Annotated in this window: 59 protein-coding genes (1 of these 59 running past the window's edge); 6 read left to right on the top strand and 53 right to left on the bottom strand. The window is 48.8% G+C overall.

The window, feature by feature from the left end; translation table 11 throughout:
- A protein-coding gene (locus tag KIB08_RS00295; RefSeq protein ID WP_303988235.1) for a hypothetical protein crosses the window boundary here: on the bottom strand, nucleotides 1-119 show its beginning. Its footprint begins 205 nt before the window's first position; 119 of the gene's 324 nt are visible here — the first part of the coding sequence; the start codon lies at nucleotides 117-119; its stop codon lies off the left edge, out of view.
- A gap of 291 nt (nucleotides 120-410) precedes the next feature.
- Between KIB08_RS00295 and KIB08_RS00290 the strand changes: the two genes are divergently transcribed.
- Together KIB08_RS00290 and KIB08_RS00285 are read left to right on the top strand one after the other, a co-directional pair.
- On the top strand, nucleotides 411-1,454 hold the full coding sequence (locus KIB08_RS00290; RefSeq protein WP_303988234.1) for a sirohydrochlorin cobaltochelatase: 1,044 nt from the start codon (nucleotides 411-413) through the stop codon (nucleotides 1,452-1,454).
- Between the two features lie 57 nt (nucleotides 1,455-1,511).
- On the top strand, nucleotides 1,512-2,447 hold the full coding sequence (locus KIB08_RS00285) for an ABC transporter substrate-binding protein (RefSeq protein ID WP_303988232.1): 936 nt from the start codon (nucleotides 1,512-1,514) through the stop codon (nucleotides 2,445-2,447).
- 36 nt (nucleotides 2,448-2,483) lie between these two features.
- On the opposite strand, the gene KIB08_RS00280 is transcribed toward KIB08_RS00285, so the two are convergent.
- The 28 genes from KIB08_RS00280 to KIB08_RS00145 form a co-directional block, all read right to left on the bottom strand.
- Nucleotides 2,484-3,275 carry an ABC transporter ATP-binding protein gene (locus tag KIB08_RS00280; RefSeq protein ID WP_303988230.1) on the bottom strand — a complete coding sequence of 264 codons (792 nt, stop codon included), beginning with the start codon at nucleotides 3,273-3,275 and terminating at the stop codon, nucleotides 2,484-2,486.
- Nucleotides 3,272-4,240 carry a FecCD family ABC transporter permease gene (locus KIB08_RS00275; protein ID WP_303988228.1) on the bottom strand — a complete coding sequence of 323 codons (969 nt, stop codon included), beginning with the start codon at nucleotides 4,238-4,240 and terminating at the stop codon, nucleotides 3,272-3,274. The genes KIB08_RS00280 and KIB08_RS00275 overlap by 4 nt, the downstream gene beginning before the upstream one ends.
- Before the next feature lie 56 nt (nucleotides 4,241-4,296).
- Nucleotides 4,297-4,956 (bottom strand): precorrin-8X methylmutase, encoded by a 660-nt coding sequence (locus KIB08_RS00270; protein ID WP_368487375.1) that lies wholly within the window; start codon nucleotides 4,954-4,956, stop codon nucleotides 4,297-4,299.
- The gene (gene cobK / locus KIB08_RS00265) at nucleotides 4,956-5,720 is read right to left on the bottom strand and encodes a precorrin-6A reductase (RefSeq protein ID WP_303988224.1); all 765 of its coding nucleotides are present in this window, start codon (nucleotides 5,718-5,720) and stop codon (nucleotides 4,956-4,958) included. Before cobK ends, KIB08_RS00270 begins: the two co-directional genes overlap by 1 nt.
- Nucleotides 5,717-6,406 carry a precorrin-3B C(17)-methyltransferase gene (gene cobJ / locus KIB08_RS00260; protein WP_303988617.1) on the bottom strand — a complete coding sequence of 230 codons (690 nt, stop codon included), beginning with the start codon at nucleotides 6,404-6,406 and terminating at the stop codon, nucleotides 5,717-5,719. Before cobJ ends, cobK begins: the two co-directional genes overlap by 4 nt.
- The gene (locus tag KIB08_RS00255; RefSeq protein WP_303988222.1) at nucleotides 6,403-7,500 is read right to left on the bottom strand and encodes a cobalt-precorrin 5A hydrolase; all 1,098 of its coding nucleotides are present in this window, start codon (nucleotides 7,498-7,500) and stop codon (nucleotides 6,403-6,405) included. Before KIB08_RS00255 ends, cobJ begins: the two co-directional genes overlap by 4 nt.
- The gene (cobM, locus tag KIB08_RS00250) at nucleotides 7,497-8,273 is read right to left on the bottom strand and encodes a precorrin-4 C(11)-methyltransferase (RefSeq protein WP_303988220.1); all 777 of its coding nucleotides are present in this window, start codon (nucleotides 8,271-8,273) and stop codon (nucleotides 7,497-7,499) included. The genes KIB08_RS00255 and cobM overlap by 4 nt, the downstream gene beginning before the upstream one ends.
- On the bottom strand, nucleotides 8,270-8,857 hold the full coding sequence (cbiT, locus tag KIB08_RS00245; RefSeq protein ID WP_303988218.1) for a precorrin-6Y C5,15-methyltransferase (decarboxylating) subunit CbiT: 588 nt from the start codon (nucleotides 8,855-8,857) through the stop codon (nucleotides 8,270-8,272). The genes cobM and cbiT overlap by 4 nt, the downstream gene beginning before the upstream one ends.
- Nucleotides 8,854-9,480, bottom strand: a complete 627-nt coding sequence (gene cbiE, locus KIB08_RS00240; protein ID WP_303988216.1) for a precorrin-6y C5,15-methyltransferase (decarboxylating) subunit CbiE — start codon at nucleotides 9,478-9,480, stop codon at nucleotides 8,854-8,856. The genes cbiT and cbiE overlap by 4 nt, the downstream gene beginning before the upstream one ends.
- The gene (gene cbiD, locus KIB08_RS00235) at nucleotides 9,462-10,571 is read right to left on the bottom strand and encodes a cobalt-precorrin-5B (C(1))-methyltransferase CbiD (RefSeq protein WP_303988214.1); all 1,110 of its coding nucleotides are present in this window, start codon (nucleotides 10,569-10,571) and stop codon (nucleotides 9,462-9,464) included. Before cbiD ends, cbiE begins: the two co-directional genes overlap by 19 nt.
- Before the next feature lie 2 nt (nucleotides 10,572-10,573).
- The gene (locus KIB08_RS00230) at nucleotides 10,574-11,065 is read right to left on the bottom strand and encodes a YajQ family cyclic di-GMP-binding protein (protein WP_303988212.1); all 492 of its coding nucleotides are present in this window, start codon (nucleotides 11,063-11,065) and stop codon (nucleotides 10,574-10,576) included.
- 113 nt (nucleotides 11,066-11,178) lie between these two features.
- Nucleotides 11,179-12,183, bottom strand: a complete 1,005-nt coding sequence (ftsZ, locus tag KIB08_RS00225; RefSeq protein ID WP_303988211.1) for a cell division protein FtsZ — start codon at nucleotides 12,181-12,183, stop codon at nucleotides 11,179-11,181.
- A 92-nt stretch (nucleotides 12,184-12,275) separates the two neighbouring features.
- Complete coding sequence (locus KIB08_RS00220) at nucleotides 12,276-12,629, bottom strand: small basic family protein (RefSeq protein WP_303988209.1); 354 nt, start codon at nucleotides 12,627-12,629, stop codon at nucleotides 12,276-12,278.
- Nucleotides 12,626-13,309 (bottom strand): DUF881 domain-containing protein, encoded by a 684-nt coding sequence (locus tag KIB08_RS00215; protein ID WP_303988207.1) that lies wholly within the window; start codon nucleotides 13,307-13,309, stop codon nucleotides 12,626-12,628. Before KIB08_RS00215 ends, KIB08_RS00220 begins: the two co-directional genes overlap by 4 nt.
- 7 nt (nucleotides 13,310-13,316) lie before the next feature.
- Nucleotides 13,317-14,177: a cell division protein FtsQ/DivIB gene (locus KIB08_RS00210; protein WP_303988205.1), complete on the bottom strand. Its 861-nt coding sequence runs from the start codon at nucleotides 14,175-14,177 to the stop codon at nucleotides 13,317-13,319.
- Between the two features lie 4 nt (nucleotides 14,178-14,181).
- On the bottom strand, nucleotides 14,182-15,123 hold the full coding sequence (locus tag KIB08_RS00205) for a D-alanine--D-alanine ligase (RefSeq protein WP_303988203.1): 942 nt from the start codon (nucleotides 15,121-15,123) through the stop codon (nucleotides 14,182-14,184).
- Nucleotides 15,101-16,498 carry a UDP-N-acetylmuramate--L-alanine ligase gene (murC, locus tag KIB08_RS00200; protein WP_303988201.1) on the bottom strand — a complete coding sequence of 466 codons (1,398 nt, stop codon included), beginning with the start codon at nucleotides 16,496-16,498 and terminating at the stop codon, nucleotides 15,101-15,103. The genes KIB08_RS00205 and murC overlap by 23 nt, the downstream gene beginning before the upstream one ends.
- A gap of 4 nt (nucleotides 16,499-16,502) precedes the next feature.
- Entirely contained in the window at nucleotides 16,503-17,606 is a 1,104-nt protein-coding gene (gene murG / locus KIB08_RS00195; RefSeq protein ID WP_303988199.1) for an undecaprenyldiphospho-muramoylpentapeptide beta-N-acetylglucosaminyltransferase, read from the bottom strand.
- Nucleotides 17,606-18,961, bottom strand: coding sequence for a UDP-N-acetylmuramoyl-L-alanine--D-glutamate ligase (gene murD / locus KIB08_RS00190; protein WP_303988197.1), 1,356 nt, complete (start codon nucleotides 18,959-18,961; stop codon nucleotides 17,606-17,608). The genes murG and murD overlap by 1 nt, the downstream gene beginning before the upstream one ends.
- A gap of 35 nt (nucleotides 18,962-18,996) precedes the next feature.
- Entirely contained in the window at nucleotides 18,997-19,956 is a 960-nt protein-coding gene (gene mraY, locus KIB08_RS00185; RefSeq protein ID WP_303988195.1) for a phospho-N-acetylmuramoyl-pentapeptide-transferase, read from the bottom strand.
- A gap of 12 nt (nucleotides 19,957-19,968) precedes the next feature.
- Nucleotides 19,969-21,336 (bottom strand): UDP-N-acetylmuramoyl-tripeptide--D-alanyl-D-alanine ligase, encoded by a 1,368-nt coding sequence (locus tag KIB08_RS00180; RefSeq protein WP_303988193.1) that lies wholly within the window; start codon nucleotides 21,334-21,336, stop codon nucleotides 19,969-19,971.
- Between the two features lies 1 nt (nucleotide 21,337).
- Complete coding sequence (locus KIB08_RS00175; protein WP_303988191.1) at nucleotides 21,338-22,828, bottom strand: UDP-N-acetylmuramoyl-L-alanyl-D-glutamate--2,6-diaminopimelate ligase; 1,491 nt, start codon at nucleotides 22,826-22,828, stop codon at nucleotides 21,338-21,340.
- A gap of 49 nt (nucleotides 22,829-22,877) precedes the next feature.
- Nucleotides 22,878-23,282, bottom strand: a complete 405-nt coding sequence (locus tag KIB08_RS00170) for a hypothetical protein (RefSeq protein WP_303988189.1) — start codon at nucleotides 23,280-23,282, stop codon at nucleotides 22,878-22,880.
- Between the two features lie 15 nt (nucleotides 23,283-23,297).
- Nucleotides 23,298-24,227 (bottom strand): 16S rRNA (cytosine(1402)-N(4))-methyltransferase RsmH, encoded by a 930-nt coding sequence (gene rsmH / locus KIB08_RS00165; protein ID WP_303988187.1) that lies wholly within the window; start codon nucleotides 24,225-24,227, stop codon nucleotides 23,298-23,300.
- Between the two features lie 6 nt (nucleotides 24,228-24,233).
- On the bottom strand, nucleotides 24,234-24,668 hold the full coding sequence (gene mraZ, locus KIB08_RS00160; protein WP_303988185.1) for a division/cell wall cluster transcriptional repressor MraZ: 435 nt from the start codon (nucleotides 24,666-24,668) through the stop codon (nucleotides 24,234-24,236).
- A 242-nt stretch (nucleotides 24,669-24,910) separates the two neighbouring features.
- Entirely contained in the window at nucleotides 24,911-25,282 is a 372-nt protein-coding gene (locus KIB08_RS00155; protein ID WP_303988183.1) for a CoA-binding protein, read from the bottom strand.
- Entirely contained in the window at nucleotides 25,279-26,253 is a 975-nt protein-coding gene (locus KIB08_RS00150; protein ID WP_303988180.1) for a glutamate--tRNA ligase family protein, read from the bottom strand. Before KIB08_RS00150 ends, KIB08_RS00155 begins: the two co-directional genes overlap by 4 nt.
- Complete coding sequence (locus tag KIB08_RS00145) at nucleotides 26,207-29,122, bottom strand: insulinase family protein (protein ID WP_303988178.1); 2,916 nt, start codon at nucleotides 29,120-29,122, stop codon at nucleotides 26,207-26,209. Before KIB08_RS00145 ends, KIB08_RS00150 begins: the two co-directional genes overlap by 47 nt.
- A 125-nt stretch (nucleotides 29,123-29,247) precedes the next feature.
- Here KIB08_RS00145 and KIB08_RS00140 point away from each other — a divergent pair, with 125 nt between their 5' ends.
- Both KIB08_RS00140 and KIB08_RS00135 read left to right on the top strand, forming a co-directional pair.
- Nucleotides 29,248-29,907, top strand: coding sequence for a trimeric intracellular cation channel family protein (locus tag KIB08_RS00140; RefSeq protein WP_303988176.1), 660 nt, complete (start codon nucleotides 29,248-29,250; stop codon nucleotides 29,905-29,907).
- The gene (locus tag KIB08_RS00135; protein WP_303988174.1) at nucleotides 29,907-31,661 is read left to right on the top strand and encodes a DUF4127 family protein; all 1,755 of its coding nucleotides are present in this window, start codon (nucleotides 29,907-29,909) and stop codon (nucleotides 31,659-31,661) included. The genes KIB08_RS00140 and KIB08_RS00135 overlap by 1 nt, the downstream gene beginning before the upstream one ends.
- Before the next feature lie 25 nt (nucleotides 31,662-31,686).
- Here the strand turns inward: KIB08_RS00135 and KIB08_RS00130 are convergent, their stop codons facing one another.
- The 18 genes from KIB08_RS00130 to acpS form a co-directional block, all read right to left on the bottom strand.
- Entirely contained in the window at nucleotides 31,687-32,976 is a 1,290-nt protein-coding gene (locus KIB08_RS00130; protein ID WP_303988172.1) for a bifunctional folylpolyglutamate synthase/dihydrofolate synthase, read from the bottom strand.
- Entirely contained in the window at nucleotides 32,973-35,639 is a 2,667-nt protein-coding gene (locus KIB08_RS00125) for a valine--tRNA ligase (protein ID WP_303988170.1), read from the bottom strand. The genes KIB08_RS00130 and KIB08_RS00125 overlap by 4 nt, the downstream gene beginning before the upstream one ends.
- 471 nt (nucleotides 35,640-36,110) lie before the next feature.
- Nucleotides 36,111-36,371: a type II toxin-antitoxin system HicB family antitoxin gene (locus KIB08_RS00120; RefSeq protein ID WP_303988168.1), complete on the bottom strand. Its 261-nt coding sequence runs from the start codon at nucleotides 36,369-36,371 to the stop codon at nucleotides 36,111-36,113.
- Nucleotides 36,372-36,531: 160 nt separating this feature from the next.
- Nucleotides 36,532-38,163, bottom strand: a complete 1,632-nt coding sequence (gene groL / locus KIB08_RS00115; RefSeq protein WP_159821805.1) for a chaperonin GroEL — start codon at nucleotides 38,161-38,163, stop codon at nucleotides 36,532-36,534.
- Nucleotides 38,164-38,228: 65 nt separating this feature from the next.
- Nucleotides 38,229-38,516, bottom strand: coding sequence for a co-chaperone GroES (gene groES, locus KIB08_RS00110; RefSeq protein WP_024049037.1), 288 nt, complete (start codon nucleotides 38,514-38,516; stop codon nucleotides 38,229-38,231).
- A 125-nt stretch (nucleotides 38,517-38,641) separates the two neighbouring features.
- Nucleotides 38,642-39,229, bottom strand: coding sequence for an ANTAR domain-containing response regulator (locus KIB08_RS00105; protein ID WP_303988164.1), 588 nt, complete (start codon nucleotides 39,227-39,229; stop codon nucleotides 38,642-38,644).
- Nucleotides 39,226-40,617 carry a sensor histidine kinase gene (locus KIB08_RS00100; RefSeq protein WP_303988162.1) on the bottom strand — a complete coding sequence of 464 codons (1,392 nt, stop codon included), beginning with the start codon at nucleotides 40,615-40,617 and terminating at the stop codon, nucleotides 39,226-39,228. Before KIB08_RS00100 ends, KIB08_RS00105 begins: the two co-directional genes overlap by 4 nt.
- Nucleotides 40,617-41,630 carry a tRNA (adenosine(37)-N6)-threonylcarbamoyltransferase complex transferase subunit TsaD gene (gene tsaD / locus KIB08_RS00095; protein WP_024049040.1) on the bottom strand — a complete coding sequence of 338 codons (1,014 nt, stop codon included), beginning with the start codon at nucleotides 41,628-41,630 and terminating at the stop codon, nucleotides 40,617-40,619. Before tsaD ends, KIB08_RS00100 begins: the two co-directional genes overlap by 1 nt.
- On the bottom strand, nucleotides 41,627-42,097 hold the full coding sequence (gene rimI / locus KIB08_RS00090) for a ribosomal protein S18-alanine N-acetyltransferase (protein WP_024049041.1): 471 nt from the start codon (nucleotides 42,095-42,097) through the stop codon (nucleotides 41,627-41,629). Before rimI ends, tsaD begins: the two co-directional genes overlap by 4 nt.
- A complete protein-coding gene (tsaB, locus tag KIB08_RS00085; RefSeq protein ID WP_034435979.1) occupies nucleotides 42,070-42,765 on the bottom strand; it encodes a tRNA (adenosine(37)-N6)-threonylcarbamoyltransferase complex dimerization subunit type 1 TsaB in 696 nt (231 codons plus the stop codon). Before tsaB ends, rimI begins: the two co-directional genes overlap by 28 nt.
- Nucleotides 42,749-43,228: a tRNA (adenosine(37)-N6)-threonylcarbamoyltransferase complex ATPase subunit type 1 TsaE gene (tsaE, locus tag KIB08_RS00080; protein WP_034435977.1), complete on the bottom strand. Its 480-nt coding sequence runs from the start codon at nucleotides 43,226-43,228 to the stop codon at nucleotides 42,749-42,751. Before tsaE ends, tsaB begins: the two co-directional genes overlap by 17 nt.
- Complete coding sequence (thiL, locus tag KIB08_RS00075; protein WP_303988156.1) at nucleotides 43,225-44,184, bottom strand: thiamine-phosphate kinase; 960 nt, start codon at nucleotides 44,182-44,184, stop codon at nucleotides 43,225-43,227. The genes tsaE and thiL overlap by 4 nt, the downstream gene beginning before the upstream one ends.
- 97 nt (nucleotides 44,185-44,281) lie before the next feature.
- Nucleotides 44,282-44,845 carry a GerMN domain-containing protein gene (locus KIB08_RS00070; protein ID WP_303988154.1) on the bottom strand — a complete coding sequence of 188 codons (564 nt, stop codon included), beginning with the start codon at nucleotides 44,843-44,845 and terminating at the stop codon, nucleotides 44,282-44,284.
- Nucleotides 44,842-45,879: an N-acetylmuramoyl-L-alanine amidase family protein gene (locus KIB08_RS00065; RefSeq protein WP_303988152.1), complete on the bottom strand. Its 1,038-nt coding sequence runs from the start codon at nucleotides 45,877-45,879 to the stop codon at nucleotides 44,842-44,844. The genes KIB08_RS00070 and KIB08_RS00065 overlap by 4 nt, the downstream gene beginning before the upstream one ends.
- A 96-nt stretch (nucleotides 45,880-45,975) precedes the next feature.
- Nucleotides 45,976-46,227 carry a hypothetical protein gene (locus KIB08_RS00060; RefSeq protein WP_303988150.1) on the bottom strand — a complete coding sequence of 84 codons (252 nt, stop codon included), beginning with the start codon at nucleotides 46,225-46,227 and terminating at the stop codon, nucleotides 45,976-45,978.
- On the bottom strand, nucleotides 46,202-47,149 hold the full coding sequence (locus tag KIB08_RS00055) for a ComEC/Rec2 family competence protein (RefSeq protein ID WP_052098422.1): 948 nt from the start codon (nucleotides 47,147-47,149) through the stop codon (nucleotides 46,202-46,204). The genes KIB08_RS00060 and KIB08_RS00055 overlap by 26 nt, the downstream gene beginning before the upstream one ends.
- Nucleotides 47,146-48,654: an NAD(P)H-hydrate dehydratase gene (locus KIB08_RS00050; RefSeq protein WP_303988147.1), complete on the bottom strand. Its 1,509-nt coding sequence runs from the start codon at nucleotides 48,652-48,654 to the stop codon at nucleotides 47,146-47,148. The genes KIB08_RS00055 and KIB08_RS00050 overlap by 4 nt, the downstream gene beginning before the upstream one ends.
- A complete protein-coding gene (acpS, locus tag KIB08_RS00045) occupies nucleotides 48,641-49,033 on the bottom strand; it encodes a holo-ACP synthase (RefSeq protein WP_273260021.1) in 393 nt (130 codons plus the stop codon). Before acpS ends, KIB08_RS00050 begins: the two co-directional genes overlap by 14 nt.
- Nucleotides 49,034-49,145: 112 nt before the next feature.
- Between acpS and rpsT the strand changes: the two genes are divergently transcribed.
- Entirely contained in the window at nucleotides 49,146-49,424 is a 279-nt protein-coding gene (rpsT, locus tag KIB08_RS00040) for a 30S ribosomal protein S20 (RefSeq protein ID WP_024049051.1), read from the top strand.
- 53 nt (nucleotides 49,425-49,477) lie between these two features.
- Here the strand turns inward: rpsT and KIB08_RS00035 are convergent, their stop codons facing one another.
- The 5 genes from KIB08_RS00035 to KIB08_RS00015 form a co-directional block, all read right to left on the bottom strand.
- Nucleotides 49,478-50,803, bottom strand: a complete 1,326-nt coding sequence (locus KIB08_RS00035) for a thymidine phosphorylase (RefSeq protein ID WP_303988142.1) — start codon at nucleotides 50,801-50,803, stop codon at nucleotides 49,478-49,480.
- Nucleotides 50,804-50,868: 65 nt separating this feature from the next.
- Entirely contained in the window at nucleotides 50,869-51,318 is a 450-nt protein-coding gene (dut, locus tag KIB08_RS00030; protein WP_303988140.1) for a dUTP diphosphatase, read from the bottom strand.
- 6 nt (nucleotides 51,319-51,324) lie between these two features.
- A complete protein-coding gene (locus tag KIB08_RS00025; protein WP_303988138.1) occupies nucleotides 51,325-53,430 on the bottom strand; it encodes a polyribonucleotide nucleotidyltransferase in 2,106 nt (701 codons plus the stop codon).
- A gap of 51 nt (nucleotides 53,431-53,481) precedes the next feature.
- The gene (locus KIB08_RS00020; RefSeq protein WP_303988136.1) at nucleotides 53,482-54,657 is read right to left on the bottom strand and encodes a cation diffusion facilitator family transporter; all 1,176 of its coding nucleotides are present in this window, start codon (nucleotides 54,655-54,657) and stop codon (nucleotides 53,482-53,484) included.
- A gap of 60 nt (nucleotides 54,658-54,717) precedes the next feature.
- A complete protein-coding gene (locus KIB08_RS00015) occupies nucleotides 54,718-54,948 on the bottom strand; it encodes a YdbC family protein (protein WP_024049057.1) in 231 nt (76 codons plus the stop codon).
- Between the two features lie 163 nt (nucleotides 54,949-55,111).
- On the opposite strand from KIB08_RS00015, the gene KIB08_RS00010 reads away from it, so the two are divergent.
- Entirely contained in the window at nucleotides 55,112-56,359 is a 1,248-nt protein-coding gene (locus KIB08_RS00010) for an MFS transporter (protein WP_303988131.1), read from the top strand.
- 117 nt (nucleotides 56,360-56,476) lie between these two features.
- On the opposite strand, the gene KIB08_RS00005 is transcribed toward KIB08_RS00010, so the two are convergent.
- Nucleotides 56,477-57,671: S-layer homology domain-containing protein (locus tag KIB08_RS00005; protein ID WP_303988129.1), on the bottom strand; the 1,195-nt coding region annotated here is incomplete at its 5' end.

Here is a 57,671-nt window from a genome sequence, read left to right as displayed (position 1 = left end):
TTTGCAATCGGCCCTTCCTGATACTCAGCGCGTTCCGTTACGGGTACAAAATGTACTTCATAAAGCGAGTCTGAATATCCTTTATCCGCAGTGGAACGTCGTTCGAGATCAATCGCCATATATTTCCCTCCTTATGCGCGCATTATAACATATTTACTTGCATAAAGAGATGTTTTCGATAAACTATTTCAATATATACCTAGTCGAGTATTGAGAATCCATATTTATATTTATAATATAATTATTCAAAAATGTTGACAACTGTTTTGGGAGAGATTATCATGATGTTAATTAAAGATTATGCGGTGCACTTAAAACTGGTACCCGGGGAACATCAGTTTTTGTAGGAGGTGAAGGTGCCTCCCCGCGAAAGTTTTGTTTTTAAATATCAATACAAAGGAGCCATTCAAATGAACAAACAATGGAAACGATTTATGGCGGCTACATTTTGTGCTGCGATTCTGACAGGATTCGGCAGTTTCGGCGTAAATGCAGCATATGAATTAAGCACTGAAGTAAGACAGCCGACCCCTGCCTTGCTTACTGCCACCGAAATTGGTGTAAAAGTGCGCGAAAACACAGCCATGCAGAATCTGCAAAACAAAGATGCGATTTTAATTACCAGCTTCGGTACTACTTTTAAAGATACTCGCGCCAAAACGATTGACGCCGTAGTAAATAAAATCAAGCAAGCTTTTCCACACAAAGAAGTGCGTGTCGCTTTCACGAGCCACATCATTATTGACCGCATCATGAAGATCGAAGGGATTCAATATTACACCCCTGAACAGGCCTTTGATAACTTGAAAAAAGACGGCTACAATCGCATTGCTATCGTTCCTTTCAATATTATCCCGGGGATCGAATATGATTACAGTGTAGAAGCGGCTAATCTCCAACAGAAACACTTCAAAAAAATCGCTGTAGCAACACCGGTTATGTACTACATGGGTCAGGAAGACCAGCCGGACCAAATCAATGATTTTCTAAATGCGCTTAAATATCAATTACCGCAACATATGCAGAAAAACGAAGCGGTACTTTTGATGGCACACGGTACCCCGCATCCGGGTAACGCGTTTTACTCCGTCATTCAGGACCGCCTAGAAATGATGGACATGAAAAACGCTTACGTTTATTCGGTAGAAGGCCGTCCTAACCTTGATGACGTGATTCCGCATCTTAAAGCCAATAAAATTCAAAAAGTAACCTTGATGCCGATCATGATGGTCGCCGGTGATCATGCCAATAACGACATGGCGGGTGACGAACCTGACAGCCACAAAATGATTTTGCAAAAAGAAGGTTTTAAAGTAAACACTTACATTCGCGGCTTGGGTGAAAATCCAAAAATCCAGGACTTGTTTGTAGAACGCGCCCGCGAAGCGGTACAAGCGTTAGACACGAAAGAAGCAAAGGTTCCTTACACGCCGATGCATTCCAAAAAGAGCTGAGTATGATATAATAAATGCGCCCTCATCGCAGGGCGCATTTATTATTGGAGGTAAATAATGAAATCAATGATTAAAGTTTTGACCTTATTCTGTTGCTTATTACTTTGTGTAGGCTGTAAATCTACATCGACAGATGCCACACAAAGCGGTACACAGACTTATCAATTTAAAGATCAATCTATCACTCTGCAAGAGCGTCCCAAACGAGTTGTTACACTTTCTGATTCTTTATTAAACATGTACTATGCCGTCGGTGGCACTGTTGTCGCGCGTCCGACTTCAAATAATGAGTTACCGGAGGCCGCACAAAATGTTCCTGAAATTGGGCACGTTTCCCATATCAATTCAGAAGCTTTGATTGCCAATAAACCGGACTTAGTGCTTGGACTTTCACAACAGCACAAAAAATTGGAATCCATTCTCGAAGCCAATCACGTTCCCTACCTGCTTCTCAACTACGAAGGAATCGATGACAATGCTCCGCTTTTAGAGTTTTTAGGAAGTGTGGCAGGAAACAAGGATAAGGCAAAATCAGTTATTAGGGATTATGAAAAAAGGATGCAGGAAGTAGTTGCCCTTGGTCATCAGCAAAAGCCGCTGCGTGTTGCTATCCTTCGTGCTACCGGTAAAGATGTGACCGCAGAGACACCTCTTTCTATTACCGCATCCATGACTAACAAACTCGGCATGCAAAATGTGCTTGCCGAAAAACCTCTTCCTGCAGATGCGAAAACAGTTCCTTACAGCTTGGAGGTACTTACGGCCGATAATCCTGATGTTATCTTTATTGTTACCATGGGCAAAATGGAGCAAATTACAGCCCGTATGGCAGAAGAAATGACCAGCAACCCCGCTTGGAATCAGTTGCAAGCGGTACAAAAAGGTAAGGTATTTTATTTGCCCAGCGAATTGTATCTTCTCAATCCCGGCATCAAAACCCCTGATGCAATGCGAAGCTTACTGGAAAAAGCATATCCCGAGTTGAAAAAATAATAATAAAAAAGAGTGCTCATTTATGAGCACTCTTTTTTATTGCACTGAAAAACGAGTTAAGCCGTCTACATAACAATAGGGACTTCCATCGCGATCAGCAATTTCCGCTTCTACTCCATACACATCTCGCATTAATTTTTCCGTCAAAACGGCTTGCGGTGCACCCCACGCATAAATTCCCCCCTGTCCCAATACAAGCAGACGGTGCGAATATTTGGCGGCATGATTGACATCATGCAATACCATGACTACCGTTACTTCATTGCTACGATTGATGCGTTGCAAAAGTTCCATGACTTCCAGCTGATGGCTCAAATCAAGATAGGTAGTCGGCTCATCCAGCATAATAATCTCCGGCTCCTGTGCCAACGCCATCGCGATTCGTGCTCGCTGGCGTTCACCGCCGGACAGTGACTGAATATTACGATCTTTCAAGTGCCATACACGAGTATTCTGCAGCGCTTCCTGCACAATTTTACGATCATAATCACTTTGCGGCTTCCACCACGCCTGATATGGATAGCGTCCACACCCAACCCATTCTTCCACCGTCATATCGCCCGGCGGCGTAGCTGACTGCGGCAAAAAAGCGACTTTACGTGCGAGCTCCGCCGGGCTGAATTCTTCCAGCGCTTGTTCCGAATAGGCGACATTTCCCTGGTCACGCTTCTGAATACCAAGCATAGCACGTAACAATGTAGACTTCCCACAACCATTCGCGCCGAGAATCGTCAAAATCTCGCCGCGCTCCACTGTGTAGCTGATATCGCGAATGACGTTGTGGCCGCCAAAGGACACCGCCACATTATCTACTTTAATAATACTCATTCGCCCCTCCTCAGCAAGTATAAAAAGAAAGGCGCTCCGAGAAATGCCATAATAATTCCTACCGGTACTTCAATCGGTGCAAAGGCGACACGCCCCAACGTATCAGAAAGTACCATCACAGCAGCACCGCCGAGTACCGATCCCGGCAATAGAAAACGATGATCGCTGCCGATTAAAAGGCGTACCATATGTGGTACTACCAAGCCGACAAAACCGATCAATCCGGAGATACTGACAGCGGCAGCGGCAAGCAAAGCGGCTACACCTGTCATAAAAAAGCGTACGCGTTCGACGCGCATACCAAGTGAACGCGCGGTTTCATCACCCAAACTTAAAATATTCAGCTGTTTTGCACCCGCAAGTGCAATGAGAATACCGAGGATCGTATACGGTACAAGTAGTTCCACTTGCGGCCAGCTGCGAGCGGATAAACCGCCGACCATCCACAACAACGCGCCTTGGACTCGGTCACCGTAAAAAATCAGCAATGCTGAAATACCGCTGCCCAAAAAAGCATTGACGGCAACACCGGCTAAAATAATCCGCAACGGACGAATCCCGTTTTTCCAGGCTAACGCATAAACAAACAAAGCCGATCCCATAGCGCCAAAAAAGGCAATGGGCGTGACAAGATATGTAAGATGCGGAAACAACACCAGCATAACGACACCGGCCAAACCTGCACCGCTCGACACCCCGACAATACCCGGATCGGCAAGCGGATTTTTCATAACGGCTTGCAAAATAGCGCCGGCTACTGCCAAATTGGCTCCGACTAATGCCCCAACCAAATTCCGCGGAAAACGGATATTCCAAATAATGGGTCCCGATGTGCCGCTGCGATCTCCTCCCAAGATTTCCAAAATGCGGGAAAGATCAATCGGCGTTGCGCCAAAAGCAAGGCTTCCGATCAGCGCCGCTACCAAGATCACAGCCAATGTTATCAGCACAATCCATCGCCACATGAAACGTTCTCCACGTTTATCGGTAGCGTCTGCAGCTTTTACATTCATCATAAGAATTATTTATTCGGTTCAATGTACAGCATTTGCGTGCGCTGTACCAATAAATACAATAACGCATTAATCACGGAGGCAGCAATCGGGCTTCCACCTTTATTCCCGCGAACGGTCACAAAAGGAACCGGCGCCTGCTCCACCAAAGCTTCTTTCGACTCCGCGGCGCCGACAAAACCCACCGGAATACCGACGATCAGTGCCGGACGAATATTTTCTTCCGAGCATAAACGCAATACTTCATACAATGCAGTCGGCGCATTGCCGATCGCGACAATATTTCCATCCAATCGCTTTCCGTACGCGCGCATTGCTGCAATCGAACGAGTAATCCCTTCCGCTTTAGCCGCTTCAGCGATCTCCGGTGCGGAAACCTGGCAAAACACTTCGCCCCCCAGCTGCGCAAGTGCTTTTTTATTTATACCTGTGCGGACCATTTCAACATCACAGTAAATATCCGCACCATTTTTCAAAGCGTTGAGACCTGCGGCAACGGCATCCTGACTCGTAGTGACCAGTTTGGAATATTCCACATCCCCCGAAGCATGAATGGTTCGTGAGTAGACCGCAATCTCCTCTTCACTCAAATCCATACCTTCTAAATAGGGACGAATAATTTTCATGCTTTTATCTTCAATTTCCTTCGGCTGTTTTACGTACTCCATCATAATTCCTCCCATGCCTTAATAACGTCTTTAACCGATGTCAAAACAGGATATTCAGACCGGTTGATCGGCCGATCGATGACCACAATGGCCGCTCCTGTCTCCATCGCAGCCGTGAGTTTGGTATCGGTACCGCCAACGAGCCCACTATTTTTCATTACAATGACATCTGCTTGCGTATCAGTAAACATCGCTCGATTCATGGCCAATGAAAACGGCCCTTGTATCGCCACGATATACTTGGGCGTTAAGCCCAGGTCTTTACATTGTGCAACAACTTCCGGCGTAGGCAAAACACGAACCCATATTTCTTTGCCGGAAAGTGCTTTTGACTGCATAAAAACAGGCAATGTTTTAGAACCGGTCGTCAGATAAATGCGTTTTCCAAGCGATGCAGCAAGCTCAGCCGCTTCATATTCATCTTTCGCATGATACAAACGAGCGTAATCAGGGAGCGGTACTTCAGGGCGCTCATATCGCAAATACCGAATGTTTGTAGCTTTGGCTGCTGCCTGCGCCATTTGCGAAACAATCGCCGCATACGGATGACTGGCATCTACTATGCAGTCAATTTGATATGTACCTACCAACTCTTCCATTTGGCTTTGGGTGAGTCGCCCTACCAACACCTGATCAACTCCCGGCGCAGCGAGCAATTTCCCATATTGACTGATCACCGTTGCAATGACCTTTTCACCGCTGTAGCGTTTTAATTCTGCCGCCAATTCACGTCCGTCTTGCGTACCGGCAATAACCCAAATCATAATTCGTAGCCGCGCGGCGTAATCATTCGACCGTTTTTAACACATGTACGGCTATTACCGATGATAACTGTCGACTGCATATCCACATCTTGCGCGGCCAATTCAGCTAATGTTGTAATCGTATATGACATCCCTGCTCGTCCCGCTTTGCGAACGATACCGGCCGGCGTTTGCGGATCTTTAATATTCAATAAAATATCACAAATTTCATCTAAATGCTTCGCACGGCCACGACTGCGAGGATTGTACAAGACAATCACAAAATCCCCTTCGCCCGCTAAACGTGCACGTTTTTTGATTAAATCCCACGGTGTCAAAAGATCACTCAAACTGATCACCGCATAGTCGTGCATTAGCGGTGCCCCTAAAATCGCACCTGCCGTATTACCGGCGGTGAGTCCCGGAATAATTTCACAATCCGGATGTGCTTGTGCGGGGAGTTTGTCTATTAATTCCAAAACAAGTCCTGCCATACCGTATACGCCGGGATCTCCGGAAGAAACGACAACAACACGCTTTCCCTGACTGGCAAGTTCGACCGCGCGTTGGCAACGATCAACTTCTTGCTTCATGCCGGTGCCGACTTGTTCTTTATCCGAAATCAGATCGTCAATCAGCTTCATATACGTATGGTATCCAACAACGATTTCCGCATCGCGAATCGCATCATGGGCGCGCGGCGTCAATTCTGCGGCGTGTCCCGGCCCGATTCCCACGACAGCGATGTAGCCTCGGCAATTGCCACCGTCGTTCGTTGAAATTTTGTTTTCGGTAAAAGCAGCTGTGACCTTTTGGTCTTCAGAATGGCTGCTGTTTCGCATACATTTCCCACTCCAATCGTATTCTTTACAAAGGAAGATTCCTCTAAATGATATTGTTCCGCCACTTTGAGTAGTGCTTCCGGCGGATAAAATGCAATCGGCCGCCGATACTGTTCCGCCAATACAAGCAAACCGGCTTCATGTTCTTTCACGGTTGTCGAAACAATCCCTGCAAGCGCTAACGGACTGCGTCCAATTTGCGCGCACGCTTGGCATAGTGCGTCGGCAAGTATCTCTTGCGGAGTATCTTTTCGGCACCCCATACCGACCACCAACGTCGGCGGTCGCAAATACAGATGCGACAACGCGGGCCTTACATCGGTCCGATCGGTAATGACGACAGCTCCTACTGCCGCAGTTTGTGCAAGCTCTGCCAGCGGTTTTGCCGCAACGCCAAATGACGTCAGAATATTTTTTATCTCTGCTACCAGCGGCATTCTCTCATCGACGAAGTAGTCTACCGTTTCCCCGCGAGCAATCGCTCCATTGATCGTTTTCAAGGCGGAAATCGGCTCCACACGGGCTTGTAAATGACGAGCTATCGCATCCGGCGCAACTTTTCCGTGCACATCGGTAGCTGTGGTAATCACCGGTGTAGCGCCTATTATTTCTGCCACTTCGCGCGCATAGTCATTGGCGCCGCCCAAATGTCCGGAAAGAACCGAAATAACAAATGTTCCCAATTCATCCACACCAAGAATCGCAGGATCTACGGTTTTGTGCTGCACGTGCGGCGCAATCGCGCGGACCGTGATCCCTAATGCCATGATGTAGATAATTAAGTCATAACGCGTAAAAATATCCGTTGTGAGCGCCATAACGCGAGTAAAGTATTTCGCCTCGGCACCGCTTGCGTACTCTTTTTTTTCATAGAGATCGACATCTGCCTGCAACGATGCGCCTATCATTCTTGCAAGGTCGGCACCGACTTGAGAAACGGATATGATCGCACACTTCATGACTTCGGCACGTCCTCTTTCGCGTCACGGAACATATGACTGAACGATCTGTCATAAAGTTTTGATAAATGGTAGTCACTTTGCAGCACTCGCCCGACAATAATCATCGCCTGGCGGATAACGCCGGCCTTGCGGACCTGATCGGCGATCGTTGCTAGGGTCCCACGCAAAATCTTTTGATCCGGCCAGGAGGCTCGAATCACTATCGCCACCGGTGTATCTTCGCTGTACCCGCCTTCGATAAGATGCTCGACAACGTTATCCATCATTTGTACGGAAAGGAAAATGCACATCGTTGCCTGATGCTGCGCCAAGTACGAAAGGCGCTCCTTCTCCGGCATCGGCGTACGTCCTTCCAGACGAGTGATGATCACTGTTTGCGACACATTCGGCAACGTATACTCCTGCTTTAACGCCGCCGCGCTGGCCAAAAAAGAACTTACGCCGGGAATCACTTCGTATTCAATTCCCAGCGGTTTCAATGCATCCATTTGCTCTTGAACCGCACCGTAAATGGCAGGATCTCCTGTATGCACGCGCGCCACAATTTTACCCTCCGCGCAAGCTTTTTTTGTGACATCAAGAACTTCGTCCAAGTTCATCTGCGCGCTGTTATAAATCGTTGCGTCTTCTTTACAGTAGGTAAGAATTTCAGGATTCACCAACGAGCCTGCATAGATAACAACATCCGCCACGCTGATAAGCCGCTGACCTTTCATGGTAATCAGTTCCGGATCACCGGGGCCTGCCCCAATAAAATAAACTTGCGTCATACTTCCTCCTTCGTCAGTTGCGCCTGCACAATTAAAATTGGGCTGAGCGGTTGGTAAAGATGGTACGGCCCCGCCTTACGCAACCGATTAATCTGTACTTGTATGGCATTGTATTGCCACTTTTTTTCTTTGCAAATGGCAAGCAACTGCGCTGTCGTTTCTGCGGTCACCGCCGTGGCCACAACTCTCCCCCCCGCAATCAGTAGCTCCTCCAACCGGGAAAAAATGGCTGACAATTGTCCGCCCGAGCCTCCAATAATAGCGACATCAATCGGCGGAAGATCACGCAAAGCATCCGGCGCTTTCCCGTGAATCACTTCGAGGTTCGTGCAACCAAACTGTTCCGCATTACGGCGAATCAGTTCGATACCCTCGGGATTTCGTTCAATCGCATAAACTTTCCCCCTTGTTGCAGCAAGCGCCGCCTCTATGCTGATCGAACCCGTTCCCGCACCGATATCGACGACAGTATCTTCCGGCTGAATCCCCGCCTTGACCATAACCAACGCGCGAATCTCCGCTTTCGTCATCGGTACATCACCGCGAATAAATTTCTCATCCGCAAGACCAAATACTGAACTCATCCTTGTACCACCACCACCGCTTCCGTAAAATCAGGCCATTCCGCCCCTTCTTCAAGCGTTCCTTCCTGTTTTCGTTCGTCTTCATAGCTGATCCGCTCCAGCATCGCCACATGCGCTTCCTTAGGCCAGCCGGCAGACATCAACACTCGGCAAATAAAAGCACCGGATTGCTTCCGATCTGTTAAAAACGCCACTTTTCGTCCCGGTTCATACACCAATTCAGCATCACTCGGTGTGCGACCGTGAAAACTCAACCAATCGGCATCCTGCCACGTTTCCGCCAAGCGTGCAAATGCGACCTGCACACTGGAAAGACCCGGTATAACCTCAATCGCAACGTCCGGAAACGTTCGCTTCAGCCAGCCTAAAAGGCTGTAGTAGCCGGGATCGCCACTGACTAAAACTGCGACGTGAAGATGTTCTGAAAGTCGTTCCAATTCGGCTTGCAAATCGCCAAGTTTTCCCGTAATGGGAATTTTCTGTTGCCATTCTGAGGCCAGGGTGTCCAATGCTCGGCGACCGCCCACTACGACATCGGCAGTAGCGATCTCTTTTTGTGCAGCCGGAATCATATACTCCGGAGATCCCGGACCGATGCCGACCACTACGAGTTTCGTAACCACGGTTGAGCCTCCATAAATTCCTTGGCGAAACTGCTTTGCGCCAAAATTTCACCCTGCATTGTCACAAATATCACGCCTACTTTGGCTTCTTCATGCACAAAACGTTGGGCTCGCACCTGCGCACGTTCAGCAAGTTGAGGATAAATGACCTCGAGATCGTTAGCCTGAATAATTTCTGCCGCTCCGTCAGTCGTCGAGCAGGCAAGAATTTCTTTTACCGTTGCTGCATCCGCACCATTCAAAGCGGCATACGCTGCAAGTGTTTCCATGCGTCCGTCACTCATACGGTTATGCGTATGAAAACTTCCTGACGCAACTTTGATCAATTTTCCCAAATGACCGATCAAAATAATCTCTCGAATATCTCTATCCACGGCTTCTTCCAGCATAAAGCCGATAAAGTTGCTGGTTTCAACGAGGTCGGTAACCGGTAAATCATAAATTTTACGAGCGGCATCATGGCCAATCCGGCCGGGCGTCATTACGCACCAATGCTGATGTGCGGCACGCAAAACGGCAAATTGAGGAATCAATGACTTTTTATAGGCTTCTTCACTCATCGGCTTAACGATCCCAGACGTGCCAATAATAGAAATGCCGCCCATGACTCCTAAAACAGGATTCAACGTTTTCTTTGCCAACGCTTCACCGGCAGGTACGGAAACAGTCACTTTCCAGCCGGTACCTTCATCCGCCAACTCTTCATAAACCCGTTTCATCATCCAGCGCGGTCCCGGATTTATCGCGGCATCTCCCACTTTTATTTGCAACCCCGGTCGTGTCACCGTCCCTACACCCACACCCGCGATAAAAACAATCCCGGGTGTGGGTGTTACTTCAAGGGAAACGACAATCGGTGTGCCGTGCGTGACATCCATGTCGTCACCCGCATCTTTGATGACGGTTGCCGAACCGATCCCCTCATTCACTTCACTTTTCTCAATCGGCAACGTCAACGCTCGATGCTGGGGCGACTCCACTGTAACAAACTTCGGAAATTCCCCACGCAGTGCCAATGCCGCCGCTTTTAAAGCAGCCGTGGCACTGGTGCCGGTAGTGAATCCTTCCCGCAATTCTTTTTTTGCCATCATGCTCAACGATAATTGACAAACTGTAAGTCGACAGGAAAATCTGTTGTCTTCAATGCGGCAATTGCCTCTTGTAAAGCGTCCTTATCTTTTCCCGTAACGCGAACCTGATCCGCCATAATTTGAGTATTCACTTTAAGCTTCCTATCCTTGATCAGCTTGGTAACTTTCTTCGCGTTATCTTGATCCAGTCCTTGTTTTAATTTCCACTCCTGACGAACTGTGCCACCTGATGCCGGAACAATTTTCCCTTCATCAAGATTTTTCATACTTACGCCACGCTTCACAAGCTTACCGCGTAACACCTCCTGTACAGCGCCCAATTTATACTCATCATCACTTACCAAAGTAATGGTGTCATCGGCAAATGTAAGTTCGCTTTTACTGTTACGAAAATCGTAACGCGTGGTAATTTCTTTGCGTGCTTGTTGCACTGCATTTGTCACTTCTTGCAAATCAACGGTTGAGACAACATCAAACGAATATTCTTTTGCCATTTCGTTCCTCCTTCAGACCATAGATACATTTATTGTAGCATATACGAAAGGCTTTTCCGCTGGGAGTAAATGCATAAAAAAAGGCCTCACAAATGTGAGGTCTTTTTAAGTGATTAATGTTTTTGTAAGAAGTCCGGAACGGCAATACCGCCGCGCGCATTCGCTGCGTAATCCTGTTTTTTCTTTACATCTTCAAAGCCGGTTGCAATGACGGTAATCCGTACTTCGTCACCCATCTCCGAATTAATGGACGTACCCCAAATAATATTCGCATCCGGGTCGGCCGCGTCCGAAATGATTTGTGCCGCTTCGTTGATTTCGAGCAAACCCAAATCATCGCTGCCCGTAACACTGATAATAATACCTTTGGCACCATCAATAGTGCGTTCCAAAAGCGGGCTCGAAATGGCCGCTTTTGCCGCATCTACCGCACGGTTTTCACCACTGGCAGTGCCGATGCCCATTAAGGCTTCGCCTTGATCGGTCATAATCGTTTTAACATCGGCAAAGTCAAGATTAATAACGCCCGGTACAGTGATCAGGTCGGAGATCCCTTGTACGCCTTGGCGCAACACATCGTCCGCCATACGGAATGCATCCTGGATGCTGACTTTTTTATCTACGGCTTGCAACAGACGTTCATTCGGCACAATGATGATGGTATCTACTTTTTCTTTCAAATATTCAATACCGGAATTGGCATTGCGCATACGTACGGTACCTTCAAATATAAACGGTTTAGTAACTACGGCAACGGTTAATGCTCCCATTTCTTTCGCGCATTCTGCTACGATCGGTGCACCGCCTGTGCCCGTACCGCCGCCCATACCGGCCGTTACGAAAACCATGTCGGCACCTTGCAGCGCTTTCATGATTTCTTCTTTGCTTTCTTCCGCCGCCGCTTCGCCGATTTCAGGTTTCGCGCCGGCGCCAAGACCTTTGGTCAGCTTCTCGCCTAATTGTAATTTCTTTTCTGCTTTTGACGTATCCAAAATTTGGACTTCAGTGTTGGCCGCAAGAAAATCAACACCTTGCACATTGGCCTCGATCATTCGATTTACTGCGTTGTTACCAGCGCCGCCTACACCGATCACTTTAATATTCGCCAAGTCACCCATCTGACTTCCTCCTTCTGTTTGCCGTATGTTTATTATTCTTTGTGTTTCACTTATTATGAATTATTTTACACTATTTAAGCGGAAAACGCTACTTATCTGACGCCGGTTTTTCTTTCATCCAGCCAAATTCTCCGAATGGCCGCCGTGTTATCAAAAATACGCAAGCCGAAACTCAACAGCGCCACGTAATAAATGTCAATGCCCAATCGACTACCGATAAAAACAAATAGCATTGCCACTAATGCGTTAACGAAAAAACCGCTGAAAAAAATCGTGTGATCGTATTTCCCTTCCATATGTGAACGCAAGCCGCCGAACACGCTGTCCAAGCAAGCCATAATCGCTACCGAAAGGAATGGAGCATAGGAAATGGAGATCGCCCAGGGAAACCACATTCCCATCACAATTCCGAGGAACAGGCCGCACAACATTAAAGCTACAATCATTTTGGCACCCCCGGTATTGCTTTTGCATATTCTTGCTTACTCGGTCCTGTATACGGATTGATTTGCAGATTACTGCGGGTCTCAATGGACACATTGATTCCCCAATACTTCAAAGTATCGACCACTCCTCCTCGAAATTCAAGTGCGGATCGCAATAATTTCGGATCTCCAATGGCCTTGACTTGGAACGGTGTGCTGAACATTTTACCATTCACAATAACTGTGGGACCGGCACAACGAATTTCACTCGTGCCGATCAAACGTTGCTCATTTACCGCAATGGCTTCGGCGCCGGCTGCGCGTAATTCGTTGATAACTTTCAAAATATCTTCATCATGCACGACATAAAGATTTTGGTTTTCACCCATTTTAAGCGGCTGCTTGCTGTCTTCAATCGTGACCACTACACCCGATCCTTCCACCGCAGTCAGACCGGCTCTGAATTTTAATTCATTTCTTTCCTGCGTAGCGTCCGATGTCAAGTTTTCCGCCTGCAATGCTTGCAATTCCTTCGCCAAATCCTTCTTTTCCTGTTCGACCTGCATCAGTTGCTGATACAAGTCTTCCGCACGCATATTCATTGTCGTCGCCTGCATTTCTTTGTTGCTTTTATACTGCAATGACAGCATCATCCCTAAAATAATGCTGACCGCAAGCAACGCAGCCGTTTTTGATTTCATTGCCGCCTCATTTCAATTTGATATAGGGCGCGCCTACATTGGCGTCCACGTAATCGACTGCCAAGTTTCGCAATCGAATATCTTTCAACATATTTTCGGATAAAGGTGCCTGCTCAGCTGCATTTTCTACTGCGCCCAAATGAATCGGTATGTCATCACGCGTATACGCAATTAATTGTGCCGCGTCGCCGATATTAATTTCCGAAATTTGTTCGCCGCCTTTACGCGAAAGATACGATAAATACCCTAATGCTTTTCGTAAAGCATCGTCGGTAACCGTATCACCTAACAAGACATTACCTAGTTTTTTGCCCGTAATAAAAGGAACATCCGTCTGTGTAATAGTTGGTCCTTCGGCAATAACTAAACCGGTTTTATCAAAAACTGCAAAACCAAATTCCGTCGCAACGACGGCAATCGGACGTCGCTCTTCAATCTGAATCCGAATGGTTGCGGGAAACTCCCGATCCACTTTAGCTGCGGCGATTCGCAAATCACCATTCAACCGACGGGAAATGTCGGCCGTCGCGAGTTGTACGACGTTGATAGGACGTCCGATTCTCGCGACACGAAAAACCTCATCACGTGAAAGAGCTTGCAACCCCTCTACTTCAACACTGCCAAACGAAATCGGTGCCAGCGCCAACAGCAACAAAAAGCCGACAATGAGACCGGCCGCCCAAGCATATGTTCCGCGTTTTTTATAAAAAGGCTTTTCTTTCCGCAGTTGCGACTTTAGTCTTTTGCGCCGACGTCTGCGCGGCAATTCCGTCGGTTCTCCTACATCATTTCGTTGTGGCGGAACAACAGGTGTTTCCTCACCGCGTTGCCGGCGACGAAATGTTTCAAAATCAATATGCTGTACCATCGGATTACAGTTTTTTGCACCCGGCGGTGCTTAAAATGGCTTCGCAAAGCTCCAAAAAGTCCATCCCTACAGCGTTAGCCGCCTTCGGCACTAGGCTGGTGACCGTCATACCGGGTACAGTGTTCACTTCCAAAATAAACGGATTTCCTTTGTCATCTGTCATAAAATCGACACGCGCGACACCTTCACAGTTCATCAGCCGATACGTCTGTCGTGCCAGTTCTTGTAATTGGTCTTTCAGCCGATCGTCAATCGGCGCCGGTACTAAATAATCCGTCGCCCCCGCCGTATACTTCGATGCATAATCATATACCCCTGAATGCGGTACGATTTGAATGACCGGTAACGCTTCTCCGTTGAGAACAGAAGCGGTAAACTCATCGCCAAACAAATATTCTTCTACGACAATCCACGGATCATACTTAAACGCCTCTTGCACCGCACACGCAACTTCGCTTGCCTCGTGAATCACGCTGACCCCGATCGTTGAACCTTGATTAGCGGCTTTAATCACGACCGGCAAAGCAAAACGTTCCAAAATATCCGCTACAATCATTTCCATTTCTTCTTCCTGGCGGTAAATGGAAAAAGGTGCCGTCGGCAAATCCGACTGGACAAAAAGTCGTTTACTGATAACTTTATCCATTGTTAAAGCACTGGCCAAAGGCCCCGATCCGGTGTAGGGAATGCCGAGCATTTCCAAAACGTTTTGAATGGCTCCATCTTCCCCGTACTTTCCATGTAACGCATTGAAAACGACTTGCGGTTGCGCTTTTTGCACATTATTTAAAAAAGTTTGCGGATTAAATTCAAGCGTAGTTACTTTGTACCCGCCTTCTGCCAACGCTTGTGCAATCGCAGCACCTGTACGTCGGGAAACCTCCGCTTCCGTAGATGGGCCGCCCATAACCACCAAAATATTTTTAGTTTTGTCCCACAGTTTCATCCTGTTGTTCCCACCTTTGTTTAACCAGGTAACTGCATTCATTAATATTGCCCGCTCCCATCATAATAATAAGATCGCCGGGCTTACGAATGGTATCTAAGTATTCCGGAATCGTCGCTATATCCTGCACGTAACTCGCTTCGTCTCCCGTTGCCTTTACCATATTCGGCAATAAAGTACCATCGACATTATCCCGCGGATCTTCACCGGCAGCGTAAATGTCCGTAAAAACCGTCAAATCGGCATCATGAAATGCGTCCGCAAATTCGTTTCGTAATAAATCCGTACGTGAATAACGGTGTGGCTGAAATACGCAAATCACTCGCTTCACGCCAATTTCTTTAGCGGCGGCAAGCGTCGCTTTAATTTCTGTCGGATGATGCGCATAATCGGTAACCAACCAATAATCCGAGCTCCGATATAGTGTTTGAAAACGTCGTTTTGTGCCGGCAAAGTGCCCCAAAGCCTCAATGATATCCGGCAACGATAAACCGGCCGCAAGCGCCGTCGCAATCGTTGCCAATGCGTTAAGCACATTATATTTGCCCGGAACCTGCAGCATCACCTTCCCTAAACGTTGCTGTTCTTTGAGCAAGGTAAAATGCAGACAACCGTCGACATATGCTAAATCAGTGGCCGAGTAGGTTGCCTCCGGAGAAAACCCGTAGGTAACATAAGCACACTTAACCTGTGGTAACAGTTTGCGAATAACTTTGTTTTCTATACACAAAATAGCTCGGCCCTGTTTTTCATCCAGGGAATGAATGAATTCCACAAAAGCTGCTTCCAACCTTTCCATCGACCCGTAGTAATCTAAATGATCATCTTCAATATTGGTAACTACCGCAAAAGCCGGTCGAAGTTTTAAGAATGATCCGTCGCTTTCATCGGCTTCGGCAATAACATGCGGACCTTTCCCCGCTTTCGAATTGCCTTTTAAGTAATCTACCTCGCCCCCGATAACGATGGTCGGATCGACGCCGGCTTCTTCAAAGACCTGCCCCAGCATGGATGTGGTTGTGGTTTTACCATGGGCTCCGGCGACGGCAATGCCGCAACCGTCATTTAAAATAGCTGCTAAAATATCCGAGCGATGCATGACAGGGATACCTTTTTCTTTGGCTGCCACCACTTCCGGATTGTTCGGGCGAATAGCCGTGGATACAACAACTACGTCAGCCCCATCCACATGAGAAGCATCATGGCCAAGATAAATGACCGCTCCGTGATCACGAAATTTTGCAAACACCGCGTCGTCTTCCTGATCGGAGCCGGTAACCATATAGCCTCGTTGTAACAAGATATAGGTCAGCGCACGCATTCCCACGCCGCCAATTCCTACAAAATGAAATTTTTTATATTGATCCAAATTCATTGTTTTATCCCATCATTGAAAGTGCTAATTTCGCAATGTCTTCCGCCGCTTGCGGTCTACCTAAAGAACGACTGGCAGACGCCATCGACTCTAAACGTGTTCGGTTTTGCCGCAACGATTCTATCGTCTCATATAACAACGCACCGGTCAAATCTTCATTTTCGATGACCACCGCTGCACCTCTTTGCGCCAAGACCGCTGCGTTACGTCGTTGATGATCCGCAGCTGCATACGGATACGGCACCAAGATCGACGGCCGACCGAGCGCCGTAAGTTCGGCCAATCCCACCGCGCCGGCACGATACACCACCAAATCGGCCGCTGCCAGCGCATCGGGCATCGTATGTAAATAAGGATACACCCGCAAATGTTTATTCTTTTCGTCGGTCAGCGTGAATCCCTGCATGAATCTTTCATACTCCTGCTCACCGGTGACATGCATCACTACTATTCCTGTATTGGTTTGGTAACGTGTGAGAACTTCCTGCATCGCTTGATTAATCACGCGCGCACCGCGACTGCCACCGGCAGCAAGAAGCACGAATGCATCGTCGGGCAGTCCCAACCGCTTTCTGCTGACATCTCGTTGCGCGGCTAAAATGTCCCGACGCACAGGATTTCCTGTCACCACAATTTTTTTAGGTTGATGGAATTGTGCCGCGGCTTCTTCATAGCCAAGCGCAATTTTACGAACCACTTTGGACAGCAAGCGATTGGTTATCCCCGGCACCACATTCTGTTCCTGAATCAGTGTCGGAACACCGCTCAAAGCCGCAGCCAATAGCATGGGACCGCAGACATACCCACCGGTACCGATCACAATATCCGGATGAAAGTCTCGCAAGATAGACCCTGCTTTCGCTACGCTTTGTAACGCTTCCCAGGCCGTTTTTCCGTTTTTAGGAGTCAGTCGGCGCTCAAATCCGTGCAGTCGCAAACTTATAAACGGAATATTCGCTTTGGGAACCAGTTCTGTTTCTAAGCCATTTTCACTGCCGACATATAAGAATTCCACATCTGTTACTTGGCGAATCGCATCCGCAATCGTCAGTGCGGGATAAATGTGCCCGCCGGTACCGCCGCCGGAAATAATTACTCGTCGCTTCATTAATTCTCCAACTCCGCTACTAAGCGACAAAAGTCACGCCCACGTTCCTGATAATTATGATACTGATCATAGCTCGATGCGGCCGGAGAGAAAAGCACCACCGTCGCATTATTTTTTTGTGCTAACTTCTGCGCTTTTTTGACCGCCTGCGCTAAGTCATCGGCAAGTTCAATATTGGTAATTCCTTCTTTTTGAGCCGCAATAGAGAAGCGCTCTTTACTATTCCCTAAGAAAACGATGCCCTTGCATTTCCGGGCAGACTGCATCAAAAGCGTTAAATCTGTTCCTTTATCATAACCTCCGGCAATCCACACAATCGGTTGGTTAAAACTTTGCAATGCTTTTATTGTAGCATCCGTATTTGTTGCTTTGGAATCGTTATAATAAGTGATTCCTTCCTGTATAGCTACATTTTCTACGCGATGCGGTAAGCCTTTAAATACGCGTAAGACACCCCGAATTACGGAGAGTGGTACGCCTGCATGCTGCGCCATGAGTGCTGCGGTAAGAATATTTAACCAATTATACTCACCTTTCAACAAAAGTTCATCGGCACTCAACAATACTTCCGGCGTTCCTTCCGGATTTAAATACAATACATTGTCCTCTACGTAGGCTCCGCTTTCTACTTTTCCTGCTGTAGAAACCCAAAGAATACGACTTTGCGCCTTCTCAGCAAAAGCGCGGCAATACGGATCCTGCCTATTTAAAATCAACACATCATCTGTTGTCTGGTTTTCAAAAATACGTGCTTTCGCCTGTACGTAAGAATCCATGTCACCATGACGTTCAAAGTGATCCGGTGTAATATTCAAAATCGCCGCCACATGAGGACAAAAACGATCAATCATTTCCAATTGAAAGCTCGATACTTCAGCCACCACGATACCATCTGAAGAAAGTTCACTGACCTGCTCAGAAAGCGCTTTACCGATGTTTCCTCCGACTACATTTTCAAGTCCGCCGGCCGCAACCATATCGCCTAACAACGTAGTGGTCGTCGTTTTTCCATTCGTACCGGTAATCGCATAGATCGGTGCTTGTGAGAGTTCATACGCGACTTCAATTTCAGAAACGACCGGAATGCCTGCTTCCGTTGCTGCCACTGCCAAAGGGATTGTTGGTGCAATCCCCGGTGACAATATAATTTGTTCCACCCCTGCCAAAAGGCTTGACTTTTGCGCACCAAAAACACATTCAATCCCCAGCGCCGTTAATGCTGCCGTTTTTTCTGCCGACAAATCCTTCACATCCGAAAGGATTACATTCGCACCGGCTTTGGCAAGAGCCCGCGCTGCGCCTATGCCGCTGATTCCGGCACCGATAACTAAGATTTTTGCGTTCGTATACTTCATGCTCATCACCGCTTCAATTTTTTCGCTCATTCACTCTAGATTGTTAAAGAAATACCGACGCCGACACAGAGTAGCGCCGCCAGCCAAAAAGTATGAACCACCCTCACTTCCGACCAGCCCCCCAGTTCAAAGTGATGATGCAAAGGACTCATGCGAAACAGGCGGCGGCCTGTAGTTTTAAATGATGCCACCTGTAAAATAACCGATACGGCCTCCATTACGAATACACCGCCGATAATCACCAAAAGCAGCTCTGTCCGCGTGACCAAAGCCAGTCCCGCAAACGCAGCGCCCAACGCCAATGCCCCTGTGTCTCCCATAAAAACCTTTGCGGGATGGTAATTAAATACCAAAAACCCTAAGCAAACACCGGCCAACGCGGCGGGAAATTGCGCCAATTCTAAATCGCGCGCACTGAGGCTCAACCAAACAAACGCAGCCGCTACGAGTGCGCTGATACCGGCAGCCAAGCCGTCCAAGCCGTCGGTTAAATTCACTGCATTCGTCGTTCCGACGATAACAATCATTGCAAAAAGATAATAAAAATTACCGAGCGATATATTGTTATCAAGTAACGGTATATGAAGCGATGTCGGTAGTCCCAGAGAATCCGTCAATGCATACGCAAAGATCGCCGCCAAAAAAATTTGTCCGGCCAGTTTTTGTTTCGCAGTCAGTCCCAAGTTGCGATGATGCAGTGCTTTGATAGCATCATCACTCAGACCGAGAGCAAAATGTCCCAGTACTAAAAAAAGCAACCAACCGTAAGCCGAGCTCCAATTCCCGGCCAAAAGCAATGTTGTGAGAAATGCCAAGATCATTAAAATGCCACCCATGGTTGGGGTGCCTGCTTTTTTGCGATGGGATTGCGGCCCTTCTTCCCGCACTTCCTGTCGCGCATTCAGTCGGCGCAATATCGGCAAACCGATGGCACCGAAAAGCAGCATAAACAGTGCGGCCAACACACATACCACAAAATTTGAATAAATACTCATACTGTCATCCTTTTATGAATTACTCCATTCAGTTACCAGTGTGTCCAAACGCAGGGAGTGTGACCCCTTGATTAAAACAATATCACCTTCCTGCAACAGCGGTTTTAACAACGGCATTACTTCATTTGTATTTGCAACGCTGTGTACATTCACGTGACTTTGCTTTTTTACCGCCTCTCCCAGAGCGCGTGCTAGCGGGCCGACTGTAATAAGTTCCGTAATTCCTGCCGCAATCACCGCAGTAGCAAGTTCTTCATGCATGGCTACTTCATCCGGTCCCAACTCCAGCATGTCGCCGATCACCGCAACGTAGCGTCCCTCACCAAATTGAGATAAGGAGGTCAGAGATGCTGCCATGGAAAGCGGATTAGCATTATACGCATCATTAACAAAGCGGATTCCGCTTCGATCTATGATTTCCTGGCGAAGTTCTCCGGCTACAGCGTCCGCAAGTGCCCGTTGAATACGATTTGCCGACAGTCCCAAAACACGTGCAACAGCCACCGTCGCTAACGCGTTAGCCACGTTATGTGCGCCTAAAAGCGGTAAGGTGACAGGAAACACTTCATCGAAAATCCGACAGGTAAATTTAGTTTTACCAAGTCCGTATTGAATATCGAGTGCCTGCACATTTGCCTGCGGCTCAATTCCGTAACTAATTACTCGACCGTGACAAACGGATGCCATGCTGCGTACCCGTTTATCATTCCAGTTTAACACAGCCGTACCATTTTCCGGAATGGATTCAATTAATTCTTGCTTAGCAGCGGCAATGGCGTCCTGACTCCCAAGTCGTTCCAGATGCGCCACTCCGACATTCGTAACTACCCCAATCGTCGGTGCCGCAACTTCTGCCAAACGCTTGATTTCGCCGCGTGCACGCATCCCCATCTCGACCACACACACTTCGTCTTCCGGTTGCAATGAAAGTAACGTCTGCGCTAAACCGATTTCGTTATTATGATTTTTTTCAGTCTTATGTACTCTAAACTTTTGCGCAAGTACGCTTGCAATCAATTCTTTAGTAGTAGTTTTACCGCTGGATCCGGTAACGGCAATGACCGGTAACGCAAAACGTCGCCGATGATACGCGGCGAGATCTTCCAGTGCGCGACGCGTTTGCTTGACTCGATACACAGCCACTTCTTTAGGCAGCGCCGCTATCTCCCGATCACAGAGCACCGCAACAGCTCCTTTCTCAACCGCTTGTTGCAAGTAATCGTGTCCATCGAAACGCTCCCCTTTTAACGGCACAAATAGACATCCGGAAAGTTCACCGCGGGTATCCGTACTGATACTACCTACCGCTACATCTTCAGAGCCCTGAAGTTTTACGGCTTCTGTTGCTTGAATGATTTCTGCTTCTGTAAACGCTGCCATATTATTCTCCCCGCAATGCTTCACGCGCTACTTCACGATCATCAAAATGAATTGTACCACTATTTAAAATTTGGTATGTTTCATGCCCTTTCCCTGCAATCAAAACAACATCCCCCGACTGAGCCTGGGCAATGATATTATAAATGGCGGTGGCACGATCCGTTTCACATGCAATCGTAACTGTTGCAGATGCGTTTGGTTGAGCACCGGCATAAACTTCACGAATAATTTCTTCCGGGTTTTCGCTTCGCGGATTATCGCTTGTAATAACAATAGAGTCTGCCAGCTTAGCGGCAACCGCTCCCATAATCGGACGTTTTTTTGCGTCTCGATCACCACCGCAACCGAAAGCCAATAGCACTCGGCCATCGGTAATCTCACGAGCAGTTCGCAAAATATTTTCCAAACCATCCGGCGTATGGGCATAATCAACGATAACTGTGAAATTCTGTCCTTCATCTACCCGCTCAAAGCGTCCCGCTACAGCGATAAAACTAGCCATGCTGGCAAGCACTCGCGACATGGCAATCCCCTCCATAAGAGCGGCACCTACCGCTGCCAAACTGTTGTACACATTAAACATGCCGCTGCTTTGGATCGTAAAAGGCCATTGCACTCCATCATAATGCAGTGTTCCCTTAGCTCCTTGTGCGGAAATGGCGACGTCGCTGATATATAAAGCGGCGTCTTTATTTTGTCCATATGTAAGCAAACGACAGCGGGAGTGCAACACGGGATCTTGCATAACCTTACTATACAAATCGTCAGCATTGATCACTGCCGCCTTCGATTCATTGTCTTCACTTTCCGCTACCATCGCAAAAAGCTTTGCTTTCGCCGCGGCATAATTATCCATTGTTTTATGAAAATCCAAATGGTCCTGCGTCAAGTTGGTAAATACCGCGGTGTCATATTTACAGCCGGCCACACGTCCCAATGCCAATGCATGAGAAGACACTTCCATGACAACATGAGTAACACCCGCCTCACGCATGCGAAACAATGTGTTTTGAAGCAAGTCGACGTCCGGAGTTGTATTATGCACCGGTTCGGATACACCATTAATCACCGTATTTACTGTCCCGATAATCCCTACACAATATCCGGCGTCTTCTAAAATGTGCGCAATCATATGCGTGACCGTCGTTTTGCCATTGGTTCCGGTAACGCCGATCATTCGCAATGAACGCGCCGGGTAGTCGTAGAAAAAAGGTACCATAGTCTGCATAGCGGCTACCGTGTCGGCGACAACAATTTGCGTTAATTCCGGAAACTCATCCAAGTAATGATCGCAAATAATCGCAACGGCACCGTTAGCCATAGCGCTGGCCACAAACTTATGTCCGTCCGCATGTACCCCGCGAAGACAAATAAAAAGTCCGTCAGCTTCTATTTTGCGAGAATCAGTGCTGAGGTTGGTAATTTGTTTTCCATTGTCCCCTCGACACACCCCATTCTCCAGGACCGATACTAACTGCGCGACTGTTTTCATCATGGACTCCTTAATTTTATAAAATAAGAAAGCAGCCTTACGGCTGCTCTTAATCCCGAATTTTATCCGACGGAGTAACACTACGTGCAACCACGGTGTTTGCTTTGGCGCTGCTGTAAACAGCTTGTGTGGGAATAATCATGCCCAATTCCGTCTCCGCGATTTGTTGGATACGTCCCGGCGATTTCAGTTGTCCGACTTCCAACCGCAGCACCTCATTCATCTTTGCTAATTCTACCACACGAGTGCGTACTTCTTGAACTTCATATTCTTTTTGCGAAATAAAAATGTTAGCTCCATAAAGAACAAAAAGGGCCAACAATACCAAAACCGCAGCAGCACTTGCCGCCATTCGATTATTCGTGGCTCCTTCTTTTGCTTTGGGTCGCGAAACGGGTAAAGCTATACTCCGTTCTGCTAACTCATACTGCCAAACTGAACTTTTCGCCAACATTTTTCGTCACCTCATTTAAACTTTTTCCGCCACTCGCAAAATCGCACTCCGTGCCCGAGGATTATTCTCTAACTCCTGCTCGGTCGGCCGAATCGCCTTGCTGACATTCCGTAGCGTCGCCTTATGCCCACACTGGCATACCGGCAATTCCGGCGGGCATATACAATCTCTTGCAAGATCTCGAAACGTATGCTTGATAATCCTGTCTTCCAAAGAATGAAAACTGATAATTCCGATTTTACCGCCGGAGTTCAATGCTTTTACCGCATTGCGCACGGCCGTTTCCAAACCTCTCAACTCGCCGTTGACCTCGATCCGTATGGCTTGAAACGTTCGTTTCGCAGGGTGTGGACCGGTACGCCGCTTGGCTGCCGGAATCGCCGCTTTGATAACTTCTACCAATTCTCCGGTGGTGGTAAGTGGGTGATCTTCTCGTCGTGCCACAATGCGTTGCGCAATGCGATTGGCAAATCGCTCTTCTCCGTACTCCCGAATGACTTGCGCAAGTTCTTTTGCGGAATACGTATTGACAACCGTTGCCGCCGTTAGCTCCTGGCGTTGATCCATCCGCATATCCAGGGGTGCGTCATGCTGATATGAAAATCCTCGTTCTTCTGTATCTAATTGGTAAGAAGAAACCCCTAAATCACAAACGATTCCATCCACGCCGGCAATTCCCAGTTCATTGACTACTTCGTTGATTTCTATATAATTTCGCTGCACTAAATGAATCCGGCAGTGCATTTTCTCTAGTCGTTGGCGAGCTGCCTGCAAAGCGTCCGAATCCCGATCGATGCCGATCAGGAATCCGTCCGGAGCAAGTCGTGAGGCAATTTCATGCGAATGACCGCCGCCGCCCAGTGTCATGTCGACGTATATGCCATGAGGGTTCTGTACGACACCATCGACAGTTTCTTTCAGTAAGACGGTTACGTGATGAAACATGTTCACCTACAAACTGAAGTCAATCGGCAGATCAATTCCTGCCGCCACATCACTAATAGAATCTCTGGCGGCCTCTTCCTGTGCCTCCAGCTGAGTTTTGCTCCAAATTTCAAGCTGATTGCCGGTACCGACTACAACCGCTTCCCGCTTGATTTGGGCATAGTCTCGTAAATGCGCTGGGAGCAAAATACGTCCCTGCTTGTCGCATTCTACTTCACTACTGCCACCAATCAAAAAGCGAATCAGCATACGCACTTCTTTGCGCGTGCTGGAAAGCTGCTGTAGCCGTTCCGCCACTTGCTCCCACCGTTCGAGCGGATAAACGGTAACGCAAGCGTCCAAACCGCGCGTAATTACAAAACGTTCGCCCAACTCTGCGCGAAACCCGGCGGGAATAATCATTCTGCCCTTGGCGTCCACCGAGTGGGAATACTTTCCCATGAACACTTACCTCACCCCTTTTCTCCACTTTTAACCACATTTTACCATAATTCCCCACTATGTTAAATTCCCTCTCCACTCGTTCTAAAATTCACTAAAATTATTATTTTTATATTTTTGTCTATTCTTAGTACCGTACATTTGTACATCCACTACATTTTGTTGATATCTGGCAATAAAAAAGATCTTTCTTACTATTACTAGTAGAAAGATCTTTTTTATTTAATCAATTTCTAATTAAATCATAGCCTTACAATAACACAATCTTGAATCACATTGATTCCCGCTTCTCTCGCCGCCTCTAAAACGCGCGGTTTATCCGCGCCGGGTTGGAGCCAAATAGTTTTGACTCCTTTTTCCGCACATTCCGCTACTGCTTTTAACCCAGGCTCTTCGCCGACAACGAGATCTACCACATCAGGAACTACAGGTAAATCCAAAATACTGCGGTAGACAGGATCACCGTCAATTTCAATGGCGTTCGGATGTACAGGATAGACTTCGTAGCCATTCTTTTTCAAAACCATGTAGACTTTATAACCGAACTTTTCCGGTTTGGGTGTCGCTCCCACTACTGCCCACACTTTTTTCTGTAATGCTTCTTGTACCGTCATAAGCCCTCCTTTAGTCGAATCTCAAGTGAATCCAACTGCCATTCTGCAAGATCAACGCTCGCCAGCTCCTGCAATGTTTGCGGTTTTCTCTGCGGATTAATCCCTGCCAAGTAACCCAGATACCCTAATATATCCGCAGGGGTTTTGCCCGCTTTTAACAGCTTGCGAACCGTAATACCGTGCTGCCGTTTTGACAAGCGTATTCCTTCCCGATCACAAAGTAATGGTATATGCCAATACATAGGCGCCGTCAAATTAAGCGCATTCATAAAACGCACCTGCCAGCCTGTCGACTCCGCCAGATCCACGCTGCGAACAACTTCCGTGATACGCATCATCGCATCATCTACCGCCACCGCAAATTGGTAGCTGTACACGCCATCGGCTCGCAGCACGAGTATATCATCGGCACCTTCCACCATAGTCGTAGAGATGGTTTCACCTCGTCGTGATTGGTATGTGACAGTTTCATTGCTGCCACGGTACCTCCAGGAGGGCGGCCTTTTCGTGCGTTCAGGTGCATGCCAACGGCAATGTCCGTCATAATCCACATGATGGTCACCACGGTGTGGTGCAGACGCAATCGCTAAGCGACGAGTGCGTGAACAAGTACAAGCGTACATTTGTCCCGCCTCACGCCACTGTTCGATGATGTTATTGTAAATACCCAAACGTTCTGATTGGCGATACGGTCCATACGGACCGCCGATATCGGGGCCTTCTTCCCATACAAAGCCCAACGCATGCAGATCTTCGTACATTGCATCTTCGTATGTTTTTTGGCAACGAGCCTGATCCAAATCTTCGAGACGCAAAATCCACCGGCCGTTATTTTGTTGCGCCGCACACCAGGAGATTAATGCCGTCCAGACGTTACCCAAGTGCAAGTAACCGGTCGGACTCGGTGCATAGCGACATCGGTAATTATTTGCCGAAGTTGATGATGTCCCTGAAAATTTCACGTTGCTCATTGAGTTTTGTAGCACCACCCATCACGCTGATATGTTGTTGTGCGATGATACTTTGCAGCAGCGGTGCTTGCGCCCGAATGTCACTTTGCGTACAGTGAATAATCTCATCCCGAATTTGCTGGCGGAATGTGTCAGGCATTTTGGAAAGCATTCTGTTGACTGCACGTTCTCCGCGCATCGGTAAAGTAAACTGCGTCTGCGTCGGTGCCAGTGCACCGATGACATACTGACGCATCGCACGATCCGTCGCTTCAAATCGACCGATGGCCGCCGGCATGTCTGCGTATACCTGTAATGTTTCCGCTAAATTAGGATCCCGGTACGAACAAAAAACGCTGTTGCCGTTGCTCATAATTTGCGCATGCGCACCATACGCTCCACCTAAAATGCGCAACTTCTGCCAAAGATATTCATAGCGTAGGATATGTTCCAATACGGTCAGCGCACCATGGTAGGTGTGTCCCGCACGACGGAAATTACCGCCTTGCGCGACATACTGCACCTTCCCCACGCTGATAAAGCCCTCGTTACCGATATGTAAATCCAGCACAAGAGGTGCACCCTCTGATTTTTTTTGTTCCAAATCCGCCAGCAAGCGCGGACTTTCCTGTTGCCAGGCAGTGCGCTCTTCTTCGCCGCCGCAAATCAGCGCGAACGATCCTGCCATCCGGAAAATGCGCCGACTCGTTTTCTGCAACGCCGTAATAATTTCTTCCGTGGTGCGCTGTGCCAAGTTCTGCAAGAAAGCAAAATAGGCTAACCCCGACTGATCGCGTAAACGTTCCAACGGTGAAACATAGGACAATGCACGGTTCATCATTAATGCGTTTCCTCGACGGAAAAGTTGTAAATTCCAATCAGTCTTCTTTTCATTGATCAATTCCGTCAATCGTTTCGTGTCGACGAACAGAGTATGGTTGATCAATTCATTGGTCAATGTAACAAGCTGTGACGTATTGGATGTCAATGCTTTGCCTCGGACCACCATATACGAGTACACATCGCTGTCATCATCGTACCGGGAACCGCTTTTTAATCCGACCGTAATTCCACCGGTATGAAAATTAATTTGCTGCGCCAACTCGGCGTAAGTGTAACCTCGGGTATCCAGTTCGCCAAGCACATCACTCAAAAGCACCGCATATAAATATTCCTGTGTCGTTAAATGCAAAAGAGGAAAATAAAGCGTCGCATACAAAATTCCGTTGCTCTCCCCTGCCATGCGGTAAACCGGAAAACCTTCAACCGTCTCCTGCAACAACGTGTCCGAATCGACCTTTTGCGGTAATTCGTCGCGTTCCAGGAGCGGTATGGTAGCAAGTTGCTCCTCACTGTCCGCCGTTTGTTGCCGCCGTTTCAACGTGGCCGTCTGCTCGATAATCCGGCGCTCTTTTTCAGGCGAAAGCGTTTCTTTAAAAGCTGCCAGTTTTTCACGTACCGCCTGCTCCTTTTCTTCCTGCAAACCGACTTGCGGTGCCATGGTAATGACCGCTTGATGCGGGTTACGACAAATCAGATCGCCAATAATGGTATGAAATGTTCCGGCGGTAATCTGCTCACGCAATTCTCGGATATCTTCTTCGTAACGCAAGCCCTGTAAGGGATCGCGATCGTACAACCAGAAATCCAATGCGCGCAAATTGTAAAACAGTCCTTTGGGACGTCCGTTAAAATCATTTTCCCGCAACGAAAACTCCAGACGATTTAGCGCTGCGCTCAGAAGCTCAGACGAAAATCCTTGCGCAGCAATTTTCTGCATAAAGGTATCAAACAATTGCACCAAAGCCGCTTGGTGTTCTCGTTCCGAGCCGATCGCCTCAATGTGCCAAACAGGCTGTTTCAAACTATCGATGATGCTGCCGGAAACGTCCGTCGCCAACCCTTTCGAGATAATTTCCTGACGTAACGGTGCCCCGGGGATAGTCAAAAGCGCATAATTCCAAACTTCCATCGCCATTATTTGCGCCGGGCTGAGAGTATCCGGCAAGACGATATCGATGGCATGCAGCGTTTTCCCCTGACGTTCCTCATCCTCCGTCACGCCATAATAGAATGTAGCTTTCTGTCGTGTAGCAGGAGCACTTTGTGTATCGATTTCACTGTCGATCTCCCGGTAATGATAGTCGTTCAAGTATTTTTCCGAAATATACGTCAACGTTTCTTCGAGCGGCATATCGCCGTAGAGGAAAAAGTACGCATTAGACGGATGGTAGTATTGCTGATAAAAATCCGTGAATGCTTCAAACGTCAATTCCGGAATATGGTCGGGATCACCGCCCGATTCATGTCCGTACGTAGTATCGGGAAAAAGCACCTCCATCGCTTTTTGTCCCAATACATCATCCGGCGATGACAACGCACCTTTCATTTCGTTATACACAACACCTTTATAAATCAAAGGCCGATCCGCATCATCCAATTCATAATGCCATCCTTCCTGCATAAGAATATACGGATCTTTGCGCAGATTCGGATGGAATACGGCATCTAAATAGACGTCCATCAAATTCTGAAAATCTTTGGCGTTGCGACTGGCCACCGGATACATTGTTTTATCCGGGAATGTCATCGCGTTTAAAAAGGTATTCAACGACCCTTTGACCAGTTCGACAAACGGTTCACGCAGCGGATACTTATCGGATCCGCACAGCGTCGAATGCTCCAAAACATGCGCGACACCGGTGCTGTCAGCCGGCGGCGTGCGAAACGTCACCGAAAACACTTTATTGTCATCTTCCGTAGCTAAAAACAACAACTTTGCCTTGGTCTGGTCGTGTTGCATTATATACGCTTGCGCGCTAATTTCATTAATGTACGATACTTCTTGGACCGTAAAGCCCGCGACTTGATCGTTTTTTTCGTATTTCACAACATCACTCCTTCATTTTTCTGCTATTCTTATTGTAACACAGCGCTTATCGGTCTTCGAGGAGATCTTAAGTGCACCTCTCAAACATGGTATAATATAGCCAATCTTGATAACTGTGAGGATGTATGATTGCGCTGATTTTTGATTATTTGGGAACGATTTCCTTTGCGATTTCGGGCGCATTGGTGGGCATGCAAAGACGCATGGATATTTTCGGCATTGCCATACTTGCCTTAGTAACCGCTGTAGGCGGCGGCATGATCCGCGACACACTCGTCGGTAACACACCGCCGAGCGCTCTCGAAGATGGCATCTACATTGCGATCTCACCGGTAACGGTGGTAGCACTTCTATTTTCATTCCGAAGGTTGCGCGGCAACTACAAATACCGACGCTATTCCCTCTACCTGTACAACCTTGCCGATACCTTTGGCCTGGCTTCTTTTACAGTGACCGGCGCAATGGTAGGTGTGGCAGCGGATCCCCGTTCGATTTTTCTGTTGCCGGTGACGCTTGGTCTGATTACGGCCTATGGTGGTGGCATCATTCGAGATATCGGCGCACTGCGCATTCCGGTGGTATTTCGTAATGAAGTCTATGCCTCCGCGTCGTTAGCCGGCGGCATCGTTTTTTGTTTGGTACGACAGATCGCCACTTTGGCTTGGGCCGGTCCGTTGGCATTTTTGACTGTCATGCTGATCCGTTTACTGGCAATTCGGCATAAATTGGAATTGCCCAGGGCTCACCGACGAGATTATTTGGGTAAAAACAAAAGGAGCAAATAATGAAACAAACATTTTGGCGTAAAGCGATCCAAACACTAATGATCGGTGTATTTGCCTTTGGTGCCGGTCAAACGGCATGCGCGGCAACGATTTTATATGTACCGCAAGACAACCGTCCCGTCAGCTATGCCTACACTGTGGATACGGCACAGGCAGCGGGTTACACGGTGCTGACCCCGCCGGAAACGTATCTCTCCGACCAGGGCTACCAAGGCTCGCCGGATAAAGTTTGGGAATGGGTCAAACAAAACGTCAATCAGGCAGACGCACTGGTTCTTTCCACGGACACTTTAATTTATGGCGGGTTAGTGGATTCCCGCAAGCATGATATCAATATTTTAACCTTGAAAAATCGTCTCTCGGAACTGGCCGCTCTGCACAATGCGTATCCGACGCTGCCGATCTATGCATTCGGCACGATCATGCGTTCCCCGCGTGCCAGCGACGGTAAAGTAGAACCTTCCTACTATGCCGACTACGGCCCGAAAATCTTTGAAATTGCCTACTGGCAGGACAAAGCCGATACGGAAGGCTTGACCGCGGAAGAGTCCGCTAAACTTTTATCGCTGCGGATGTCCGTACCGCTGGAATATATGCAGGATTGGTTTGCGCGACGCACGAAAAACAACCAGGTCAACGAAATGTTAATTCAGGATGCCGCCTCCGGCGTGCTCACCTATTTCTGCCTCGGCCATGACGATACGGCCGGTTTTTCGCAGTCTTCATTAGAAGCTCGGTATCTCAAAAAAGCAACGGCTAACCTGTCGCCGTGCGTTTACGGCTCCTTCCCCGGCGCTGACCAATTAGGTCTTTTATTAATTGCCCGCTACCACGTGGATCGCTCCCAGACAACCCCCAAAATTCGTGTCATTTACCCGCTCGGCGGCGGCGCTGATACGATGCCGCACTATGAAAATCAAAGTATCGGTAAAACGATAGCCGATCACGTCACTGCTGTCGGTGGTGAAATTGTTACCACGGAAAAACCGGACCTTTTGTTAGCCGTTAACACCCCGCTCAGTGATGTCACCGGCGAATCGGAAGCCTTTGCCAACCTTGCTATGCCGCGAAAAAGTGCCGCTGCCTTTTTAACCCGTGTGGAAGATGCGCTTTCGCGACACATTCCGGTCAGCGTCGCCGATATCTTTTATTCTAACGGCTCCGATAATACACTTTTAAAAGAAATGCAAAACGCCAACTTGCTCTATAAAATTTCTGCATATAACGGCTGGAACACCGCTTCAAACACGGTGGGCTACGCGGTAGCGCAAGGCATTCTGGCCGCACAAATGCCGGAAAAAGCACAGCATCGCATGTTGACGGAGCAATACTTGGATAACTGGGGTTACCAGGCGAATATTCGTAAAGAAATTTACCGTGCACAGGAAAACCTGCGCACGGACAATGTCAAATACTCCGGCAAATTAAATCCGCGTCTTTCGGAAATGCTGGTGGAAAAAATTCAAGCTTTTGCCGAAGAGCACCTTGACATCAATCCTCGTACTGTAACGGCACGTTTCCCCTGGGGACGTCTCTTTGAAACGCAAATCACGGTAGCTCCGACACCGCAATATCCGTTAATGAGAGATATCCTTGCCGAACGGGCTCGCCAAGAAGCCGCGCGAAAGGCGGCAGAAAAAGCAGCTGCGAAGAGCGCGGCGCAAGCCCAAAATACCCAGAATAGCGACAAGGCTACCCCGTCAGCACCAAGCACTTCTGGTGACAAAACCACGGCACCTATACAACAGCAATAAAAAAACGCCTCCTGGGAGGCGTTTTTTAATGCAACGTTTTTTGCCGTAAATAACGGCGTGCATCACCCAAACAATAAAGCGATCCGCAAACTACAATGATATCTCCCGGTTGCGCGAGTTCTTTCGCGCGTTCCAGACCGGCAACTACGTCTGCCGCGGGTTCGGTCGTTCCCGGTAAGTATTCACAGATCTCCTCTGCACTGCGTGTACGTGGCGTCGGTGCAGGTACGGCGATAATAGTATCTTCTTCACGGAATAATTCTTCCACGATACCTTCAATGTCTTTATCCTTCAACGATGCAAATACGAAAAAGCGTTTCTTATCCGGATATATCTCATTCAGCGTCATGGCAAGTGCCGCCGCTCCGTCAACATTGTGAGCGCCGTCCAAGATCACGGGCACATCGCCCTCAATGACCTCAAAACGTCCCGGCCACTGCGCGCGAGAAATACCTTCGCGCAAATGATCTTCCGTAATCCGTGCTTCCTTTTTCATTAACACAGTTAAAGCCATAGCCGCTACTGCCGCATTGACCGTCTGGTGCATACCGAAAAACGGCACAAAGAGCATTGCATCGGCGTTATCTTTACGTTTGAGCGTAATGATTTGGCCGCGATCGAATGTCGTGCGTCGCTCGACCGAAAAGTCACGATCCCACATGTATATCGGCGCATTCTTTTTATGCGCGATTTCTTTAATGATTTTCAAAGCGGTGCGATGTGCGGATGTCACCAAGGGAACATCATCTTTGATGATCCCTGCTTTTTCCGCGGCAATTTCTTCCACTGTAGCGCCGAGATATTGCGTATGATCGAGCGATACATTAGTAATCACGGCAACTTCCGGAATAATAACATTCGTCGAATCCAAGCGGCCGCCCATGCCCACTTCCACTACGGCGTATTCTACGCCCTTAGCCTGAAATGCGAGAAAAGCACAGGCTGTCAACAGCTCAAATTCCGTTGCCATTTCACCGCCCGCCGCGACATTTTTTTCTGCGACTTCGCGTACTCGGCTCAGATAATTCGCAAAATCCGACGGCGAAATATCCGTTCCATTGATACGGACTCGCTCAGTATATTCTTCCAAATGCGGAGAAGTAAAGCGTCCGCAGGAAATGCCTGCTTGCTGCAAAACACTTTCCAACATGGCGGTAACGCTTCCTTTTCCGTTGGTACCTGCCACATGAATGCTTTTAAACGCATTTTCAGGATGACCGAGTCCTTCTAAAAGTGCTTCGATTCGTTGCAATCCGGGCTGGATACCGAACGCTGCCGTCTCCGTCAACCAAGCAATCGATTCTTGATAGTTCATGCCTTCTCCTTTGCAAGCGTAGCTAAAAACGCCCTACGCTCCATCAATGTGGCCAGTTTCTCGTTGTAGTTGGCCAGTTTTTCGCGTTCTTTTTCCACAATCGCGGCAGGTGCTTTGGTTACAAACGACTCATTACCAAGCTTTTTCTCCAAACGCGCGACTTCCTGATGCAACTTATCTTCTTCCGCCTGAATCCGTACATTTTCTTTTTCAACGTCGATCACATCCGCCAATTTAACGTAAATTTCCAAACCGTCGGTAATCGCGGTCAACGCATTTTCCGGCGCCGGCGCATCATTGGCAAGCAGGTTCACTGCACTCGTATTCGCCAATTTTTCAAAATAAATTGGATGATCTTCCACTACCGCCGTCAAATCATCTCGTTTCACGCGCAGCAACAGGGGGACTTTTTGACTCGGCGCAATATCCGCCTGCGCACGCAAGTTACGTACGGCTTTGATGGCATCAATCAAACGATCCATCTGTTCGGCGGCATCCGCAAAACGCAGCGCCGGATCGGGCATCGGCCATGGCGCTTTGGCCAGCGTCAAACCTTCATGCGGTAAATGCTGCCAGATATGTTCAGTGACAAACGGCATAAACGGGTGTAATAACGCCAATGCACGTGTTAAAACATAAACCAGTACGCTCTGCGCGACCGTACGGTCGGCTACGTTATCATCCGCATATAAACGCGGTTTAACGGCCTCTATATACCAGTCGCAGAAGATATTCCAAATAAACTCATAGACACTTCCCGCCGCTTCTCCCAATTCAAATTTTTCCAGATTCGCGGTGACACTTTCTTCTGTCTGCGCCAGGCGTTCCAAAATCCAACGATCGGCAAGTGTTAATTCTTCGGACGAAAAATCATGTGTTTCTTCATAACTTTCTAAGTTCATCAACACAAATTTAGCAGCATTCCAAATTTTATTGGCAAAGTTACGGTTTGCTTCGACACGTTCCATGTAAAAACGCATGTCGTTCCCCGGGGTATTGCCCGTCATCAGCGTAAAACGTAAGGCATCCGCACCGTATTTATTGATGACTTCCAGCGGATCAATGCCGTTGCCAAGTGATTTGCTCATTTTACGGCCTTGACTGTCACGCACCAAACCGTGAATAAAGACGTGTTTGAACGGTGCTTCCTTCATGAATTCGAGTCCCGTAAACATCATGCGAGCGACCCAAAAGAAAATAATATCGTAGCCGGTTACCAAAGCATTGGTCGGATACCATTGCTTTAATTCCGGTGTTTGATCCGGCCACCCCATAGTAGAAAACGGCCACAATGCCGAACTGAACCAGGTATCCAAAACATCGGGATCCTGTGTCACGCTGCCGCCGCAATGCGGGCAGGTCGTGATATCTTCACGGGAAACGATCGTTTCGCCGCATTCGTTGCAATACCAGGCCGGAATCTGATGGCCCCACCAAAGCTGACGGGAAATACACCAATCGCGAATATTTTCAAGCCAATGCGTGTAGGTTTGCGTAAAACGCGGCGGCACAAATTCTGTTCGCTTTTCTTCTACCGCTTGTAACGCGGGTTTCGCCAGCGGTTCCATTTTGACGAACCATTGCCGCGTAGCAAGCGGCTCAATGGTCGTGTGGCAGCGCGAGCAGTGGCCGACTGCATGATCGGCATCCTCGATTTTCACCAGCAGACCTTTTTCCCGTAATGCTTCCACTACCGCTTTGCGCGCGGTATATCGTTCCATACCGTTAAAGGCGCCGGCGTTTTCATTGAGCGTACCGTTCGGATTCATGATAACAATCGATTCCAATTGATGGCGTTCCCCCATCTCAAAATCGTTCGGATCATGTGCCGGCGTGATTTTAACCGCGCCTGTACCGAATTCCGGTTCGACATAGCTGTCAGCGACCACTTCAATTTCACGATCAGCCAACGGCACGATAACTTTTTTGCCGATATACTTTGCGTAACGCTCATCTTCCGGGTGAACGGCGATACCGGTATCGCCCAACATCGTTTCCGGTCGCGTGGTGGCAATCTGAATATATCCGTCGCCGTCGAGCAGCGGATAATTGACATAGTACAGCTTACCGGCTTCGTCTTCGTATTCCACTTCGACATCCGATAATGCCGTCATGCAACGAGGGCACCAGTTGGTGATCCGGAAGCCGCGGTAAATCAAGCCTTTTTCGTACAAGGAAACAAAGACTTCACGGACGGCTTTCGAGCATCCTTCATCCAATGTAAAACGCTCGCGCGACCAGTCGCAGGAAGCCCCCAAACGACGAATCTGCTGACCGATCCGGTCGCCGAATTTTTCTTTCCATTCCCAAACGCGTTCGACAAAAGCTTCTCGCCCTAAATCATCCCGTGTCAAGCCCTCTTTGGCAAGCTCCTCTTCGACTTTAATTTGCGTTGCAATACCGGCGTGATCTTTACCCGGTAACCACAGCGTATTATAACCCTGCATCCGTTTAAAACGAATCAAAACGTCCTGTAATGTATCATCCAACGCATGTCCCATATGCAATTGACCGGTAACATTTGGCGGCGGTAAAACAATACTGTACGCTTTTTCCCCCGGTTTAGGTTCTTCATGAAAGACACCGTTGTCTTCCCAGAACTGATACCATTTCTGTTCAATTTCAGCGGGATTATAGCTGGTTAAATTTTTATATTGTCCCATCCTGGCCCCTCCTTTTAAATAAAAAAATAAACTTTCGCCCACATAGGACGAAAGTTATGCTTCCGCGGTACCACCTAAATTATCCATTGATCCCTTGAGACGCGTAACGTGCGCAACCGGACAGACCTTTCTTTCTGCCGACTCGGGGGTGACATAAAACGCAATTCGGACGATACTTACAGCCGGTGTATCGCTCTCTGCACCGAAGGGGCGTTTCTTCTTCCCGTCATTGTCATTAACGATTTGCAAGTATTGTACTAAAGCATAGCTTAATTGTCAAATAAAACATAACGTTGAATACCACCCTAAAATAGGCGCGCACTGTTGATATGATATCACGTGGGCAGATTTTATATTTAGTCACACTGCTTACCAAATTAACGCCTCTCGTAACACAGCTCAGAAGTTTACTTTTCTCGTTGTGCTACTTCATCAAGCCATGCGAAGTTGTTACGTTCTATTATGTAAATCCTATGCGTCTTTTATATCTGCTACGACATATGCTACGATTTCGTTTTCATCGTATGCAATATCTTCCAATTTTGACGGTATCAGAACGGTTTCTCCATCTGCCAATGCAGAAACAAGAAAGAGTCCGGACGCCTCAGCAGCGTTTTCCATCGCCTCACCAAGAGAGTTTCCGCAAGTATAGCACCCATCTAAATCAGGAAAAGAAACTGCATATTTACCGGATCCTTCCTTTGTAAAAATTGCCGGATACGTTTTGTTCATACTTCCTCCCTATTTTATATTTTAGTATAATACATACGATAACACGTATTAATGATCGGGACATAAACTTTTCTTATTTCTTATTTTAAGGTTCTGAAATTTATCAAATAAAATGCACCTCGTCAAATGACGAGGTGCATTTTACGCGAATGTGGCGAGCTTACATCATGCCGCCCATACCGCCCATGCCGCCCATGCCCGCCGGAGGCATTGCCGGCTGTTCCTGCGGTTCATCAGCAATGACTGCTTCTGTCGTCAAAACAAGAGCCGCGATGCTGGCCGCATTTTGCAGAGCCGAACGGGTGACTTTAGCCGGATCCACAATACCGGATTTGACCATGTCTTCATATTCTTCCGTCAATGCGTTAAAACCGATGCCGGCACCGGCCGCTTTGACTTTATCCACTACAATCGAACCTTCGAGACCCGCATTGTCTGCAATCTGACGAACCGGTTCTTCAATCGCGCGACGAACAAGCTGTACGCCCGTACGTACGTCGCCTTCGACATCCAGTTGGTCCAATGCGCCCTGGATATCAAGGAACGTTGTGCCGCCGCCCGCGACGATACCTTCTTCGACCGCTGCGCGAGTCGCGTTGAGAGCATCTTCTAAACGTAATTTTTTATCTTTGAGCTCGACTTCCGTCGCCGCGCCGACTTCGATCACTGCTACGCCGCCGGCCATTTTAGCCAAACGTTCTTGCAATTTATCTTTGTCAAATTCCGAGGTAGCTGCTTCATATTGCGAACGAATCTGCGCTACGCGTGCCTTAATATCTTCCGACTGACCGGCACCGTCAACGATCGTCGTTTCGTCTTTCGCTACCCGTACCTGACGAGCCGAACCGAGATCCGCCAAGGTGACGCTGTCCAGTTTACGGCCGAGATCCTCCGTGATCAAGGTCGCACCGGTCAAAATCGCGATATCTTCGAGCATCGCTTTACGACGATCACCGAAGCCCGGAGCCTTAACTGCTACCGCGCGGAATGTGCCGCGCAGTTTGTTGACAACGAGGGTCGCCAATGCTTCGCCTTCCACGTCTTCCGCAATGATCAGAAGTTCTTTACCCGCCTGAACGACTTGTTCCAACGCCGGCAGAAGATCCGCGATCGCACCGATTTTACGGTCGGTAACGAGAATGTACGGATCGCTCATCACCGCTTCCATTTTGTCGGTATCGGTGATCATGTACGGCGAAATGTAACCGCGATCAAACTGCATGCCTTCCACAACAGAAAGTTGCGTGCCCATACCTTTGGACTCTTCCACAGTAATAACACCGTCTTTACCGACTTTTTCCATCGCGTCGGCAATCATTTGGCCGATTTCTTCATCGCCGGCGGAGATCGACGCTACCTGTGCAATCGCATCTTTACCTTCGACGGTAATCGAATGTGCTTTAATTTCTTCAACGAGTTGTTTAACCGCCATTTCAATGCCGCGTTTCAGTACCATCGGATTGGCACCGGCCGCTACATTGCGCATGCCTTCACGAATCATCGCCTGCGCCAAGAGAGTCGCTGTCGTCGTACCGTCACCGGCCACGTCATTGGTTTTGGTCGCTACTTCTTTGACGAGTTGCGCACCCATGTTTTCTACCGTATCTTTGAGTTCGATTTCACGGGCAATCGTTACGCCGTCATTGGTAATCGTCGGTGCACCGAATTTTTTATCCAGAACAACGTTACGGCCTTTCGGTCCGAGTGTTACTTTGACCGCATTCGCCAGCGTATCAACACCCGCCAAAAGAGCGCGACGTGCTTCTTCATTAAATTGAATTGTTTTAGCCATTTAGTTTGCTCCTTTATATACACTTACATACTACATTCGTTGGTATCAGTAAAATCGACGGACTTTTATTTGTCCAAAACAGCGAGAACATCGCGTTCTGCAATCAGTAAAAACTTTTCGTTATTTTCTTCGATGTCCGTACCGGCATATTTGGCAAACAGTACATGGTCGCCCGCTTTCAATTCCATCGGAATCCGCGTACCATTGTCAGCTACTTTACCCGGTCCTACCGCAAGTACTTCCCCTTTTTGCGATTTCTTTTGCGCTGTATCCGGCAAGAAAATACCACCTTTAGTTTTTTCTTCCGCTTCCACAACTTTAATCAATACACGATCTGCTAACGGTTTTAACATCTACACTACCTCCTTGAAGGATTATCGGAATTTATTAGCACTCCCATCTATCGAGTGCTAACTACATGTATAATAATAAGACACTTGCCTGAAAAAAGCAAGCGTCTTATTGATTTTTTGTCTTTTCATCTTTTTGGTGACGCTATTTGCTGCACTAAAGCAGCGGCAACGTCTTCGATCTTTTTCCCTTTTTGCATGGCAAAATTTCGCAGTTTTTCATATGCCTGTTCTTCCGTTAAATGGTAGCGGCTCATCAGGTAGCCTTTCGCACGGTCCATCGTTTTGCGGGCCGCCAGCTTTTCTTCCGCACGCGCGCGCGACTGCGACAATTCATTGTGTTCACGATATCGAGCCAATGCCAGTTGCAAAGTGACTCGTAAATCGATCTCCCGCACCGGCTTGAGTAAGTAGCCGTAGACTCCCGACTCGCTTGCTTTTTGCACCAATTTTTCTTCACTGTAGGCCGTCAGCAAAACAACAGGTCCCATTCCTTCCGAACGCAACCGACGGGCGGTTTCAATTCCATCCAAACGCGGCATTTTTAAATCCAAGACAAAAATATCCGGCTGCCATTTTTTGCCAAGTGCGAGCGCCTCTATGCCGTCTTTACCGATACCTACCACATCATAACCGGATTCTGTCAACATTTCGGCAACGTCCATCGCGATCAAGCCCTCATCATCCGCTACGACTACGCGTAAACGATCCATCATTTTTCCTCCTTGCGCGGAAATTGGCAAATAGCGAGCACACTATTTTTCTCGTTTTGCATGATAAACGTTCCGCCTAAATGGAATTTCACCAGATTCGCTACAATTTGCAGACCGAGACGATACCGATCCGGTGAAAAATCAGACGGCAGCGGCGGACCGAAATTTTGAATTGTTAATCGTAATTCATTGGCATCACCGTACAAGCGTACATTCACTCGTTGTTGCTTGCTTTCCCCTTTGCCGTGTTCACAAGCATTTTGCACCAGCTCATGCACCGTCATTCCAATCGTCAATGCATCTTCTGATGTCACCACACCCCAAGTACCGGCAGCCTCCCAAGTAATTTCGACTGTCGGTGCCCATTCCAATCGCAACTGTTGAATCAATCCTTCGATTAACAAGGCAATATCGACTTCATCTTCCACTTGTGCGGCTAACGTATCGTGAATGGCGGCAATCGCCAAAATTCGCCGCTCGGCCTCTTTTAAAGCCACTTTTGTTTCCTCGCCACTGCGCCGCTCCTGCATCCGCAAGAGACTCGCAACGGTTTGCAAATTATTCTTAACCCGATGATGAATCTCTTGAATAACGACGTCTTTGACAAAAATTTCTTTTTCTTTTTGTCGTAGCATCGTGACGTCGGTTAAGAGCAAAAGCACGCCGGCTACGGTACCTTCCGCAGGGATGGGCAATGCTCTGGCAGTTAATACCGCCTGCGGCAACTCCCATTCCGCCGTCACGATCGCTTTTTCCGTGCGCGCCTGTTCGACCGGCGCCATCACCAGGCTGTCGCTCATGCGTAACGCCGTATTCGGCTGCGAAACTTCCCAAAGATGTAATAAACGCTGTCCGATCTCATTCATATAAACAACGCGACCCGCCGGATTATATAGAAGTATGCCGTCCTGCGTGGAAACGTTCATTTGCTCCGCTGCTTCGGTCGGATAGGGCAACCCCAGCAAACGCCAGGCGCTATCCAATAAAAGTTGCGGGGTATTATCCGGACTGCCGACGAATGCAATCAGCGCCAACACAAGTCCGGCATTATCCAATACCGGGTATACATCAAACGAAAGACTTACTCCGAGCTCAACTTCTCTTCGACCGCTGATCGGTCGCCCTGTACGCAGCACGCCGGTCAGAATCTGTTCGTACTTGAGCGGAAACTTCTCACCTACCTGACCGAAATCAATGGCTACACCCACCGCCGGTGCTGCTTTTTCGGTGACAATAACAGCAGTCTTCTCCGCATCCGGCACAAAAAACAAAATATTTTTTTGCGTTAAATCCGCTAAAAAGTCCAGCCATGCGGTAAGCTCTGTTAAAATACGCGCGCCGACAGCGGAAACGGATGTTTGCGTAATATACTCCCGCAACGAAAACGACATTAGATAGTCCCTCGGAACGGCAATCTGGGATCTGCATTTAATGTCCAATCCGCAAATTGTCCTGCTTCGTATTGATAAAAAGCACGTGAGCCGATCATCACCGCATTATCGGTGCAAAAACGCAAGTCCGGAGTCAGAAGTCGCAACCCCGCGCGTTCACACGCCGCTGCCAATTCCTGACGCAAGCCGCTGTTGGCTGCCACACCGCCGGCAATGCAGACGATGTCACGATGTTGCTGTTGCGCCGCGCGAATCGTTTTTTCGACCAGCACATTCACCACCGCATGCTGAAATGATGCGGCTACGTCTTCCGGGCGATACGTTTCCCCACGCTGCTCACAATTATGTAAATAATTTAAAACCGCCGATTTTACACCGCTGAAACTGAAGTCAAAGTTATCTTCATTACGCAGTGCTTGCGGAAATTCAATCGCATGCGGATTTCCTTCGGCCGCCAAGCGATCGATATGCGGTCCGCCCGGGTACGGATAGCCCATCACGCGAGCGATTTTATCAAAAGCTTCGCCGGCAGCATCATCCTTAGTCTCGCCGAGCAGTTGAAATTCGTTGTACGCCGGCACATCTACCAGCATGGTATGCCCTCCGGAAACAACCAACGTCAAAAACGGCGGCTGCAAGTCCGGATGCGCCACCAGATTAGCATAAATATGCCCTTCCATATGATTTACCGCGAGCAGAGGCTTAGCCGCCGCGAAACTGAGGGCTTTTGCGCAGGCAACACCGACAAGCAATGCACCCACGAGTCCCGGCCCCTGCGTGACTGCAATCGCATCGATATCGGCGAGCGTAAGCCCTGCCGTCGTCAGTGCTTCCGCTACGACCGGCATCACGTCTTCTATGTGGTGACGCGATGCGATTTCGGGAACCACACCGCCGAATCGACGATGGATATCGATTTGCGAGGCGATAATATCCGCCAACACCGTACGACCGTCTTCGATAACTGCCGCCGATGTTTCGTCGCAACTCGTTTCCAATGCCAAAATTTTCACTCTGTTTCCTCCAGTTCCCGCGTCAGTAAATAACCGTCTTCACGGGGATTACTGTATGCATCTTCACGCTTCGTTCGCACGACAAATCCTGCCCGCTGATATAAATCCAGCGCGACAGTATTGGATTCCCTCACTTCTAAATGTAAATACCGTGCTTTACGATCATTCGCTTCTTCAATGGCCCGCGCCAACAATTGCGTACCGATACCCTGTTCCCTTTGGTCGGACATGACCGCAATCCGGATGAGTTGTACTTCATCCGCTACAAACCACAGATTCACGTAACCGATGACTTCCGTCCCGTTGGTAGCAACCAAAAAATTACCGGGGCCCTGCAAGAAATCATGTCGCAACGTCTTTGCCGACCATGGATCGGGAAAGCAATCTTTTTCAATTCGTTCAATAGCCGGCAAATCATCGGTAATCGCGATACGAATATTTATTTTATTTTCCGGCGCTTTTCCCATAGCACTTCCGCCTCACTTTTACGTAAATATTGAGGCACCAGCGTAAATACATCATCACTTCCGCGCTGTGCCCATTCCACCGCCGCGCAATCCAAGAGCGCCGCGGCTCGCGCTACCTGTTGATAGGGCGGCGCTAACCGCAATCCCGCCGCTTCGAGTTCAGGGGCGAAAAGCTCCACCGCTTCGCCCAGACATATGACATCTTCCGCCTGATCTTTGACTGCGGCAATCGCTTCGGTAAGAGATGCAATGCGACTGTCGATAGCCAATTCCAACCGGCCGTCAGTCCATCTTCCTAAGCTGTAGTAGACATTTCCTTTTTGCGCATCCAGTAAAGAAAGTAACGAGCCGGCAGCATTTTTATAGTTATACATCAGCGCGTGCATAGTATTCACTCCAACGAGCGGGATCTGTAACGCAAATGCCATTGCTTTCGCCGTAGCCAACCCGATCCGCAGTCCGGTAAATGAGCCTGGTCCGGATGTTACCGCAATACCGGTCAGGTCGGCACGATCAAGTCCCGCGAGTCGAAGGACAGTTTCTATATGGGGAACGATTTGTTCGGAATGCGTACGTTTACGCCGCACGGAAAGTTCCGCCACTACTTTTTCCGCCGTCCCCACCGCTACGTTCGAGGTGATCCCTGATGTATCAAGCGCGAGCCACATCTGCCGCCACCTCCTCCAACCATTGTTGCGCTTTCTTATCTTGCGCCCTAACGATAATTTCTCGTGTCATTTCATCTTGCTTGTGCATTTCCACCTGCACCGCATGTCGCGGTAACTCCTCTAAAAATTTATCGGCCCATTCTACCAACGTCACACCTTCACGCCCAAATTCTTCAAAACCTATATTGGAAAGTTCAGCCGCACTCTCCAGCCGATATAAATCAAAATGATGGAACGCAAGCGGCTCGGCATCATACTCATGCAAAATAGTGAACGTGGGACTTGTCACTTCTCCCGTAATACCTAAGCCCTGCGCTACACCTTTCGCCAATTGTGTCTTCCCGGCGCCCAAGTCGCCTGCCAGTGCCAAATATAATCCGTCATACGCATGCCGAGCAAAAATCGCTCCAAGCCGACGGGTTTCTTCCTGTCCCTTAGTGATAAATACCGCTTGCTGTTTCATATGCCTCCAAAATGATTATAGCCGGTGACTTGCAATGCGTGACACGTATCTCCATCGCATATAAATAAGCCGCTTCCTTTTGTAACGCGACCGATCTCATACATTCCCTGCGGTACGGTGGATGTCGCCGGCAACGTGGCCGCGAGTTCAAAGTCTTCACCGCCGTACCAAATCAGATCTTCCGCGCAGAGCGCGTGTGGATCCGAACGTTGCGCCAAATCGCTTTGCCAGGTAAGCGCACTTTGTTCGACTTCGAAACGTGCTTCCGACTGTTTTGCCATATCCCCCAAAGCGAACGCGAGTCCGTCACTGATATCGTTCATCGCGGTCGCGCCAAGCTCCCGCAATAATTTTCCTTTGGCCAATTGCGGTCGTGGCGTGTTTTGAAACGCCCGCAACGATGCCTCGGGAGACATCCCGCGCGCAAGCAGATGATATGCCAGCGCCGCGTATCCGGTAGGTCCCGTCAAAACAATTCGATCTCCCGGCTGCGCACCGCTTCGGGTTACAGCCTGACCGCACGGCACATATCCGAGCGCTGTCGCGGTCAGTGTCATGCTATGTCGTGAATGTACGGTGTCTCCGCCCAGGAGTAGCGCATCATACGTGCGCAGGCACTCTCCTAAACCACGATATAACGAAATCATGTCTTCTTTTTGCGTCGTCTGCGGTAGCGCCAAAGCTACAACAATCCCCAAAGGTTGCGCCCCCATCGCCGCAAGATCACTCAAATTGACCGCTGCAAGTTTCCAGCCGAGCTCTTGAAACGTAATCGTTTGCGCCAAAAAATGAACGCCTTCGGTAAGTGTGTCCGTCGTCACTACCAGTTCCGTGTTCGGAGGAATAGCGACAACGGCAGCGTCATCATTCAACGGCACACGAACCGCCGCCCCTTGGGTCAGACATAATGCGGCGATATCCCGAATCAAAGCAAATTCATCACGGATCGCTGTCATCGCATCTCCTCCTTATCTTATGTTATTGTAGCATACTCGCTCCGCCGCTTTACCGGGAACAAAAGAAAAAGCCGCGAATACATTCGCGGCTTTTTAATTATTTGTTTTCGATCAATTGTTCATCCCGTTCCAATGGCTTCGTCAAATCCAAGTGACCCGTGATGGATTCGATCGGCTCGCCTTCCATCGTGAACTGCACACGTTCAATCTCCGGAAAATTTGTCAAGGTATTAACCGTTTCATACACCATCAAAATTTCTCCTAAAGAACCGCCCTGGTTATTTTTGACAGCCTGATTGAGATCTACGGTAGCAAGTTTCTTGTTTTGATTGACCTCGACTTTTTTGACCTCAGCGTCTTTCGGCCAAATCGGATATTCCAGCTTGCGGTCTGCGATCAACATTTCTTCTACCGCCCGGTTCGGCGTGTACTGATCTGACGGCACATTTATCTTTACCGGCACAAGATGCTCTGCATCTTTACTGGGAATATAGGTGACCAGCGTCCTTTCGGTTGTCGCCACCTGCTGCGGTTGACTTGCGCCCATTGTCTTTGTCGATGGTGCCGAAGGCGCGCAGCCGGCGATCATCAAAACCATGCACAGCAGCAATGCGCAGATCGGCCATCTCTTTTCTAAAAAATACAAGCCTTTATTTGTCATCTGGAATGCTCCTCAGCCCGTTTAAAGTATGTTTCTAATCCGTCTACAATGCTCTTCGCCAATGCCTTTTGAACATTCGGTTTTTGTAATTCGGCACGTTCCCGGGGATTTGAAATAAATCCGAGTTCCAACAATGTCGACGGCATGCTGCTGTTGCAAAGTACATAGAAATTCGCTGTGCGTACTCCACGGTCACCGAAATCCACTTCGGCAAGATTTGCTTCATGCAACGATTCCGCCAGCAACTGACCATACAGGGAGCCACTGCAATAATATGCGGTCATACCGTCAATATCCGGGCGAACAAACGAATCGATATGAATACTGATAAATGCATCCGCCGCATGAGCTTCCGCCACATCCACGCGCGCCTGCAATTCCTCGTCACCGTTAGCATGCGGTCGCGCCACATCGCGATCAGTCTCGCGCGTCAAGTATACTTTTGCGCCCTTTTCTTCCAACATCGGTTTCAAATAAATTGCAATCGGTAAGGTGATGTTCTTTTCATATACATCTCCTTCACCGATAGCACCTACATCCGTGCCCCCGTGCCCGGGATCAATAACAATCGTTTTCCCCTTTAAACCTGCCGTTGTTTTAAACGTGGGCACAGGAACATACTGCGGTACGTCAATCACCACGCGATATGGCTTATTGTGCGTTTTGTCACGTTTCAAAGGGAATACTTTTACACTGTTTTTAGACAGCGCCTGCGGAAATTGGAAAGATAAAACAGTATCTTTATTTTCCTGACTTACGTTAAGCTTCGACACCATCTTCGGATTCAATGCATAGGTACCGATCACTTTTTTCCCATTCGTCTTCGCCAGTGTTACTTTCAGAATCTTGCCGTCCTTGCTCAATTGGGCATCTATACTGGGCAGGCGATCTACATCCATGACTACGCGGACAAACGGAACATGGGCATCATTACGGGTGACCCATCGCAATGCTTCCACATGCGCCGCAAACGAAGGGACTGTTTGAGAAAATAGCAGTATACAGAAAAAGCAAAATAAAATCAGTTTTCGCACGGTCCACCTCCTCCAACCGGTTCAATGCTCTTATTATAGCATTGAAAACAGCGAATAAGATTAAGCTGTATTAAGAATGTATCTCATATTTTATGCTTATTTCGCTTTTCGAACGTGCGGCGGCAATTTTTCTCCCGCAGTATCCAACGTGCGACGCAACTGTTTAACTTCCATTGCAATATCGGCTGTAGCTTGCCGATCCGTCTGCAAAGAAAGTGTGACCACCTCATTTACGGCCGTTCCCTCAGGCAGCCAGGCGCTTGGTAAGCGAATTGTCGTTTCGTCTTCCGCTACCATTTCGGTCCATTTTGCCGTTTGGCGATCAATGACGAGTCGGATCGGCTTCATTGTATTCTCCTTCCACTGTATACGTGTTGCCGTCGGTACGAATAGTAATAGTTCCATTGCGATCCGTACGGTAAATGCGGATTCCCCGTTTTTGTAACCGTTCCAACACCGGTGCATGCGGTAATCCGTACGGATTTCCGCGGCCGCTGGAAATTGTCGCTACTTGCGGGCGTACCGCGGCTAAAAAGGATTCCGTCGTGCCGGTCTTACTGCCGTGGTGGCCGACTTTTAAAACAGTAGCTGCAAGTTTCTTGCCATATGCCTGCAAAAGTTCATGTTCCTGACGTTTTTCCGCATCGCCCGTAAAGAGCATCGTAAATTGATTTGCTACCAATTTCATGACTATCGAGTGGTTATTATAATCCGGCATCCCTTTTTTATACATTACATTTTCCGTCGGCCCGAGTACATCAAAGTACACGCCTGCCCCTAAATCAATCTGCATTCCCTGCGTAGGGACATAAGGACGCAAACCTTTTTTAGCAAGCGTCTTCAAATACGTGCGGTAAATCGCATTCGTTTTAGTCAGACCGTCATCAAATACATACCGCACCGGTACGTGTTTCAATACTGCATAGGCGCCGCCCAAATGGTCGCCGTCAGGATGTGTAATGATCAGATTTTCTACTTCTTTGACGCCGTAACGATCCAAATATTGGGTGAGTACCGACCGATGCTCCACATCGCCGGTATCGATCAATGTCCACTTGCCCTGCCATTCAATCAGAGTGGCATCTCCTTGCCCGATATCCAGGCAGCGAATCACTAATTCCCCCGATTCGGTACGCGATGAAAAAGGATTGGGAAAATTCCACTGTGCTTGCGAATCGAATGGCGCGCCGCCGGATGGAATCACATGCTGGCAACCCGTCAATAACATAATAAATGCAGTGACAATCAATATAAATATACTTTTTCTCATTCCATAACCTGTTCCTTATAAATATAAGGTAAAGTATCCGCCACTTCAGTAGCTAAAAAGCCGTAACCGTATTGTTCCGCCAAACGATCCGCGGCAGCGCCGTGCCACCATATGCCGGTCGCAGCCGCATCTGCTGGCGCTAAGCCCTGCGCTAAAAGAGCGGCAATAATTCCGGTCAATGTGTCCCCCGTGCCGGCCGTCGCCAACCCGGCGTTGCCTGTTGTATTTACCGCTAACCTTGTGCCTTCAAACAATAATGTCGAGGCTCCTTTTAAAACAGCGACCGCTCCCGTAGTGGCGTGCAGTGTTTTCACGTAATCGGGCCGATCATTCGCTATTTCTCGGTTCGTCACATGCAGCAACCGCGCCGCTTCGCCGAGATGCGGAGTAATCACGCATCTCGCAGGCAATCTATGTCCGGGATGTTGCGCCAGCGCATACAAACCGTCCGCATCGCAAACAAACGGACAGGGAATTCTTTCTGTCATAGCAAGTCCCCAATCGGTTGTCTCCTTGGCACGACCGATACCGCAACCGATGGCGATGGCATCATAGCCGGATACGTCGATTTCCGTGTCCTTAAGTGTGAAAAAGTCGGTATCGCCGACCGGCTTTATCATTGCCTCGGGAATATGACCGATAACATTTCGTGCTGCGTTTTTCGGCATGAACAATGTGACTTTACCGGCACCGGCTCGCAACGCCGCCTTCGCGCAAAGCAAAGCGGCTCCTTCCATACCGACACAGCCCGCAAAAACAGCAACATGCCCTTGCGTTCCTTTATGACTCAAGGGTGTGCGCCGCGGCCAGGTAATATTTTTCTCCGTAATAAGGACGGTCGATCCGACAAAATCCGCTTTTGTCATGGCTAAGTCAGCCACTTGAAGGTTACCCACATAGATTCGTGCAGGATACATGCGCAGACCTTGCTTAGCGGCGCCGATCGTTATTGTCAAAGACGCTTTAACGGCATCCCCCATGACATTGCCGGTGTCAGCATTTACTCCTGTCGGCACATCGATCGCCACCACAGGGCAATCCCGCTTCTTTGCCGTTGCATTGATTGCTGCAACGGTTTCCAGCAGATGGGAGCGTAACGGTGCAGTTAATCCGATCCCGATCAACGCATCTACGATACCATGCACTTCAGAAATCTCCGGTAATTGTCCGCCGGCAGCGAACGTAACTTGTCCGCCGGCAGCACAAAAACGTTCATAGTTGGTACGCGTGTCCGCGGTCATTTTTTGCGGGTCACCGATATGAATGACGGTTACATGCATGCCTGCCGTTACCGCATAACGGGCTGCCACATAACCGTCGCCACCGTTATTACCGCTACCGGCAAAAACCACCCAGTGCGCACCGGTATGCGGCGCATATATTTTTTCGATCGTGTCCCAAACGGCTTTACCCGCCTGTTCCATCAAATCAATCAACGGTCGCTGTGCGGACTCGCTCCATGCTTTTTCTAACGCCCGCATTTCTGCCGTATTAACGATTCGCATTCGTCTCTCCCAGTAAAGTAACTCCGGCGATAGCCATTTCTTTTTCATGACTGATGGAAACCGAGGCGCTTATAATGCCAAGGCTTTGCGCTTGCTCCGCGTACACACCGTGCCATTGCAGCATCGGTTGCCCCGGTTCACTCCACGAAATTTCCACGTCCGTAAATTTACCTTTACGGAACCCGGTGGTAAGCGCCTTGACCGCGGCTTCTTTCGCGGCATAAATTCCCGCCAATGACGCCCATTGCATTTGCACACGGCCTTGCGCATGAGCAATTTCGCCGGCCGTAAAAACGCGTTCCAAAAACTGCGGATGCCGCTCACAGGCTTTTTGGATGCGCGAAATTTTCACAATATCGTTACCAAAATAAATTTTCATTACATTCCCATCCTATCGAATGCGTCTATTGCTTGCGCAACTGTTGTCAATATGATAAAATTTTAAGGTATGAAGGCATGGAAATCGAATATACATAAAGGAGGTGACACCATTGCCGCAAATCAAATCCAGCATTAAAAGCATGAAGACCGACGCTGAACGTCGTGCCCAGAACACTGCGACTAAATCTCGTATCCGTACGGCAACCAAACGTACCGTTGATGCGATCGCCGCTGGCGATGCCGAAGCCGCTCAAGCCGCGTTTAACAATGCGTCCAAATTGATCGACAAGGCAGCCTCCAAAGGTGTGATTCATAAAAACAATGCCGCTCGTAAAAAATCGGCGTTGCGCAACAAGCTGCAAGCACAAAACGACGCAGAAGCTAAGTAATAAAGATAAAAAAGCTACTTCGGTAGCTTTTTTTATTTTTCTTTTTTACTGCTTTATTCGCCCTGCGCAACCGTCACATCATGGCTCAAAACTTCATAAATCAGCGGCAACTCGATTTTCTCCTGTTGCAATGTAAATGCCTGTTCCACTCGCGTTGCATACTGATCCAGGTCGGCATTTTTAGCGCCGTATAAACATGCCAATGGTGCATTCTTTTCGACATAAGCTCCCGGCTCCGCGCAAAGACGAATCCCCACCTGCGAATCAATGCGATCGCCTTTCGCCCGACGGCCGGCCCCCAGCGACAATGCCACTCCCGCCAAAGCTAACGCGTCGATGGCGGCAAGATAGCCTGCTTGCGACGCATTTACAGTGAGCGTATTGACTTTTTTTGTCAAGGGTTCCTGCCCGATCCAAGCGGTTTCGCCGCCTTGCGCCGCGATCCATTCCGTAAATTTTTGCAAACCGGAACCGTCAGCTATTGCTTGCCGTGCTTTCGTCAGTCCTTCAGCAAGGGTTCCAACAACACCTGCCGTCAGCAAAAGGGCCGCCGTCAGATGGAGTGACAATGTGACCAAGCGCTGATTACCGCCCCCCGAAAGAACCTCGACGGCTTCATCGACTTCGAGCGAATTACCGATAGCGCTCCCAAGAGGCACATTCATGTCTGTGACGAATGCCGTCATCTTGCGACCGGCGGCCTCCCCGATATCTACCATCAGCTGCGCCAATGCTTTGGCCTGCTCGCGATCATGCATGAATGCGGCCGCGCCGCATTTGACATCGAGCACGATACCGTCCGCGCCCGCCGCAAGTTTTTTGCTCATAACCGATGCCGCGATAAGAGGCATGCTTTCGACCGTTTCCGTCACGTCACGCAGCGCGTAAAAAATCCCATCCGCCGGTGCGAGCTCCGCACTTTGGCCGATAACCGCCAAACCGATCGCATCCACCTGACGGATAAAATCCGCTTCCGTGAGCTGCACTTGAAACCCGGGAATCGACTCCAATTTATCCAGCGTACCGCCGGTAAATCCCAGACCCCGCCCGGACATTTTAGCTAAATGCGCACCGCATGCCGCCGCTAGCGGTGCCACAATCAGCGTAGTGGTATCCGCCACGCCGCCCGTACTGTGCTTATCCACCAAGGAATATCCTAAATTGCGGCCGGCAAATGTTTTACCTGAATGTTCCATTGCCAATGTCAGATCGGTCGTTTCCTTCTTGGTAAGCCCTTGGAAATATACCGCCATTAACCAGGCGGCCATCTGATAATCGGGAACCTCGCCCGCCGTACAGGCTTGTACCCATTCCTTCAATTCGTCCGCGGTAGCCTGCTCTCCCAACCGCGCTTTGCGAATCATTGCCAGTGCATCCATTGGTCCTCCTTGTGTAAATAAAAGCGGACTGCTTCGGCAGTCCGCTTTTATTTACGAAAATCACACTACTGACCGGTGCTGCCGATTCCTCCGGTGCGCACACCGGTTGCCTGATCATCCGCTACCAGCAGGTATTGCGAAAAAATCCCCTGCGCCACGCGGTCGCCTTTTTTCACCATGTAGGACTCTTCTCCCGCATTGTAAACGGCAATCATAATATGACCTTCATTTTCTTCATTGTTGTAGTAGTCACTGTCGATGATGCCTGCGCCGTTAATCAGCAAAAGCTGATTACGAATCGAAATACCCGAGCGAATAAAAATGGCCAGGTACTCTCCCATTCCCATAAACGCCTTTAATCCGGTCGGCACTAATGTCACCTTACCGGGTAACAGTTCCACATCGGCGGCGCTTTCAATATCATAGCCAGCACTTTCCGTTGTTTTGCGTTCGGGTAGCGTAATCTCACAATCGGCATATTCGGTCACTACTTCAAAGCCGCGAATCGGTTGCACTCCGGTTCACTCCTTTGCCTTCGGACCGTTTTCATTTTCGTTCAACAGTGCTTTGCGCGACAAGTTGATACGGCCCTGCTTATCAATTTCGGTTACTTTAACCATGATTTCATCGCCGATGTTAACGACGTCTTCAACTTTTTCGACACGTTCTTTCGCCAGCTGCGAAATATGAACCAGACCTTCTTTGCCCGGCAATACTTCTACAAACGCGCCAAATTTCATCAAGCGAGTAACTTTACCCAAGTACACTTCACCCGGTTTTACTTCTTTGACGAGTCGTTCGATCATTTCGACCGCTTTTTTACCGCCTTCGCCGTCTACCGAAGCGATGTAAACGGTACCGTCTTCTTCGATATCGATCTTCACGCCGGTAGCATCAATGATGCCATTGATCGTTTTGCCGCCCGGTCCAATGACAGTGCGGATCTGATCCACTTTAATCTGCATCGTGATGATGCGCGGTGCATACGGTGAAAGGTCTTTGGCCGGTTCGGTAATGCATTCGGCGATTTTCCCGAGGATGAAATGACGTCCTTCATGTGCCTGCTGCAGCGCGGAAGCCAAAATTTCACGGGATAAACCGTCGACTTTAATATCCATCTGGATCGCGGTGACACCCTGTTCGGTACCGGCCACTTTAAAGTCCATATCACCGAGGGCATCTTCCATGCCCTGAATATCCGTTAAAATCGCGTAATCTTCGCCGTCTTTGACAAGACCCATAGCAATACCGGCGACCGGCGCTTTAATCGGTACGCCCGCATTCATCAGCGACATCGTGCTGCCGCAAACGCTTGCCATGGAAGAGGAACCGTTGGATTCCAAAATTTCCGAAACGACACGCAAGGCGTACGGAAATTCCGCTTCTGACGGAATGACCGGTACCAAAGCACGCTCCGCGAGCGCGCCGTGACCGATTTCACGACGACCCGGACCACGCGTCGGACGTGTTTCACCGACACTGTAAGACGGGAAATTATATTGATGAATATAGCGTTTTTCCGTGCGTTCGGAAACGTCATCGATCGTCTGTTTTTCCGAAAGCGGCGCGAGTGTGGTCACTGTGAGCGCTTGGGTTTGCCCCCGCGTAAACAGTGCCGAACCGTGCGTACGTGCGAGTAAACCGACTTCGCAGGTAATCGGTCGGATCTCGTTCAATGCGCGTCCATCCGGACGGATTTTATCGACGGAAATCATGCGCCGTACGATACGCTTGGTCAACGCATCAAGCGCCATACCGACATCCGCCATCTGTTCCGGATAAATATCTTCGAAATGAGCGCGCGCTTCTTCTTTGACTTCGTCCATATGCGCTTCACGCGTTTGTTTATCTTTGTCAAAAATCGCGTTTTTAAGGTTTTCCGCTGCGTAATCTTCCACCGCTTGCGCAATCACTTCATCGACTGTATGCACGTCGTAAACAAGCTTTTCTTTGCCAACTTTAGCGACCATTTCCTGCTGGAAAGCAACCAGTCGGCGAATTTCTTCATGGCCGAACATGATCGCGTCCAAGACCGTTTCTTCAGGAATTTCCTGTGCCCCGCCCTCGACCATCAAAATCGCGTCATCCGTACCGGCAACTGTAATCATCAAATCCGATTCTTCACGTTGCTGCACCGTAGGATTGATCACGAAATTACCGTTCCCCCGACCTACCTTAACGCCGGCAATCGGACCTTCAAACGGAATATTCGAGATGGAAAGCGCCGCCGAGGCGCCAAGCATCGCCGCCATTTCCGGCGCATTGTCCTGATCGACGGAAAGCACTGTCGCGACCACGTGCACGTCGTTGCGTACGCCTTTATCAAACAGCGGACGAATCGGGCGATCAATCAAACGCGCATTCAAAATCGCGGACTCACCGGGACGACCTTCACGTTTCACAAATCCGCCGGGAATTTTCCCTACGGAATACAATTTTTCTTCATAATCTACCGTCAGCGGGAAAAAGTCCGTACCCTCGCGCGGCTTTTTGGCGCCGGTCGCAGTGACCAGCACAGCGGTATCCCCGTAACGCACCATAACGGCACCGCTTGCCTGTTTGGCAAACTTGCCGGTTTCGATAACCAGCGGGCGTCCCGCCCATTCTGTTTTGAACACCTCGTTCATGTCATTCCTCCTATTTTTCTTTATAATCCTTAACATTACAATTATGATTTATCATCTGCTATTAGTCAAGTTTTCAGGCATAACGTCCTCATCGCGCATGATTCTGCCGGTAACATAATGGCGATCCACCACAATCGACAACTTATATTCGGGATACCGAGCGTGAATCATCTGCCTTATCTGTCGATAAATGCTCTCGTCATCGTCGCGCGTGCCGTCTTCTACTGAAATATCAAAATGAACCGACCAGATATCGCCCTGTTGTGTCGCAAAAAAGTCATGGACATCCCAGCGCGGGTTCACCTGCGCGACCAGTCGACGCACATTATTTTCAACCGCCAGTGTCGCCGGATTGGAAATGTTACGCGGATCCACGTGCACGAGTGACTGCGCCTTATACTTGTCGCGTAAGCGCCGCTCAATGGAATCCGCCACATGATGCGCTTCCAGTAAATTCATTCGACTGTCGACTTCGATATGAATGCTCAAAAAGCGGAGTCCGGGCCCATAATCATGCACAATTAAATCGTGGGCACCTTCCACCCCCGGCATATTCGTTACGGCGGCCAATATCTCCTGTTCTTCAGCCAGGCTGATCCCCTTCCCTAAAAGCTTGTCTACGCCCATGTAAAGAACTTTCATTCCCGTGTATAAAAGTGCAAGTGACACCAACGCGCCGGTGTATTCATCAATTTGCCAACCGCCAACGTACTGCGCTCCGACGGCCAATAAAACGCCTGCCGTCATTAAGAAATCGCTGGCGGCATCCGCGGTAAGCGCGGCTAAAATGTCAGAGCCTCCGTGCGTTTTTAAGCGGCGAAAAAAAAGCACTAATCCCGATTGTACAATAAGTGACAACACCAATACTGCAATCAGAATCGGCTCTATGACAAGATACTGCGGATACATAATCCGATGCAATGCTTCCGCACCGACACCAAATCCGGCCAGTAAAATGATGACGCCGATAACACTTGTCGCCACGTATTCGATGCGGGCCTGTCCAAACGGATGCTCTCGGTTGACAGGTTTGCCCATCATATACAGCGACAGCGCAATCATAAAAGAACTGCCGATATCCGTAAGATCATGCAGCCCGTCACCAACGACCGCGACCGATCCGAACCAGTAACCGAGACCCATTTTACCGCCGGAGAGCAATACTTTGATTACGGTATAGACCAGCAATAGAAGGCCGATTTGTTTTCTATGCTGCGTATTTTCCATAAATTCCCCCGGAATAGAAAGACGTCCTACCGAAGTAGAACGTCATGTGTACGTCATTTGTTAAAATTCATCAAAGTCCATTTCGTTCAAAATGTCTTTCAGCTTTAACAACTCTTCTTTTGTCAATGTCAATCCTTTAGTCATGGCGTTATATTCCGGCTCCCAGCTGCGCAAATCAAATTTTGCAGCGCGACCGTTCCAGCTTGTAAAAGTCAGCTGCTTTTTCCAACCGTCACGGTTGGTCGAAAGATCGCCAAGTACTTTTTCAATTTCAAAATTAATTGTGGCCATTTTTTTCACACTCCTATTTTTCCCCAGTATTCTCGCATTGATTACAATCATAGCATATGTACATCACGCTTACAACTATTTGCCGTTGGGCGCTACTTATCCGGGCAAACCCGGATATGCTATCATAATGAGAGAAGTAATGTTCGGATAAGGAGATTGTTTCATGCTCGCTTTGATTTATCGTACTTTCCCGGCAATGTCGGAAGTGTACTTTCGTCGTTTCTGGCTGAGTCAATGGGTCGCTTTGATCGGTCTATGGATGCAGCTTACCGCCCAACAATGGCTGGTCTATTCATTGACCGGTTCACCGTTGTTGCTCGGTCTTTTAGGCGTCGCTCAATTTGGTCCGATCATGCTCTTTTCATTGCCGGCCGGTGTTGTGGTGGATCGTATCGCCAAACGCTCCCTCGTTCGTTTTACACAGGCGGCTTATTTCGTGCAAGCGCTCCTGCTCGCATTGCTCGTTTTCACCGGTTGGGTCAATTACTATAATGTATTATTCTTAGCTTTCTTATACGGTTGTATTCAAACGATCGACACTCCGGCGCGGCAATCGTATGTCGCGGAATTGGTGCAACCGAAAAATCTGCGCAGCGCCATCAGTATGAATTCCGCCAACTTTAATGTCGCCCGTATGATCGGTCCGGCCATCGCCGCGGTAGTGATGGCTAAGTACGGTGCGGGATGGCTCTTTTTCGCCAACGCCGTTTTGATGATCCCGGTGCTTTGGACGTATTGGAATTTGCCGATCGTCGGCGCGCCAAAGATGAAGGGACGTGTCCAAACGCCGTTGTCGGATATGCGCGACGGAATTGCGTATGCGGCGCACAACATGCCCGTTTACAGCACGTTGATTGTGCTTTTCATCATTTCCACTTTTATTATGAATTATAATGTCATCGCGCCGGTATATGCGGATTTAATTTTGCATCGCGGGGTGACCGGTTTCGGACTGATTACGTCAGCGATCGGTGTCGGTTCTTTCACCGCCGCCCTGCTTTCTGCTTCACTTGCCGACGGCCGTCCCAGCGCGCGGCTTCTTTTCGGCAGCGCCTTAACGGCCACTTCATTACTGTTCATTTTGGCATTATTTGATTCGTTTTATTTGGCTCTTGGCATGTTCGCCGTGTTCGGCTTTTTCGTCTTGACGTTTTTAATCAGCGCCAATACTTTGGTGCAAATGAATACGGAGCTTGCCTATCGCGGCCGGATTTTATCATTGTATTCGCTTGTTTTCTTAGGCGCGACGCCGCCCGGCAACCTGTTGACAGGTTGGCTGATTGAATGGCTCGGCATACGTTTCGGCATCATGACCTGCGCGCTGATCTCTTTCCTGTTGCTCATTCCGATAGGTCGTCATGTTTACCTGCGCCTGCAAAAAGATCCCCATGCGTTTCAGGTAAATCCATAAAACGTTGGCAAACCGCAACATTTACTGCGACATGCAGGCCTCGCCTGAACAGTTCTTTAACTCTTAATTGAAGCAATAAAAAAAGAGGCGTTTAACGCCTCTTTTTTTATTGCTTCATTAGAAGTAGTAGTTGAGTTCAACGCCCCACATGTTGTCGTCAGCGCCTTTTGCATCTTTAGCATCAAAATTGATGTCAAATGCATAGTAAGCATTCAGCAGAATATTTTCTGCCGGTACGAAACCGGCCTGCGCCTGCCAGTAGGTTGCCTTACCGAGGTCCGGGTGTGTCATCGGGGTATCAAGCGTCATGCTCGTGCCACCGAAGTAGGAGTACGGTTCAACGCTTACATAATCAGCGCCGATTTCGAAGGAACCAACCTTGCTCGTGTCGGCAACGCCGAAGAGCAAGCCTGCGGTCCAGAGTTCCGGATCGTTGTCGAACGTCGTGTTGCGTACATAGTCACCACGGAGCTGCAGCGCATCGTTGAACTGGAAGTTCAAGCCGGCGCCCCAGAAGTTCACGTCTTCTTTTTTATTGTTATATTCAGCATCCTGCGCATTCAGGTAGAAAGCGGTAACGCCAAGACCATCCGTCAAATCAGCGCCCGCCTGTACGAACCAAGCGCTCGGGGTCTTTTCAGCAAAGAACTTCTTGTTCGCTTTTTCGTCAAAATCTTTCAGATAGCCGTAGCCGGCTGCCAAGTTGATATCCTTACCGAAGTTGATTTCCGCGCCATCGAATGTAGAATCATAGAATACGCCGGTCGCACCGAGAGTCAAGTCGTAACGGCCTGCTTTCGCGCCGAAGTTATCGTTGAAGTTGTGTTCGATGTACAATTGATCAAGGTTCAAGGACGGATCTTGAGCTTCGCTGTCGAAACCGAAGCTACCCGAGGTAATGCGAGCGGTTACCTTGGTGTTGTCCGATACTTTCGCGTTAGCCTGCAGACGAACACGCATATCGAAGTAATCCTTATCACTCTCGTCCATGTAACGAACGCGAGCGTCACCCGTCAATTTTACGTTGCCGACGCGGTTTTCCAAGTTGGAAACGCGGACGCCGAGGCTGTTCAATTCGTTCGAGAATTCGTCAGCCAAACGGTTCAATTGCGCCTGTTGCTCTGCGTTCAACTGATCCTGTTTTACCATCGCGCGAGCGACCATCTGCGCCATTTCATAGCGGGTGATGTTCTGCTGGCCTTTGAATGTTCCATCCGGGTATCCTTCGACTACGCCTTCAGCGGCGAGTTGGGATACTGCCTGGTAAGCCCAGTCGTTCGGAGTTACATCCGAGAACGGATTCGGGGCCGCG

This window comes from Negativicoccus succinicivorans (genome assembly GCF_018372215.1).
Classification (GTDB): domain Bacteria; phylum Bacillota; class Negativicutes; order Veillonellales; family Negativicoccaceae; genus Negativicoccus.
Note: the sequence above shows the minus strand (reverse complement) of the source record. Positions and strands in the feature narration are given on the sequence as shown.

Coding starts and splice junctions, on each gene's coding strand:
- murD (WP_303988197.1), bottom strand. CDS start 18,961: ATGAAGTATACGAACGCAAAAATCTTAGTTATCGGTGCCGGAATCAGC.
- mraZ (WP_303988185.1), bottom strand. CDS start 24,668: ATGGGAAAGTATTCCCACTCGGTGGACGCCAAGGGCAGAATGATTATT.
- KIB08_RS00150 (WP_303988180.1), bottom strand. CDS start 26,253: ATGAGCAACGTGAAATTTTCAGGGACATCATCAACTTCGGCAAATAAT.
- KIB08_RS00010 (WP_303988131.1), top strand. CDS start 55,112: ATGCTCGCTTTGATTTATCGTACTTTCCCGGCAATGTCGGAAGTGTAC.
- groES (WP_024049037.1), bottom strand. CDS start 38,516: ATGTTAAAACCGTTAGCAGATCGTGTATTGATTAAAGTTGTGGAAGCG.
- KIB08_RS00015 (WP_024049057.1), bottom strand. CDS start 54,948: ATGGCCACAATTAATTTTGAAATTGAAAAAGTACTTGGCGATCTTTCG.
- KIB08_RS00025 (WP_303988138.1), bottom strand. CDS start 53,430: ATGAACGAGGTGTTCAAAACAGAATGGGCGGGACGCCCGCTGGTTATC.
- KIB08_RS00135 (WP_303988174.1), top strand. CDS start 29,907: ATGAAACAAACATTTTGGCGTAAAGCGATCCAAACACTAATGATCGGT.
- KIB08_RS00070 (WP_303988154.1), bottom strand. CDS start 44,845: ATGACAAATAAAGGCTTGTATTTTTTAGAAAAGAGATGGCCGATCTGC.
- groL (WP_159821805.1), bottom strand. CDS start 38,163: ATGGCTAAAACAATTCAATTTAATGAAGAAGCACGTCGCGCTCTTTTG.
- cobM (WP_303988220.1), bottom strand. CDS start 8,273: ATGACGCAAGTTTATTTTATTGGGGCAGGCCCCGGTGATCCGGAACTG.
- rimI (WP_024049041.1), bottom strand. CDS start 42,097: ATGGGAAAAGCGCCGGAAAATAAAATAAATATTCGTATCGCGATTACC.
- murG (WP_303988199.1), bottom strand. CDS start 17,606: ATGAAGCGACGAGTAATTATTTCCGGCGGCGGTACCGGCGGGCACATT.
- KIB08_RS00270 (WP_368487375.1), bottom strand. CDS start 4,956: ATGGAGTACGTAAAACAGCCGAAGGAAATTGAAGATAAAAGCATGAAA.
- KIB08_RS00050 (WP_303988147.1), bottom strand. CDS start 48,654: ATGCGAATCGTTAATACGGCAGAAATGCGGGCGTTAGAAAAAGCATGG.
- tsaE (WP_034435977.1), bottom strand. CDS start 43,228: ATGAAACAGCAAGCGGTATTTATCACTAAGGGACAGGAAGAAACCCGT.
- KIB08_RS00220 (WP_303988209.1), bottom strand. CDS start 12,629: ATGATTGTAGCTTTAATGTTGTGCGGCCTGTTCCTCGGAATTGTGATG.
- KIB08_RS00210 (WP_303988205.1), bottom strand. CDS start 14,177: ATGGTACAGCATATTGATTTTGAAACATTTCGTCGCCGGCAACGCGGT.
- cbiD (WP_303988214.1), bottom strand. CDS start 10,571: ATGATGGCAAAAAAAGAATTGCGGGAAGGATTCACTACCGGCACCAGT.
- cobK (WP_303988224.1), bottom strand. CDS start 5,720: ATGATTTGGGTTATTGCCGGTACGCAAGACGGACGTGAATTGGCGGCA.
- KIB08_RS00275 (WP_303988228.1), bottom strand. CDS start 4,240: ATGTGGCGATGGATTGTGCTGATAACATTGGCTGTGATCTTGGTAGCG.
- KIB08_RS00155 (WP_303988183.1), bottom strand. CDS start 25,282: ATGACGGTACAAGAAGCATTACAGAAAAAAGTGTGGGCAGTAGTGGGA.
- thiL (WP_303988156.1), bottom strand. CDS start 44,184: ATGACAGCGATCCGTGATGAATTTGCTTTGATTCGGGATATCGCCGCA.
- KIB08_RS00280 (WP_303988230.1), bottom strand. CDS start 3,275: ATGAGTATTATTAAAGTAGATAATGTGGCGGTGTCCTTTGGCGGCCAC.
- acpS (WP_273260021.1), bottom strand. CDS start 49,033: ATGAAAATTTATTTTGGTAACGATATTGTGAAAATTTCGCGCATCCAA.
- KIB08_RS00205 (WP_303988203.1), bottom strand. CDS start 15,123: ATGAAACTGTGGGACAAAACTAAAAATATTTTGGTGGTTATGGGCGGC.
- KIB08_RS00125 (WP_303988170.1), bottom strand. CDS start 35,639: ATGGGACAATATAAAAATTTAACCAGCTATAATCCCGCTGAAATTGAA.
- KIB08_RS00230 (WP_303988212.1), bottom strand. CDS start 11,065: ATGGCAAAAGAATATTCGTTTGATGTTGTCTCAACCGTTGATTTGCAA.
- KIB08_RS00035 (WP_303988142.1), bottom strand. CDS start 50,803: ATGGATGCACTGGCAATGATTCGCAAAGCGCGGTTGGGAGAGCAGGCT.
- rsmH (WP_303988187.1), bottom strand. CDS start 24,227: ATGTTTCATCACGTAACCGTCTTACTGAAAGAAACTGTCGATGGTGTC.
- KIB08_RS00215 (WP_303988207.1), bottom strand. CDS start 13,309: ATGAAATCAAAAACGGCTGCGTTGCTTGCGGTCAGCATTATTTTAGGG.
- KIB08_RS00100 (WP_303988162.1), bottom strand. CDS start 40,617: ATGTCGTTTTCGTTGCGGGAGTATATTACGCAAACATCCGTTTCCGCT.
- KIB08_RS00175 (WP_303988191.1), bottom strand. CDS start 22,828: ATGAAAACAGTCGCGCAGTTAGTATCGGTCCTGGAGAATGGGGTGTGT.
- tsaB (WP_034435979.1), bottom strand. CDS start 42,765: ATGTGGCTCGCGCTTGATACATCAGGGATCACCTCGAACGTAGCGGTG.
- KIB08_RS00020 (WP_303988136.1), bottom strand. CDS start 54,657: ATGGAAAATACGCAGCATAGAAAACAAATCGGCCTTCTATTGCTGGTC.
- KIB08_RS00055 (WP_052098422.1), bottom strand. CDS start 47,149: ATGAGAAAAAGTATATTTATATTGATTGTCACTGCATTTATTATGTTA.
- KIB08_RS00130 (WP_303988172.1), bottom strand. CDS start 32,976: ATGAACTATCAAGAATCGATTGCTTGGTTGACGGAGACGGCAGCGTTC.
- KIB08_RS00140 (WP_303988176.1), top strand. CDS start 29,248: ATGATTGCGCTGATTTTTGATTATTTGGGAACGATTTCCTTTGCGATT.
- KIB08_RS00285 (WP_303988232.1), top strand. CDS start 1,512: ATGAAATCAATGATTAAAGTTTTGACCTTATTCTGTTGCTTATTACTT.
- KIB08_RS00120 (WP_303988168.1), bottom strand. CDS start 36,371: ATGAACAAAACGTATCCGGCAATTTTTACAAAGGAAGGATCCGGTAAA.
- ftsZ (WP_303988211.1), bottom strand. CDS start 12,183: ATGGGTGACTTGGCGAATATTAAAGTGATCGGTGTAGGCGGCGCTGGT.
- KIB08_RS00290 (WP_303988234.1), top strand. CDS start 411: ATGAACAAACAATGGAAACGATTTATGGCGGCTACATTTTGTGCTGCG.
- KIB08_RS00255 (WP_303988222.1), bottom strand. CDS start 7,500: ATGAAGTGTGCGATCATATCCGTTTCTCAAGTCGGTGCCGACCTTGCA.
- KIB08_RS00060 (WP_303988150.1), bottom strand. CDS start 46,227: ATGAAGCCGATCCGACTCGTCATTGATCGCCAAACGGCAAAATGGACC.
- KIB08_RS00180 (WP_303988193.1), bottom strand. CDS start 21,336: ATGGCAGCGTTTACAGAAGCAGAAATCATTCAAGCAACAGAAGCCGTA.
- mraY (WP_303988195.1), bottom strand. CDS start 19,956: ATGAGTATTTATTCAAATTTTGTGGTATGTGTGTTGGCCGCACTGTTT.
- cbiT (WP_303988218.1), bottom strand. CDS start 8,857: ATGAGTTCAGTATTTGGTCTTGCGGATGAGAAATTTATTCGCGGTGAT.
- KIB08_RS00170 (WP_303988189.1), bottom strand. CDS start 23,282: ATGTTGGCGAAAAGTTCAGTTTGGCAGTATGAGTTAGCAGAACGGAGT.
- murC (WP_303988201.1), bottom strand. CDS start 16,498: ATGAATTTGGATCAATATAAAAAATTTCATTTTGTAGGAATTGGCGGC.
- KIB08_RS00105 (WP_303988164.1), bottom strand. CDS start 39,229: ATGATGGATCGTTTACGCGTAGTCGTAGCGGATGATGAGGGCTTGATC.